The following is a 53,269-nucleotide window of genomic DNA, read 5'->3' as shown; positions in this document are numbered from 1 at the left end:
ACGGCCATTCGCTCGGCCGTCTTTGCAGTTCGCTTGCTTGCCGCATTTTGGACAATCCATCACGCCCTCCCAAGGCATCTGAATGTTGCAAAACTTATACATTGTCTATATTTATTTAGCAATGCCTCCTTGTCAATAATGTTTTTGTCACAAGTGCGCCTCTAAAAATTATCCGCTCATACTTCGACAAGCTCAGCACGAACGGATAAGTCGCTAATTTTATGAACCATCGTTCGCACTGAGCCTTTCAGCTTCGGTCAGGAGAGCCTTGTCGAAGTGCAATTTTCAGAGGTTCCCATCATTGATCAGCATAGACCAGCGGGGCTATTGCACAGAAAATATTCGGGTAACATTTAAATTCTCTTATAGGACGCTGTTTATCGAGGCTAGCTCGGAAGTTTTTTGGACACAAAAATTTTTCAAAATAGTTGCGTCGCTGTCGGAGGATAGGATGACAATGGTTGGCTTATAGTCCTGAAAGACCCATAAATAAATTCTAATCAGGCGCACTTAATGAGCTTTTGATTGATTAATATGGGCTGCCTTTAATTACTGAGAGATGATTATGAAAAAAGAGTGCGATCTTTGCCATCAACCCTTAACCGACTATCAAGTGCTGTTTGACCGGCGTATTGAACGCATGGAATACCTGCCCATGGGCGATGACTTTCAGGCCGTGGCGATGGTTTTATCGTGTGATGGCATCGCCTGCTATTGCAGCACGGACTGTTCAGCGGTCGGCGTTCAAAAAGGCTTGCAGGAACGCGGCATCAGCAAGACCGGCGGCAGCATCGGCCCCCTGACGAGTTGCGCCAAATGCGGCGGTCTTGTCGATATGACCCGGCCTCATGCGCATTATCTAGAGATGGAAGTCATTGTCCATAAAACCCCTACACAGACCAGTCTGACCGTGCTTTACGACGAAGGGCTGGCGGATGTCTGTATAAACTGCGAGCCGGACGGCGCCTTTCTGGCTGTAACGCAGCAAGCGGCCGCTCTTGCCTAGAGAGTTTTCTGACCTATACTGATTAAGGTAAGCAGGGGGTAAAACGCAACTTCACCTCTGTATAACCGCTGATGAACCGCACCGAACGCTTTTACCGGATTGATCAATTATTGACTGCCCGCAAGCTGCTGACGCGCCAAACTTTACAGGAGGAGCTAGGCGTTTCCTGGGCGACTTTAAAGCGCGATCTGGCCTATTTGAAGGAACGCTTTAATGCGCCTATCATCTTTGATTATCAGGTCGGCGGCTACCGCTTTAATACGCCTAATGTCGGCCCTGCTTATGAGCTGCCCGGGCTGTGGTTCAATGCCGATGAAGCTTATGCGCTGCTGACGCTGTACGGTTTGTTATCACATCTGGAACCCGGTTTATTAGCGCCGCATGTTGAGCCCTTGCTGTCGCGTTTGAATAGCATTCTGAAACAGAATTCACCCGGACATTTTCCCATCAGTGACCGCATTCAGCTCGCCGGCATTGGCAAGCGCCGTAAAAATCCCGCCCATTTTAGCCGGGTAGCGCGGGCCACGCTGGCCCGCCAACAAATCAAGGTGAGTCATTATTCCCGGGAAAAGGATCAGCTCATGGAACGCACCCTCTCGCCGCAGCGGCTCATGTTTTACCGCAATAACTGGTATCTGGAAGCCTGGTGCCATGCTCAACAGGCATTACGCCGTTTTTCAGTGGATGCGCTGACTTCGGTTGAGCTGCAATCTGAACCTGCCCGGGAGATAACTGCTGCTGAATTGGACGCCGCCTTTGCCGACAGTTTCGGCGTTTATGGGGGAACCCAAACTTTTACCGCGCGCTTGCGTTTTTCACCGGCCGCTGCGCGCTGGGTCGCCGATGAAAACTGGCATCCCAGGCAGGCCGGGCATTACGATGCCGCAGGCTACTTCATTCTGGAAGTGCCTTATGCCGAACCCACAGAATTGCTGATGGATATTTTGCGGCACGGTCTGCACGTCGAAGTGCTTGCGCCTGCTGAATTGCGGCAAAGTGTCTGCGAGGTCATTCAGGGAATGACTGCGTTATACCGGGCGGAAAAATAAACATTTCAACGCGGATTATTTTTAACGGGCGCACCGGTTGCGCCTGACGGCGGCTAAACTGATTTCTACTTGGCTAGAGTAGCCGAATTAAGCCGTTAGATTAGTTTTATAAGCGATTAACCACAAGGCACGGAACCATGCAGAAGATTTATCAGGAATCATTGAACCCCGGCATTCGTCATCCTTGCCGTAACGATCAAGGTAATTGGGTGACGATTTCCCAGCCCACGCTACCATTGCCCCTATCCGCCTTCGCCGATCCGGCGCAATTGGCTCTAATGCTGCCGGGCGGTCCAGCCCCCGCCGGGTTAAACGGCATTGCCTTTCAGCCTTGGCAAACGGCGCCTAAAACACTAGCGGGGTGGTCACAGACGGAAGGTCAGGCAAGTCTCGATGAGCCACCGTTGAAACCTAAAAACGGCAAGAAAGCGGCCGCCGGAGTGGTCATTACGGAAGCCGATGGCCGCATCTGGCTGGTGGCGCCGACCAATGGGTTTGGCGGCTACCAAGCCACCTTTCCCAAAGGCCGCTTAGAACCCGGACTGAGCCTGCAGGCCACCGCCATTAAAGAAGCCTTTGAAGAGTCCGGCTTGCAAGTCGAAATCACCGGACTGATCGGCGACTTTGAACGCTCGCTCACTCTCACTCACTATTACACGACGCGTCGGGTGGGCGGCTTGCCGACCGAGATGGGCTGGGATCGCAAGCCGTGCTGCTGGCGCCGAAGTCCCGGCTTTTAAAAATACTCAACCATGCCAATGACCACGCGGTCATCCAGGCATTAGCGGCGCTGAACAATGAAGCTCAAACGATATGACTGGGCGATAGATGACTGTTCAATACTGACTGCGCCCCTGAAACTTCATTCATTAAGAGCATTACTATGGATACGTTAGAGCGTTTTCGCGGCTGCCTGCTGGGTTTGGCGATAGGCGATGCCGTGGGCACCACGCTGGAATTTAAAGCCAAAGGCAGTTTTACCCCGATTACTGATATGGTCGGCGGCGGCCCTTTCCGCCTTAAACCCGGGCAATGGACCGATGACACGGCGATGGCCTTGTGTCTGGCTACCAGCTTGCTGGAATGCCAGGGCTTTGATGCCGATGATCAAATGCAACGCTACTGCCGCTGGCATGAGGAAGGCTATTTGAGCAGCAACGGCCGGTGTTTTGATATCGGCAACACCGTCAGTCAGGCGCTGCGTGGTTATCAGGCGCACGGCAATCCCTATGCCGGTTCCACGGATTCCTGGTCAGCCGGCAACGGCAGCTTGATGCGTCTGGCGCCGATACCGTTGTTTTATTATGCGCACCTTGAATCCGCCGTAGCCTTTGCCGCCGACAGTTCACGCACCACGCATGGCGCGCAAGAATGCATCGAGGCCTGCCGCCTGTATAGCCGACTGCTGCTGCGCGCCTTGGCCGGCGAAGACAAGGAGCAGATCGTATTCAGCGATGGCGTAGGGGTTAGCGAAAGCTCCAAGATCGCAGCCATTGCCAACGGCGATTACCGGGATAAACACGAATCCGCCATTCGCGGCACCGGTTATGTCGTGGATTGCCTGGAAGCGGCGCTGTGGTGTTTCTGGAGCACCGATTCATTTAGCGCGGCCATCCTCAAGGCGGCCAATCTGGGCGATGATGCCGACACCACCGCGGCCGTCTGCGGGCAATTGGCCGGGGCCTACTATGGCAGCTCAGGCCTGCCTGCGGCCTGGATGCAGCGGCTGGCCAAGCGTGACCTGATTCAGGATCTGGCCGACCGGCTTTATCAGCATTCCCAAGCGTGCTCCACTTGAACACTGAGGCAATGGCATGAACCTTGTTCTAGCGGCCGTGGTCGCCGCTCATTGCTACAACCTGCCGCTTGATCAAGGCGCTTACTGCCGGGCCATTGCGCACCAGGAGGTAGCGCACTGCTACAGTATTCAGGACAGCGCATTGCGCACCGAATGCCGGGCTATGATTCACCAAGAACCCAGCATATGCGATGGGATAACAGACTCGGCCGAGCGCCGCCTGTGCCGCGCCCGGGTAGAGAATAACGCGCATTAACCGATGTGGCCGGCTGTTAATGCTCAATCAAAAAAATTTATTTAAAGGAAATTGCTATGAAAGTATTTTATACGCCAAAGATGGTGGCAGACTCTGCATCGTTCTCACCCAGCGCCGCTAAACCCAAGTTAGTTGTTGAATCATGGCTCTCTCATGGCTTTGCTATCGATGTGATTGAACCCCGCCCGGTGACGCCTGAGCAGCTGTATCGCGCCCATAATGGGAATTACGTGGACGGCGTCTTATCCTGCCGTCTTGCTAATGGCTTCGGCAATCGCTCCCAAGCCGTTGCTGATTCGCTCATTTACACCAGCGGCGCGATGCTGGAGGCTGCCAAGGCAGCAATGTTGACAGGCGGCCTTGCCTGTGCGCCGGTATCCGGCTTTCATCATGCCTGCTGGAGCAAGGGCGGCGGCTTTTGCACCTTTAACGGCCTGATGGTAACAGCGCTTGATCTGCTGGAGTCGGGCGCTGCCAAAACGATTGGAATTCTGGATTGCGATCAGCACTACGGCAACGGCACGGACGACATTATCAACCACCTCGGTGAAGAAAGCCGGATAGTCCATTTCACCACCGGAAAGAGCCATTTTGAGCCGGTAGCTTTCTTGAAAACATTCGCCGAACGGTTCAGGAACCTGTACGCGGCGTGTGATGTCCTGCTCTATCAGGCGGGCGCCGATCCGCATATCAACGATCCTTTGGGCGGCTGGATGACCACGGCGCAACTGCACGAACGGGACAGAATTGTATTTGAGACAGCTCGCGCTATGAAACTGCCGATGGCCTGGAATTTAGCCGGCGGCTACCAGCGCGATGCAAACGGTCATATTGGCGCGGTCCTGGAGATTCATGACAACACCATGAGAGCCGGCCTTCAGCAGACTAATAGAACTATTGCAGCAATTGAACAGCCTTATTGAGTAGGTGGTTGCCTGGCACTGGCAGTCTTGAGTTGTCCGCATTTCAAGGCTGACCAGTCCTTCCCTGGAAATTGGCAATAGGCTCTTCAGGGCCCGGCCTGAGACGATCATTGTCCGGTTCAATCGAAACACATATTTTGAAGCCCTCAGATCAAATTCAGGGTTTTACAACTAATTAAAGCACTTACAATTTAGGTTTTGATGCTCAAGTTCCAAAAACCTGACAACCCTTCCGCTACAAATATTAATTCTAAACCGGTTTTTTCTTTATAAGTGCGGCGGATTAGCCGAGGCCAGTTCGTCCAGAATCTGGCGGAAATGCTCGTAGCTTTGAATTTTTAGCACCTCCACTTCATCCAAAACCGCTTCATAATAGGATGCGGATCTTCCCCCGACAATCAAGGCGACCTTATTGCCTATCAATTTTCTAAGCCGCCTTAACTCCTTCGGAACAATATGATCGTCATTACTGAAACTGATGCTTATCGTTACGGCACGGGCATTGGTATATTTAACTGCCACAGCGATTTCTTCGGCCGGCAGATTGGCGCCCAGATAGGTCACCTGCCAGCCTTTGAGCTCTGCAATAATGGCGGCAAGCAAGGCGCCCAGTTCATGTAACTGACCAATCGGCGTGCTGACAATCATGCGCGGCGCATAATCGGAGCAAGGGTTATTGTTGCGCAAAATATAGCACAAAGAACGGATAATGGCCGATGCCATATGTTCATGGACTGGCCTGAGATCCCCCGATTTCCGGTGTTGATCAATCTTGTTCAATAACGGCGTCAGCAAGTTTTCAATAAAGAATTGGGAGCCCAGTTCTACAATAGCATTTTCAAAATGAGACTCCAGTGTTTTTGCATCAAAAGCCAGTACCGCGGCATAGCATTTTTCCACATAGTCTTCCGCCAGAAACTTTCTGTCGCCCGTTAAGGCTACGGGATTATGGGGATCAGAGAACGTTATGGAGGTATCATGCTGGAGAAGTTTTTTCAGTTGATCCAATGAAAATCGCGCGATCTGACTGATACTGTGGCCATGACTGGTCGCCTGATTAAGTAATTTCAAACGGGCTATATCCTGGTCAGTATAAATGCGGTGACCGCCTGCCGTCCGTATTGGCGTAACGGCTTGATAGCGGCGTTCCCATGCCCTGACCAGATCAGATTTTACACCGGATCGCCTGGAAACCGTGCCGATAAGATATTGCGATGAATCATCCTTAAAACTCGTCATAGCTACCTGTGGGGGCAAAACCATTAAAATTGTATGGTATCACAAGCTTTACAAAACCTTGACAAAAATTGTCTAGTCATTTTTAACTTAGCTTGTATATAAGCAGAACAAGGATAAATTTTATTATACCCCGGTTTATATTTAATAAAGGTAAGAACGGAGTTGATAAAATAGGTTTGATTGAAAAGCTAGTTAAAATGCTAAATTATGAGCTTAACACTGGACGCGGACAAAAATAATAGCGGGGAATGATAAGATGATCAGGTTAACTTATGCCAGCACAGCAATTAATGAGTGGAGTCCGGAGGAACTGCTGTCGCTGTTAAAAACATGCCGGACTAATAATGGCGCTAAAAACATAACCGGCATACTCCTGTATTCGAAGGGGACTTTTTTTCAGGTGCTTGAAGGAGATGAGGCGGCTATTAATAATTTATACAGCGTGATAGAAAAAGATAAGCGCCACACAGATGTTACCGTGATTGAAAAGCAGCATATAACCGAACGGGCCTTCCCTTACTGGAGCATGGGCTTTGAGAAAATAGACAGCAAAGCTCTAAGTAAAATGGAAGGTCTCAATGATTTCTTTGAAAAGGATTTTACGCCTGCCGGTTTTGCTTCTCATAAACAGATTATCGGTCCTTTATTGACGCACCTGCGCAGCCGGCTGATAAAACAAGTGACAATTGATAGTCATGAAGAACTGCCGATGGAGCATGAAGATCCTTATATACGGTTATTGCACCGCACTATACGCATAGGCGTTAAGTTTCTTGCCTTGTTAATGGTTATTGTCATTATTTTGGGTATTGTTGATGTTGTTTATGTGATATATCAAAAAATCGTTCAGCCTCCGTTTTTGCTGATGACCATCAATGACATGCTGGAGGCATTTGGGGGTTTTCTGGCTGTGTTAATTGCCATTGAAATTTTCCTCAATATCACTTTATACATCAGGAGTGACGTCATTCCCGTCAAGCTGGTTGTCGCTACCGCTTTAATGGCTATTTCACGGAAAGTTATTGTTTTTGATTACAAGCATTTGCCTCCTGAATATGTAAGCGCTTCTGCATTAGTACTGCTGGCTCTGGGTGTTACCTATTGGCTAATTCAGAAAAAAGACTAGCGGAAGGGAAGGGTGAGAGGGCGGAATAGAGCCCTAAGCTGCAAGGTATTGCTCAATTACCCGTTTTATTGATTAATTCTGAATAACCCTCTTTATAGCCCGGGTATTTAAATTGATAGCCCAATGCCTTTAACCTTGTATTAATGCAGCGCTTATTCATACCCCCCTTACTGCCGGCGGACTGAATGACAGGAGGCGGACAATTCATACGTTCAGCCAGCCAGGATATGACGTTCCACAGCGGGGCAGGATCATCATCACTGGCTAAATAGCATTGCTCCAACGCTAGGCCAATTAACCGTTTTTCAAACAAAAACGACAATACGTTAACACAATCATCTTGATGAATGCGGTTAGTAAAATACGGCGGGTCTTGCTGGATCAATGGCGCTTGCCTGGCCATTCTTAAAAGATATTCACGGCCCGGTCCATAAATCCCTGCAAAGCGCACGATGATATTGTTGGGGTTTGCATCCATCAGTTTTTGTTCGGCCTGCCTGATCAGTTTACTGGTGATATTATCAGGTTGCGCCAGTGAATTTTCATCCACCCACTCACCTTGAGATTGCCCGTAAACACTGGTTGAGGATACAAATATCCAGTCCGGATTACAAGCCGATTGCGAAAATCTGTTGAGCAGATTATCCAGGCCGATTTCATAAATGTCGCGATAACTTTTTTCATTGCGCCCGTCAGTCGACGCAATAAAAAACACGTGTTTAAAATCAGCATCCAAATCCTCAAGATTTGCACGTAAACTTATATCGGCAGTGAAATAATTGATTTTACTAGGTTGTAAGACAGGCGGATGTCGTTTAAGCCCGGTTATCTGATGACCGTTAGCGGATAAAACCTCGGCAAGCTGCAGGCCGATAGCGCCGCAACCGATAATTAATATTTTCGCCATTGGTTATAGCTGATTAATAAATTGCAGTTCCGGGGGGTAAGGCGACATATAGTAAGATTGTTCTATGTAAGGATCGGGAGCTTTACGGAAATGGTGTTTGAGTAAAGTCAACGGCACAATCAGGGGAACCTCGCCGCTGCGGTACCGCTCAATTATTTCGCAAAGTTCAGCTTTATCGTCAGGGCTTAACTCTTTTTTTAAATAGCCTTGAATATGCTGCAAAACATTGACATGGCTTTTACGGCTTGCCGTTTTTTTAAGGGTGTGCATTAACTGTAAAATATAATGCCCGGCAGTCTCCATAACAGTGGTTTTATTCAGGCCGGCCAAGAGTTGACCCAGATCGCGGTAATCGGCGTGACTCATGATTATTAACTTATGACGGGCATGAAAATCCGTTAAGCTTTTTGCTGTGAGGCCTTCTGCAATCATCTGTTTCCAGCGGTAAAGCACGTACACACGCTGGATAAAGTTTTCCCGCAGCTTTGCATCGCCCAACCGGCCTTCCTCTTCTACAGGCAATAAAGGATTATTACGCATCATTTCCTGGGCATAAATGCCAATGCCGTTGCGCTGCGGCTGATTATCAGCGTAAATCCTGACCCGATCCATGCCGCAACTGGGTGAATCCTTTTTCAAAATATAACCGCATAACTCAGCGTGTCGATGTAGGTGCTGCTGCGCGTAATTTCTTAACCGGTCTGTTACATCCATGTGCGGATCTTGAATGCCGATACAGCGCACTGAGTTATCAATTTTTACCAGATGAATGGGCGCGCGAGGTGTGCCAAGGTCAATTTCCACCTCCGGGCAAAATGGATGAAAATCAAAATATTCAGCCAGGGTGCCGGTAATATATGAATCGTGTTTATGGCCGCCGTCGAAACGTACAGGGTGGCCTAACAAGCAGCTGCTGATGCCGACTGGAATTTTTTTCATTAGTTAATGAGAGGCAAGATGTTAATTCGCTGCTTTGAGTATAATCGGCTGCTCATCATTACAATAATGTTATTTATTAAATAGGCTTAGGATTATTATATGTTGAGGCAGCAGGTTGAGTATATACGAACCGAATAGTGCAAAAGTGTTGGATTAATCAAAGTGCTTAATTAAACCCTTGAAAGATGAATAATTAGTTTTTGTTTTCCCGCTTCATACTGTTGCCTGCTAATTTTATACCAACTTTGTGAATGGAATTGTATGTCATATGTTCACCGGTAAGACGCTTTAATGAATAACAGATTTTCCATTTCCGGCATAGCAAAATATCTTCTATTAATTCTCCTCATTGCCGGAACTTACTTTGTTTTCGGCTTATTAGGCCAAATCATCAGGATTCCTCCGAGCAATGCCGGAGGAATCTGGCCGCCGGCAGGAATATCATTAGCTGTGATGCTGTTGCTGGGAAAACGAACCTGGCCGGGCATCTTTATCGGCAATGTGTGTATCAGTGCCTGGGTTTTTGGTTCTAGTGAAAGCTTTATTTTTTTTTATATAGCCACCGCTGGAGGCGCCACTGTAGGCGCTATTGCCGGAGCATTTTTAATAAAGCGTTTTGTCGGTTTCCCAAATCCTTTAATTGAGGATAAAAGCATTCTGCTTTTTATGCTGCTGGGCGGTCCTTTAAGCTGTTTGATACCGCCGACTATCGGTAATATCGCCATGAAGCTCGCGGGCATTATTTCTTTATCTGAAATTCCTGTCAATTGGTTCATCTGGTGGGTAGGGGATACCATTGGCGTGTTAGTTTTTACGCCCATTATGCTGACAGGCTTTGCCCAACCTCAACAAATCTGGCATCAACGCCGAAGTACAGTAGGGTTGCCCCTTATTCTGACATTCACATTAGTTTTTATATTGTTCTTTTATGTGCGGGCCATTGATCATAGACAGCATACGCAACAGTTCAAGAATCAGTCAACAGCGTTATTTTATGCTTTAAAAAATCGGATTCAGAGCGTTTTTTATGCCAGTGATTCTGTACGAAATTTTTTTATGGGCTCAAAAACGGTAGAAAGCAATGAATTCTCGTTATTTGCCAGGCAATCGCTGTCTTCCTTCAAAGAAATAGAAACCATAAGCTGGATAGGCCATAGGCGGGATGGCAAGGCCAAAAATCAATTCACTTCCATAATCAACAAACGATCGGATAGACGTTCCGACCCGCCTCCAGCTCTTCCTTCACTTTTAAGCACTCTAGTAAAAACCGATCTTCATTCAGCTGAGCCTGCCTATATATTGGTAGAGGAAGATAAAATTAATCTTATCAATCCTGTTTTTAACGCCGCGCCAAAAAATAAAAATTTGACAGGCGTTATTTATACCTCGATTTCCATCCCAGAGCTGATTCGACAAGCGTTTAGCGAACTGAACACCCGTGGCAGTTTTTTGACTATCTCGGGCTCTGATAGTACTGAAGCCTATAAAAAAATTATATTTTCCAATGCTGATAATCTACGTATCGCTTCTGCCAGACAGTATCTTTTAACAGTAGCCAACCAGCAGTGGCTGGTGAGTTTTTATCAGGATGCAGTTCTGGAGAACTGGCTTATCCACTGGTCACTATGGTGGGTCTTGATTAGCGGACTATTATTTACCAGCTTGCTCGGCGTATGTTTGTTAATGTTAACCGGTCGTTACTTTCGAACTGAATTCATTATTGAAGAACGGACTGCGGCATTACAGCAGGCAAAAAGCGTAGCCGAAATCGCCAACAAATCCAAAAGCCAGTTTCTGGCCAATATCAGCCATGAATTGAGAACTCCTCTGAATGGCATAATAGGCTTTACCCATTTATTACAAAAAAAATCCTCACTGGCTGATGAGGATAAAAAGCAACTCGCTATTATCGGGCAATGCAGTGATAATCTTTTAACGTTAATTAACGATATTCTGGATATTTCCTCCATTGAATCCCGGCAAATAAAAACCGACAACAGCGATTTTGATTTTGATGCTCTGTTAACCACTATTATTGCAATTTTCAAGCTTCAGGCGGATGAAAAACACCTTGACCTGATCGTACGCAACACCGTGGTCTCATATTACCTGCGGGGTGACGAGAAGCGCATCCGCCAAATTATTGTAAATTTACTCAATAATGCCATTAAGTATACAGACCATGGCAGCGTAACTATTAAGTGCCGCTACCAGAATGGAGAATTAAAAATCTATGTTAAAGATACCGGTTGCGGGATTGCAAAAAAAGACCTGAAACAGATTTTTTCGCCTTTTGTACAAATTAACGCGATCCAATATTCCAAAGAAGGCGTGGGCCTGGGCTTGGCAATTACTCAGGAACTGGTTAATTTTATGGGCGGCGAGTTAAGCGTAACCAGTCAACCCGGAATTGGCAGTATTTTTTCAGTTTCACTGCCTCTGCCTGCCCGCGAAAAAAGCCACAGTTATGTAGCCTGTCAAAAACAAGCCGTCATTGAAAAACCTGCGGGTCCCCGTGTATTAATTGCCGATGATAACGAAATCAACCTCTTATTGTTGACCAATATGCTGGAACTGCAAGGCTGTAAGGTTGATTCAGCCGTTGACGGCAAGGAAGCTTTGCAGTTAATTAATCAGCAGCATTATCAAATGGCGCTTATCGATATCAATATGCCGGTAATGAGCGGTCTTGAGCTTGTGAAAACACTCAGAAGCCAGCGTAATCCAATCATAATGACCGCCATCAGCGCTTATGCCGATAACACCAAAATAACTGAAGCTCTTTCAGCAGGTTTTGATTATTATCTGACCAAACCCATTGATGAAGACCAATTGGCAAAACTTCTGCAATCGCTAGTAAACACCGCATAATTTCAGGTTATATTAGCCGCACTTAGCCTTTAAAATAAACATCATATCTAAGCAGCTTGCCCTGAAAACTTTCATTGGGCTGGCCGCCTATGGGGAGAGCGTAGTCCGGGCTTTTAACCACCACCCGTTTACGGGTTGCCGCTAAAGCTGCTGCAAAAAGCTGTTCCTTATCCTGATCATCGCCCAGTAAATCGCGCAGTATCATCATTGATTTTTTTGCCAGCGCAGATTTTTTCCGTTTCAAAGGAAACATCGGGTCAAGATAAATACAGTCCGGCCTGGTTTCCAGGTTGTCTAACAGATCAATGGCATTTCCTATAAGCAATGGAGGCGATTGAAGGTGCAGTTGCTGCATCCAGTACTGCTGATTTAGTCTGGAAAAACCGTCCAGAAGCAATTCCGCCATAACCGGCGAGCGTTCAATGCATAAAATTTCATAGCCCATGCGAAATATATGCATACTGTCCTGACCCCAACCGGCGGTAGCATCGATAACCGTTCTGGTTTTTCGACCCAGGGCCTGAGCTAAAGCCCCTTGTTTGGGCGCAGGCCAGGAACGCTGTTCGCCGTTGCGCGGCTCTATATCTACTGTTAACCCGCCCTTTTTCCTGTTAAGGAGTTCCCTGTCAAATAATTTCAGGCAGCCAGCGCGCCAGCTTAAAAACAGGTTTTCGGGAATGTCGGCATCAAGGGATTGATACAAGGGAACGAGCAGGCTGTCGGCAAGTTTCTGGAAAGCCAGAATATCGCCCTGGCCTTCATAAAGCACGGCCAGTTTTCCGGCGTATTTTTGCTCTGAAGTTTTCGTGAACATGGTTTATTAACCGCGATGGGAGAAGCTGCAAATAAAGCTTCGTGCTCTCCGAGTTCTTCGTGGTTAACAGTTATTCGGTAGAAACAGGTTTTTGTTCGTTTTTCAAGGCTGCATCCAGCGTATGCCAGGCTAAGGTCGCGCATTTGACCCGTGCCGGATATTCACGCACCCCGGCCAATACCGCCAGCTTGCCGACTGCTTCCAGATTAATTTCTTCATCTTTGCCGGTAGTCATTTCGTGGAATTTTTTAAATAACTCTTCGGCTTCCTGCTCTGTCTTACCTTTGACAATCTCGGTCATTAACGAGACGGAAGCCGTGGATATGGCACAACCTGATCCCTGAAAACTGGCATCGGTAATGACATTGCCATTCATTTTCAAAAATAATGTCAATTTGTCGCCGCATAAAGGATTGAAACCTTCCACTTGTCTGTCAGCATTTTCGATGACGCGGAAATTACGTGGATTTCTGTTGTGGTCGAAAATGACCTCTTGGTAGAGGTCGCGTAAGTCATTAAACATTAGCCAAATACCTCTATCAGGGACGCTATGCCCGTCATTAACACATTGATTTCTGATTTGGTGTTGTACATTGCAAATGATGCTCTTGCCGTTGCCGGCACTTCAAAAAAATCCATGACCGGCATGGCGCAATGGTGTCCGGCCCTGACGGCAATGCCCAGGCTGTCGAGCATGGTGCCGATATCATGCGGGTGAATTCTATCCACTACAAAGCCTAAAATGGCGCCTTTCTGACTGGCTTCGCCGATAATTCGCAGGCCCTTGATGTGTCGGGCCTTTTCGGTAGCGTAAGCCAGCAATTCGCCCTCATAGGCGGCAATGTTAGCCATGCCGATATCATTTAGGTAATCCAGGGCTGCGCCCAGGCCCACTACCCCGGCGATATCAGGCGTGCCGGCTTCAAACTTGTAGGGCAGTACATTATATTCTGTTTCTTGAAAGGTAACCTTGCGGATCATGTCGCCGCCGCCCTGATAGGGCGGCATGGCTTCCAGCAATGCCTGTTTGCCATAAAGCACGCCGACCCCTGTAGGGGCGTAAAGTTTATGCCCAGAGAAGGCATAAAAATCGCACTCCAGATCCTGCACATCAATCGGCATATGCGGAATTGCCTGGGCGCCGTCCAGCAATACCGGCACGCCTTGCGCATGAGCCGCGGCAATAATTTTTTTAACCGGATTAATCGTACCCAACGCATTGGACATATGCACAACTGAAACCAGCCGGGTTTTATCGCTGATCAGTTTTTCAAACTCATCAAAGATTAATTCACCTTGCAGATTAATAGGCGCAACTTTTAATATTGCGCCGGTTTGCTCGCAGAGTATTTGCCAAGGCACAATATTGGAATGATGCTCCATGGCGGTAATTAAAATTTCATCCCCGGCTTTAATATTGGCTTTGCCATAGGTCTGAGCGACCAGGTTGATGGCTTCGGTAGCGCCTTTTACAAAAATAATTTCTTTTTCGTTGGCGGCATTAATGAAGTTTTTAACCTTGGTGCGGGCGCCTTCAAACTTATCGGTGGAACGCACGCTTAAAGTATGTACGCCGCGATGCACATTGGCGTAATCATGGCTGTATAGCTGTACGATGCTGTCAATAACGGCTTGCGGCTTCTGGCAGGTGGCGGCATTATCCAGATAGATCAAGGGTTTATTGCGGATAAGTTCTGCCAGGATGGGAAAATCAGCGCGTATTTTTTCTACGGGAAAATTTGTCATGGTTTTGTCTGTTCTGATTTCGATGTGTTGCTTATTCATTAGCGGCATATTATATTTACCGATGATTCCAATTGAGTTTGATTGCACTTATGGCTACTGTTAATCCTGTGAAACACCTGACCCACCTCGATGAATGGCGCAGATTGGGCGAAGCCAATATTTTTCCGCCTGAAAGCCGTCTTGAACTTATTAACGGAGAAATTCTGGAAATGGCGCCTATAGGCTTTAATCACGCGGGTCACTTAAAACGTATCAATAAACTATTCACAAGATTAGTCCCTGATAACGTAATTACTAGCGTTCAAGACCCACTCCAACTCGGCGATCTTTCCGAGCCTGAACCGGATTTCATGCTGTTAAAGCCCAATGCTGATTTTTATTCATCCCGTCACCCCAATGCAAGCGATGTATTGCTGCTGATTGAAGTTGCCGATAGCTCGTTAGCGTTTGACCAGAACCAGAAGCTGCGTTTGTATGCGCTGCACGGCATCCCTGAATACTGGCTGCTTAATCTCAATGATTCGTGTTTGGAAGTATATCGCGAACCCAACGGCGAGGTGTATGCCGAAAAAACCACCTTACGCGCAGGCGATACCATTACCTTGTCTCAATTGGACCAGATAGCCATCAACATTGCTGATATTTTATAACCAGCTCTTTTCAATGCCCTCCTGCGGAAAGCGCAGTAACACCTGTTCTAAAACCTTATCGTGCAAACTTTTAATCCTGATCTTGTCGACCATTTCATTGGCGAACGCAAACGTCAGCATGTTACGGGCTGTTTCTTCATCAATACAGCGGGATTGCAGGTAAAAAACAGAACTTTCATCCAGCTGCCCCACAGTCACGCCATGTCCGCATTTGACGTCATCGGCATAAATTTCCAGCTGCGGCTTGGTATCGGCTTCGGCATTATCGGATAGCAGCAGATTGCGGTTGTTCATTTGGGAGTCGGTTTTCTGGGCATCTTCAGCCACGATAACGCGGCCCTGAAAAACGCCTCGGGCCCTGTCATCAAGAACGCCCTTGTAGATTTCCCGGCTGATAGCGTGCGGCTTTAAGTGATTGATGCGGGTATGACTATCAATATGCTGGCGCTTGACGCCCAAATATAAACCGTTCAGCTCACATTCCGAAGCCTGATCCATATCCGTAAGAATATCGCTGCGCGCCAGCAACCCGCCCAGAGCGAAGTTATGATGCGTAAACCGCGCGTCTTTTCCCTGCTTAACATAAGTGCCGCCAAAATGGTAGGCTTTTTCAGACTCGCTTTGCATTTTATAGAGCGTAAGATCGGCGTTCTGATCGATAAAAACTTCTGTGACTGCCGCCGTCAGATAGCTGTTATCGACGCCTGCGAAAGTCTCTATTACTTTAGCTTCGGCCATTTCGCCTACAATAATAATAGTGCGGGTCGTAGCCATTGTTTCGGCTTGAGTCACTACATGCAGCAGCTGTACCGGTTTTGCCAGAACCTGGCCGGCAGGCACATGCAGGAGTAGGCCGTCAGTAAACCAGGCGGTATTGAAGGCGATAAAACCGTGTTCGGAATAATTGACGGCTTGTCCTAAATATTTTTCCACTAGGGGCGCAATAGCTGGCGACGCTGTCAAAGCATCAGCCATACTCATCAATGAAACCGCTTCAGGCAAACCATCCAGTACCGAAAGTTCGGCTGAAAAGCGGCCATTAACCAAAACCACCGACCAGGCATCTTCGAGTTGACAGCCTTTCAGCCAAACCTTATCCACAGGAGGTGTGGTTAATGAAAGCGATGGCGAAAACAGTTTTTTTTCTATAGCCGATACATTGGTGTAACGCCATTCTTCTTCACGCGGCGATGGAAAGCCGTGCGCTGAAAATTTTTCCAACGCCCTGCATCTTAACTGCTTTAACCACGGCAATGTCTGACCGGGCAAGGTCGGTGCCAGGGTTTGATATTCAGCCGTATAACGGCTTGCCGTTGCCGTATTCATTATGCCGCCGCCTGTTCTTCAAGCCAGCCGTAGCCTTTTTCTTCGAGCTCCAGGGCAAGATCGGCGCCGCCGGATTTGACAATTTGACCATTTGCCAGAACATGGACGAAATCCGGTTTAATATAATCCAGCAGTCGCTGATAATGGGTCACCATGATAAATGAGCGTTCCGGCGAACGCAGAGAATTAACGCCTTGCGCCACGACTTTCAAGGCATCGATGTCCAGACCCGAGTCGGTTTCATCCATAATGCACAATTTAGGTTCCAGGATGGCCATTTGCAAAATCTCATTGCGCTTTTTCTCCCCGCCTGAAAATCCCTCGTTAACCGCACGATAAAGAAACTTCTCATCCATATCCAGCAAGCGCACTTTTTCTTTAACCAGGGTTAGAAAATCCATCGCATCCACTTCAGGCTGTCCCTGATATTTGCGTATGGAATTCAAGGCAGCTTTTAGTAGATAAATATTGCTGACGCCCGGAATCTCGACAGGATATTGAAAGGCCAAAAATACCCCTTCACGCGCTCTGATTTCCGCTTCCATTGCCAGCAGATTTTTAGTGTTATAAGTTACCGAACCTTCGGTTACGGTATAACCGCTTTTACCTGACAAGACATGGGCCAAGGTGCTTTTACCGGAACCGTTCGGGCCCATAATCGCATGAATTTCACCGGCATTAATCTGTAGATTAATGCCTTTAAGGATGGGCTTGTCAGCTATGCTGACGTGAAGATTTTTTATGCTGAGCATATTGTTTTTACCTGATTGCGTTTTAATTCCATTGACTTGATTCTAATGAATTTAGCCTACCGAACCTTCCAGACTCAATCCCAACAGCGCCTGCGCTTCTACAGCAAACTCCATAGGCAGTTCCTTGAACACTGCTTTACAGAAGCCATTGACGATCATCGAGACGGCGTCTTCTGCTGACAGTCCGCGCTGCCGGCAAAAGAACAATTGGTCTTCGCTGATTTTTGAGGTCGTGGCTTCGTGTTCAACCTGTGCCGAAGGCTGTTTGACTTCCACATAGGGGAAGGTATGGGCGCCGCATCTGTCGCCGATTAACAGGGAATCGCACTGGGTGTAATTACGGGCGTAAGCCGCGCTTTTCAACACCTTGACCAGACCGCGGTAGGTATTCTGCGCCCGGCCTGCCGAAATACCTTTGGAAATAATCGTGCTGCGGGTGTTTTTGCCGATATGAATCATCTTGGTGCCGGTGTCGGCCTGCTGATAGTTATTGGTCAGCGCTACGGAATAGAATTCACCGGTCGAATTGTCGCCGGTCAGAATGCAGCTCGGGTATTTCCAGGTAATGGCCGAACCGGTTTCAACCTGCGTCCAGGACACTTTGGAATTCTCCCCCCGGCAATCGGCGCGTTTGGTGACAAAGTTATAAATACCGCCTTTGCCCTCCTTATCGCCCGGATACCAGTTTTGTACGGTAGAGTATTTAATCGTTGCGTCTTTCAGTGCGATTAGCTCTACCACCGCCGCATGCAACTGGTTTTCATCGCGCATCGGCGCTGTGCAGCCTTCAAGGTAACTGACATGACTGCCTTCATCGGCAATAATCAATGTTCTTTCAAATTGTCCGGTTTTGGCGGCGTTGATTCTGAAATAGGTGGATAACTCCATCGGGCAGCGCACGCCTTTGGGAATATAGACAAATGACCCGTCAGTGAAAACAGCGGAATTTAACGCCGCAAAGTAATTATCGGCAGGCGGCACCACTGAGCCCAGATACTGCTTGACCAATTCGGGATGATCGCGCAGGGCCTCTGAGATCGGGCAAAAAATAACCCCCGCCTCTTTCAGTTTGCCTTTAAAGGTCGTGGCTACCGATACACTGTCAAACACCGCATCGACTGCAACGCCGGCCAGACGTTCCTGTTCATCCAGAGGAATACCCAGCTTTTTATAGGCGTCCAGTACTTGCGGATCGATTTCATCCAGGCTTTTGGGGCCGTCTTCCTTGCGTTTGGGCGCAGAATAATAGCTGATAGCCTGATAATCGATGGGGTCAAACTTGACAAACGCCCATTCCGGGGATTTCATGGTTTGCCAGTGACGGAATGCTTTCAACCGGTATTCCAGCATGAATTCAGGCTCATTCTTTATCGTTGACAGTTTATGAATCACGGCTTCATCGAGCCCTGGCGGAAAAGTGTTTGCTTCCAATTCAGTCACAAAACCCTGCTTGTATTCCTGACTGATCCGATTCTTGATTTGTTGCGCACTTGCTGACATAAAAACTCTCTATCTAATGATATAAACTGGCGACCGGAATCATGATTTCTTCCGGCACAATTAAAGGTTTAATCATATCTGCCAATGTCACCGACTCCAGGGCGTTATGAATGGTCTGATTAATTAATCCCCAGTGACCGCGAATCCCGCAGCCGGGAGCTTGCCCGCAGCCCTGCTGGGAAATGCTGCATTCGGTCAAGGCAATAGGCCCTTCCAGCGCGCTGATAACAGCCGCCACGGTAATTTTTTCCGGCATTCTGGCTAAGGCATAACCGCCTTTTGCTCCGCGTGCAGATATCAGCACCTTGGCATTAACCAGCAATTTCAGGATTTTACTGACCGTAGGCAAGGCAATTCCTGTTGCCGCCGCTATTTCCATGGCGGCATGCACATGCGTGTTATCTCTGGCGATAAAACTCAAGATAACCGTTGCATAATCAGTTAATTTACTCAACCGTAACATACTTGCTCCTTAATAATTGAGGACTATAATAGTACTATTTAATACCATAGTAAAGGCCTCGGTTATAATTTTGAATAACGAACGCTTTGCCGTAGTTAAACTGTGCCAGAATGAGCCACCCACAACGCCAGGATTTTTCCCTGTTAAAAACTCGGTATCTTTAAAGCAGCTATAATTTCCAGAACCCTTATAATTCATTAAAACTCATTGGCTGAGAGCCATTTTTTGTATAATCCAGAACTTTTACGATTTTAATACAGCAATGCAGACTCCTTTTAGTACGATTGGCATAATAGGCAAACCCAGTGATCCTACTATTGCCGAGACATTATCCGTACTGTATGATTATTTAAAGCAAAATCTATATAAAGTAATTGTTGCGCAGGACAGCGCCCAGTTTATCCAGGATAAGACGCCTGAGTCCTGCCCTATCCATAATATTGGGCAGCACTGCGATCTGGTAATTGCGGTGGGCGGCGACGGCACCTTTCTGTCTGCAGCCCGCGCCATAGCCAAACACAATATACCTCTAATTGGCATAAACCTCGGCAGACTGGGTTTTCTGGTAGACATATCGCCTGCCGAACTGCCCGGTAAATTGCACGGCATCCTTGGGGGCCATTACACGGAAGAAGCACGCTATTTATTGCGTACCAAAATCATTCGCGATAAGCAGGTTATCCACGAGGAAACGGCTGTCAATGAAGTTGCCATTCATCGCTGGGTAACTTCCAGCATGATTGAAATTATTACTAAAATTGATACTGTTTTTTTAAATTCCCAACGTTCTGATGGCTTGATAATCTCCACGCCAACCGGTTCAACCGCCTATTCATTATCGGCCGGCGGCCCGATTTTACACCCCTCGCTCAATGCTCTGGTGCTGGTTCCGCTTAATCCTCATACCTTATCAAATCGTCCCATAGTCATCGATGATTGTGCCGAGATTGAAATCAGCTTTTGCCAGACCAAACAAATCAATGCTCTGGTTACCTGTGATCAGATTGAAATTCCTGATGTATTGATCAGCGACAAGATTTTGATTAAAAAAGACCCCAAACCGATTAGAATCCTGCATCCTGAAGGTCATGATTACTTCCAGATACTCAGGAATAAATTAAACTGGAGCAGCAGTTATTCCACCCAGTGCCATGCTAGTAAATCTTAATATTAGTGAACTTGCTGTAGTCAAATCCCTGGATCTTGATCTGGACAAGGGCATGTCGGTACTTACCGGCGAAACCGGCGCCGGTAAATCGATTTTATTAACCGCTTTAGGGCTTGCCTTAGGGGATAGAGCGGATTCCGGCTATGTTCGTCCTGATGGCAAACGCGCCGAAATTAACCTGGAATTTGATTTATCCGACGCCCCTCAAGCGCAGCAGTGGCTGGAAGAAAATGAACTGGATGAAGAACGGCAGTGTTTAATCAGACGCATTGTGAATCAGGACGGCCGTTCCAAGGCCTATATTAATAACCATCCGGTCACTTTACAGTCGCTACAGGCGCTCAGTGAAAAACTGGTCGAAATTCACGGCCAGCATGCCCATCTGACCTTGCTAAATACTGACGAACAGCGCCGTTTGGTGGATTCATTTGCGAACAATCAAACTCTGCTGGATCAAGTAAACACATGCTATCGGCAATGGCATAACGCCAATAAGGAACTGCAAAACCTGATTAAAGCCAGCACCGATCAAAGCCAGCGTGAAGAACTGCTGCGCTATCAGATTGATGAATTGCAGCAACTAGACCTTAGCCATAACAGTTATGCAGACCTTTCCGAAGAACACGGCAAACTGGCAAATCTGGAGCAGATTTTAACCATTGGCCAAAGCCAGATAGATATTTTGTATGAAAACGATCAGTTATCGGTGAATCAAATGCTCAGCCACAGCATCAGCGGATTAACACAGATTGCCCGGTTTGCCCCCGAATTAAATGAAATCTGCACACTGTTATCCGAAGCCCAAATTCAGACAGAAGAAGCCGCGCAGCAATTACGCCGTTTTCTGGAAGCGCAGGAAGCAGATCCCCTGCGCATGGAAGCCCTGGAAAGCCAGATTGGCATTATCCAGAGCCTTAGCCGCAAACACCATGTGGCTCCTGATGAACTGCCTGAACAGCTTGTCAAACTTGAACGCGAACTTGATGGGCTCACCCACGGCAGTGAACGCATCGAGGCATTAAAAGTCAGCACTGAAGAATTGCTTGGCCAATATTATCAGCTAGCCGGACAACTTTCCGAGCAGCGCCGCCGCAGCGGCGAAAAACTGCAAAAACAGATTTCCGCCATGATCAGGGAACTGGGTATGCCGCAAGGGGATTTTCTGGTCAATATATCCGCCCTTGATACGGATGTACCCAGGCTTAACGGTAAAGACAGTGTCAGTTTTCTGGTTAGCGCCAATCCCGGTCTGCCGGCCAAACCATTGGCCAAGGTTGCTTCAGGAGGGGAGTTATCCCGCATCAGCCTGGCTATTCAGGTTGTTACATCCAACGACAAGACCACGCCGACAATGATTTTTGACGAAGTCGATTCAGGCATCGGCGGCAGCATTGCCGAGATTGTCGGACAAAAACTGCGCAGCCTGAGCCATAACCGGCAAGTCATGTGCGTCACCCATTTGCCGCAGGTCGCCTCGCAAGCGCACCATCATTTGTATGTTGAAAAAAATAGCCAGGCCGACACCACATCTTCTACGGTCCGGCTTCTGGATAATGAAGCTCGCGTTGAGGAGATTGCCCGGATGCTGGGCGGCGTAAATATTACTGCCAAGACCCGGGCCCATGCCAAAGAGATGTTATTTCAATCTGTTCCGAGCGAGTAAGCCGGACTATATAGCCACAGGATATTAAATCCATGACCCGATTTCCAGCCGAATGGGAAAAGCAATCCGCCGTATTAATCGCCTGGCCGCATAAAACCGGCGATTTCAGCAATCGACTTGAATCTGTAGAACAATCCTGCAGCGTTATTGCCGACACCATTACCCGCTATCAGAAACTCATTATCGTCTGCCGGGATGACAGCCATCAGCAACATATTCAAAGCTTGATAAGCAACAGCGACGACGTCGACTTCATCCACGCCATCGTAAATGACATCTGGGTTAGAGATACCGTTTTCCTTAGTGTTGAAGACCAGGGAGAAATTACTCGTCTCAACTTTCTTTTCAACGGCTGGGGCGAAAAATACCAGCATCAAAATGACAATGCGCTTAATCACAAGCTGTTGAATGCCAAATTTTTTAAAGGTGAAGCCTACAAGGACATTGATTTGATACTCGAAGGCGGCAGTGTTGAAAGTGACGGCATTGACACCCTGCTGACAACCAAACAGTGTCTGCTGAATCCGAATAGAAACAATGGCTTGACACAGCAGGACATAGAACGCCAGCTGTTTCAGCATCTGGGGGCAAAACGGATATTCTGGCTGGATCAGGAAAATCTGTCCGGCGATGACACGGACGCCCATATTGATACCTTGGCCCGCTTTTGTTCAGTCAACACCATTGCCTATACCGCTTGCGATGATGCTGAAGACCTGCACTACAAAAGTTTAAAATATATGGAAAGACAGCTGCAGGCATTCAGAACCCGCTCGGGTGAAGCCTATCATTTAGTCCCCTTACCCTTGCCCAAACCGATTTATGATGAGGAAGGACAGCAATTACCGGCCAATTATGCCAATTTTTTGATCATCAATCATGCCGTCTTGGTTCCGGCTTATGGCGATCCTATGGATAAAACCGCTTTGCAGCGATTGACTGACTGTTTTCCCCGGCATGAAATCATCCCGATACCTTGTCGGCCGCTGGTTCATCAATACGGCAGTTTGCATTGCATGACCATGCAACTTCCGGAAAAAGTGTTTAATCCCCTGATCTGATAGCCGGCTATTTTTTAAATTGTATGGGTGTAAATGCCTGCTATAAACCGTCGGCTTTAGCAGCAGCCTGAAAATTTACTATGCCGCGGGCGCGGCGCTTACTATGCGATTGAAAGAGGCAGGTATGTCCAAAATAAGAATGAATGTCTCTAGAAAATCCGGTTTACCGCCCGGTTCACTTATACATGTGGGTGAAGTGCATGACCATGAACACCGAATCTCGGTGGTTAATTACAATAGTTCAGCAGTAGAAAGGTACATCGTCAATTCCATTAAAGAAATTCCGCCGTTAAAAAGTGCCGATACGGTAACTTGGGTTATTATTGACGGATTAAAAAATGTCTCGATTATTGATGAGATAGGCCAGCATTATAATATTCATGCATTAGTGCTTGAAGATATTCTTAATACTCATCAGCGGCCGAAATACGAGGAATTTGATGATTATTTATATATTGTCATAAAAGCGCTTTCGTTAAAAAACCATGACTTTCAGGTTCAATATGAACAAATCAGTCTGTTAGTATTGGATAAAATCGTTTTTACTTTCAAAGAGAAGCCCAGCGAAATATTCGATCCGGTTTTAAAACGGCTCGACAACGGTAAAAGCCACATGCGGGGCCTGGGTACGGATTATCTGGCTTATGTCATTATGGATACGGTTGTAGACGAGTATTTTGGTTTGCAGGATACGCTGGATGAGCTGATTGAATCGGTAGAAGATGAGTTAATGTCCTATCCCTCAATACAAACGTTGAGCTCCATTCAGAGAATCAAGCGGGAGCTGATCTTCATTCGCAGAACGGTATCTCCTCTGCGCGAGTTGCTGGCTTCGATTCAGCGCAGCGAGTCGGCTTTACTCGATGAGCATAATAAACGCTATTTCGGCGATATTTATGATCACGCAATACGCGTAACTGAAGCAATGGAGTCTTATCGGGATCTGATAGCCGACATGATGGATATTTATTTATCAAGTATCAGCAATAAAATGAGTGAAACCATGAAAGTGCTCACCGTATTTTCATCCATCTTTATCCCGCTGACATTTATTGCCGGCGTTTACGGCATGAATTTTGACTATATGCCGGAACTGAAATGGAAATGGGGTTACCCGGCATTATGGGGAGTATTTATTGCCATAGCCTTATTTCTGCTGGGTTATTTCAAGAAAAAGAAATGGCTTTAGCACAAAGTATTACAGCTTTATCGGCCATTCGGCCAATGCCGATAAATCTCTTTTCAGTAACTCGCTATCACCAAGGTTAAGCTCAAGCAGGCGCCGTAACCTGGTAATACTATCCATATCGATGTGTTCGCATTTAAAGCCGGCAGTGCTGCCTACGACTTCGGCGACGGTAAGCGCCATTGTTATTTGAACAGGCTCCGATAAATCCAGCGTAAGGCTATAAATTTTCTCCGCCTCTTCATCCCCAAGAGGAGGCACAGCAAAGCACGCAGCCTTTTAATAACCGGTCAAAAATTTTACAGGGCCAGATTTTTTCCTTGCTGCCTAATGCGGCTTCTGCCTGGTATAAAATACGGTGATAAGTGCGGTAATCAGGAATTTCTTCCGATTTTTTAAACCGGTTCATTCGGCATCGGGAAAAATTTTTTTCCTGGGTAAAAATTTGACCAGTTTGACTGCGTTTTCATCGCGTTTTAATATTTCCAGCGGATAACCATGCAGCTTGATACCCGTCCCTGCCGCAGGAATTGTCTCCATAAATTCAATAATTAATCCATTCAGCGTCTTGGGCCCCTCCGTTGGCAAAGCCCATTGGGTGACGCGGTTTAATTCCCGAATAGTAATATTGGCATCAACCAGATAGCTGCCGTCGCTTTGCTCTCTCACCGCTTCATCCTCGTTAACCAATTCCCCCACTATTTCCTGAAGTAAGTCGTCAAAGGTAACCAGACCTTGTACATCACCGTATTCATCGACAACTAAACCTATGCGTATTTTCTCACTTTTAAACCTGAGCATTTGGGTATGCACCGGAGTGCTTTCAGGAATAAACGCCGGTTCAGACAGAAGATTTATAATTGTCTGCTTGTTAAAATCCTTATGATTGACCTCGACCAGTACCTTTCTTAAATGTAGAAAACCCATAACCCTGTCGATACTTTTTTTATAAACGGGTAAGCGGGTATGCGGACTGGTTTTTATTTGAGTAATAATTTCTTCAATGGATAACTCCAGGTCAATACCCATGATTTCATTGCGGGGAGTCATAACATCTTCAACGGTCGCTGACTCAAGATCGAGTATGCCCAGCAGCATTTTTTGATAGCGCCTGGGCATTATGCTTTCTGCTTCAGCAATAATGCTTTTCAATTCTTCTTTATTCAGTTGGTCGTGGTTATTGTTGATGTCAAGGCGGAATATCCGCAATAAGCCGTTAACAAACAAGTTAATGATCCAAACTATCGGATAAAAGATTTTTAACAGCGGCGTGTAGATCCAGGCAGCCGGGAAAGCGAGCAGATCCGGCTTGACGGCGGCAATAGTCTTCGGAGTGACCTCTGAAAAAATAAGCATGATGACAGTTAAAATAGCGGTGGCGCTGGCGATGACCGTTTCTTCATCAGCATACAGCTTGATGGCTATGACCGTGGTTATTGATGCGGCAAAATTATTAGCAAAATTGTTACCTAATAAAATCAGTCCGAGCACGCGGTCGGGTCTTTGCAGTAATGCGTAGGCCTTTATCGCGCCGGAGTGTTTTAGCTTAACGAGGTGTCTTAAACGATACCGGTTCAGCTTCATCAAGGACGTTTCGGAGCCTGAAAAAAAAGCGGAAAGAATAAGCATAACAACAAGTAAGCCAAACAGCATACCCAGTGACATTTCGTTCAAATAATTTACTCATGACTAGTAATAATGCTTCTAGTGTCTACGTTGACAAATTTTTGTCAAGCCCGAATCTAAACAGGCACCGCCTTTCTTCCTTAAAAACGGGAACTTAAAAAGATGAACAAATGCTTCACCATTCGGATACCGGGGTACGGGCCGGCAGGTAGCAAAATAACCATTTTGGATTATAGTTAAGGGAAAACCGGTATTGAGCTGTGCTTTGAATCACTACGCGGATTCTTTATGTCTAATTTATGGAATGAGTATAAAAAATATGGCATTGCCACGTATTTTATTAATTGATGACAATGAAACAAGGCGCCAGCAGGTTAAGACAGTGCTTCAATTTATGGAATATGAAGTAGAAACAGCTAAAGTCTCAAACTATGCCTCATCTATTAATGAAGGCGGCCAGATATGGGGTATTTTTGTTGGAGACGGCCTTGATAAACAAGCAGCGGTAATCCGGGATATTGTCGAGGGGGCCAATAATATTCCGCTTATTCTCCTGGTTGAAAAAGGCAGCGGGCTTCAGGTTTCGACCGCGGTCAGTAACTCAGTGCTGCAGGTGCTGGAATGGCCTTTTACCTATCCCAGCCTGAAACTGATAAGCGATAAACTATCTGTTTTTAATCTGCAGTCACAGGTGATTGTCGATAGAAGAGGGCATGAGCGCCGGTCATCTTCAATTGACCGCCTGAAAGGTAATAGTCCGGCGATTGTCACTATTCGTAAATTAATCGGGCAGGTTGCAGAATCAGATGCGACTGTCCTGATTCTTGGCGAATCAGGAACAGGCAAGGAAGTTATAGCCAGAGCCTTGCATGAAGCTTCATGCCGGGGATCCCGTTTGTTCGTACCAATTAACTGCGGCGCAATTCCGGGAGAATTACTGGAAAGCGAATTATTCGGGCATGAAAAAGGCGCCTTTACCGGGGCTTTAAGTTCACGACAAGGGCGCTTTGAGCTGGCCGAGGGCGGCACCCTTTTTCTTGATGAAATCGGCGATATGCCTATGTCCATGCAGGTTAAGTTATTACGGGTACTGCAGGAACGTACTTTTGAACGCGTAGGCAGTAATAAAACCCTGCATTGTGATGTCAGGATTATTGCCGCAACGCACCGGCATCTTGAAAGGGAGATTAAAGAAAACCGCTTTCGGGAAGATCTGTTTTACCGACTGAACGTCTTTCCTATTGAAGTGCCGCCGCTACGCGATAGAGCCGAGGATATTCCGGTTCTGGTAAAGGATATTATTACCCGCCTGGAAGCGTCCAGCCATGCTTCAGTAAGGCTGAGCAATCCCTCGCTGGCTGCCTTGATGCAGCATAGGTGGCCGGGTAATGTCCGGGAATTGGCCAATCTTATTGAAAGGCTGGCTATTATTTATCCGAAAGGACTGGTGGATGTGGCCGATTTGCCTGAAAAATTCCAGCATTATGAAATACCGGCAGAAATAATAATCGATAAGGATGAAACCGGTAGCGATCAGACTGATCAGTCCGGGCAAATGGAAAAAATCGGCAGCAATCCGGATAACTTTCCGGCAGCTTTAACGCAATTGCCGGAGCAGGGTATGGATTTAAAGGAATATCTGAACGTGATGGAAGGCGATTTAATTCGTCAGGCATTAAATGAATGCAATGGCGTAGTGGCTCATGCCGCCAGGCTTCTGAATATGAGGCGTACGACACTGGTGGAAAAATTGCGCAAGTACGATTTACAACGCTGACGGCCGCGAGTCAATTTCTTGTCATTCTATGTCAAGTGATTGAAAATCAAATAAATAATTGTTTGGTCTGCTTTTTGCTTTGTTTATGGTATGAAAAATAAACCGACTCTCATGAATACCTCTCCTGTTAATAAAACTCAAAAAACTGAACAACTCACCGATGCTTTCCGCATTTTTAACGAACTGTCGCAGCACCTGTCCGTTTCCTATCAAGGCCTGGAAGAGCAGGTTGCAAAACTGAATAAGGAACTGGCTTTTGCCCATAGTGAACGACTTAAAACGCTAGAGGAAAAAGAAAGGCTGGCAAGCCGTTTGGAAAAGATACTGGCCGCGCTTCCTGCCGCGGTCATAGTGCTCGATATAAGGGGAAAAATTCTGGACTGCAACGCGGTCGCGATTGATTTTTTAGAGCAGCCGCTGCTGGGACAGATCTGGCCCGACGTTATTGCGCGCAGTCTGCTTGCCGTTGTTGACAATCCCCATGAATATCGTTTGCCAAATGGCAAGCGGGTGAATATGACTTGCCGTCATCTGGAAAATAATTCAGGACAAATTGTTTTGCTGTCGGATGTCAGTGAAATGCGCAGCTTGCAGGACATGCTGAATCAGCAAAAGCAGTTATCAGCAATGGGGGAAATGGTGGCGAGCATGGCCCATCAGGTCAGAACGCCGCTGGCAACGGCGATATTGTATGCCTCGCAAATGAATAACTCGGTGCTGGATAATGAAAAACGCAGCCGTTTTTCAGAAAAAATTCTTGAACGTTTACAGTTTCTGGAAAAGCAGGTTAACGATATGCTGATTTTTGCCAGGGACGGCCGGTTGGCTATGGAGACTTTTTCACTGGCGCAGCTGCTTGATTATCTAAGCGAAGCATTTAAAGATTATGCAGGCCGCAAGAAAATTGATTTGAAGATTATTAATCACGCCTTTGACGATGAAATGCTGGGCAATCAAAACGCATTGCGCGGCGCATTGATGAATATATTGAATAATGCCGTTGATGCGGTGGGTCAGGCCGGAATTATACAACTCTCGGTGGATCAGCTGAATGATCATCTGCGCATTGTCATTAAGGATAATGGGCCGGGCATTGCCAATGCGGCATGTCAACGGGTTTTTGAGCCTTTTTTTACGACTAAAACAAACGGTACAGGCTTAGGGCTGGCAGTCGTCAATAGTGTAATCAAGGCCCATGGCGGTCATGTGCAGGCCGAGTCCAGACCGGGCGAAGGGGCGATTTTTGCTTTAGATATTCCTTGTATAAACCGGGAGCGATTTTCGTTGCCGGGAGGGTTCTCGGGTAGAAATCATAATAAAAACCGCAATCAGAAGGCGATGTTATGAAACAGTATGATGTGTTGATTGTTGAGGATGATCCGGCCTTATGCGAGGCGCTTTGCGAGACGCTGGAGCTGGAGGGGTATCGAGTCATGTCTGCGGGCACTGGCGCTGAAGCGTTAACCCGACTGGCGCTCAGCCAATTTAAACTGGTCGTCAGCGATGTGCAGATGCCGGTAATGGATGGCTTTCAGTTATTGAAAACCATGCACGCCAGCTATTCTGAAACACCCGTAGTGCTGATGACGGCTTACGGCACGATTCCGAAGGCAGTAGAAGCCATGCAGGCAGGGGCTTGCGATTATCTTATCAAGCCCTTTGAAGCGAAGGATCTGGTCAGGAAAGTCGCTGCTTATGTTATGGCTGGCCCGAAACAGGCCAATTCCGCTGCCAATAAAAGAATCGTTCACGACGACAGCATGAAAAAATTGTATGCGCTCATATCAAAAGTGGCAAAGACCGATGCCAGTGTTTTATTGCAGGGCGAAAGCGGTACCGGTAAAGAAGTAATAGCCCGGTATATCCATCAGAATTCAACTTATTTTCGCGGGCCTTTTATTGCCGTGAACTGCGCGGCAATTCCTGAAAACATGCTCGAAGCAATGCTGTTCGGTTATGAAAAAGGCGCTTTTACCGGCTCTGTTCAGGCTATGCCGGGTAAATTTGAACAGGCCCAGGAAGGTACGCTGTTGCTGGATGAAATAGCCGAAATGGATTTGGCCTTGCAAGCGAAATTATTGCGGGTATTGCAGGAGAAAGAAGTGGAGCGCCTCGGCAGTCATAAGAAAATCAGGCTGACTGTCAGAATTTTGGCGGCCACCAATCAGAATTTAAAAGATCAGCTGGAGCTGGGGCGATTCAGAGAAGATTTGTATTATCGGCTCAGTGTTTTTCCCATTCATATTCCGCCCTTGCGCAGCCGGCCCGGCGATATTTTGCCGCTGGCAAGCGGATTCATTCAGCGCCATAGCGGGCCAGGCAAAACATTGCCGGCATTTGATAAGGAAGCGGTTAAAAAAATGCTGGCTTATTACTGGCCTGGAAATGTCAGGGAATTGGATAATGTGATCCAGCGGGCCCTGATTTTACGGACAGGAGACAGCATTACCGCTGAAGACCTGGTGTTTGAAGAAGGCGGTTCAATGGGTGCGGTGATTAGCAGCCAGTCTTCTGATGCTGGAACAAACTGCCAGGGAGCAGCGAGCAGCAATGAGGAAACTCAGGCAGCAGGTCTGGGCGAGAGTGTCCGTTGCGCTGAAGAAAACATGATTTTACAGACCTTGCAGATGGAAAACGGCAATCGTAAAACCACCGCCGAAAAACTGGGGATTAGCCCCCGAACGCTCAGATACAAAATGGCAAGGATAAAAGAGGCCGGCATTACTCTTCCGTGCTGAGCTGTGGCATCAATAATGCCTGAATTTTAGAAAATGTCTGAACCAGGATCGCAAGAGGAAGCCAATGAGTGATATGAATGTAAACCGGATTTTAGCCCAAATGCGGGCTATGTCACTGGAAGCGGGCAGTCCAGTGCAGGAGGAGGGCCCTGCTGATTTCTCGGCCTTGTTAAAACAGTCTATTGATTCCGTTAATGATACTCAGCAGGCTGCCGGAAAAATGGCGGCAGCTTTTGAGACCGGCGAGGCAAATGTCAGTTTGGCCGAAGTGATGGTGGCCACCCAGAAAGCAAGCGTTTCGTTTCAGGCTATGCTGCAAGTCAGAAATAAACTGGTGGAAGCCTATCAGGATGTCATGAATATGCCCATGTAGCGCGGCTAATGGCATCTGTAAATACATTTCTGCATAAAATCAAAAATGAGTGAACAAGTTCGTAATAATATGGTTGGCGCTTCGATTCAGCAGGCCTTAACGGCAACAGCCGAGGCTCATCCAGCCATCAAAGGTCTGGCGGGTCTGACTATTGCCCGCCAGCTGGGATTAATGCTCGGCCTGGCCTTTAGCGTCGCTATCGGCGTTGCCCTGGTGCTATGGTCCCAGTCGCCCTCTTACGGGCGCTTGTTTGCCGAAATCGGCGAGAAAGATATGGCTGAAATTCTTGAAGTGCTGGACCAGCAGGGCATTAAGTATAAAGTCGAAGCCGGTTCCGGAGCGATTATGGTGCCGATTGATGAGGTGAATGAGGTCAGGCTTAAGCTAGCGGCGTCAGGCTTGCCCCGTAGCAACAGCCTGGGTTATGAACTACTGGACAAGGATCAGGGCTTCGGTTCTAGCAAAAGCGTCGAAATGCTGCGCTTTCAGCGGGCTCTGGAAGGTGAAATCGCGCGCACGATTATGGCTATTCAGAGTGTAAAAACGGCCAGAGTGCTGTTGGCTCTGCCTGTACAGTCGGTGTTTGTGCGGGAGCGCAAGAAGCCCAGTGCTTCAGTCATGGTCAATTTATACCAGGGACGCACGCTGGATAAAGGCCAGATTGAATCGATTATTCACCTGGTGGCTGCCAGTGTGCCGCAGCTCGAATCAGGACAAGTGACCGTAGTAGACCAAAAAGGCCAGTTGCTAAATAGCCATGATTCCTCAGCAGAAGTTAATTTGACCTCCAAACAATTTGACTACAAGAAAGCTATTGAAGAACATCTGATGGACAGGATTGAAAATATTTTGTCGCCCCTGGTGGGCAGCGCTGGAATGCGTGCGCAAATTTCAGCCGATTTGGATTTTACCGAGACTGACCGGACCCAGGAAATATTCAATCCTGATTTGCCGGCCTTAAGAAGTGAACAAACTTCCGAAGAGCAAAGCACGCTGCCTGCTGTTCAGGGCATTCCGGGGGCCTTATCCAACCAGCCTGCTCCTGCCGGTGTTGCTCCGGAAACGACAGCTCCGCAAAATTCAGCTGCAAGCCCGGATTCAGCAGCGGCCGCTCCTGCAAAGGCTCCCGGTTCAGCCACTAAAAATTCAACCCGCAATTTCGAGCTGGATAAAACGATTACCCATACGCGTCTGGCTAGCGGCGTTTTGCGCCGGTTATCCGTTGCCGTAGTCGTTGACGATCGCCATATGGCTCAGGCAGATGGAGCGATAAAAACCCAGACATATGTCCAGGAAGACCTGAACCGCTTGAGTGATCTCGTGAAACAGGCGGTCGGTTTTGACAGCAGCCGGGGCGATCAGGTGACTGTCACTAATGTGGCCTTCAAAACGCCCGAAGAACTCGAGGCGTTGCCGGAAATTCCGGTTTGGGAACAAGGCTGGTTTCTTGATTTAATGAAACAGGCCGCTGCGGTATCAGCTGTATTATTTCTGCTTTTCGGCGTGCTGCGGCCGACGATGCGCGGACTGGCCGGCCTTAATGCAGAAGACAGAAAAGCCGCTGCCTTGGCAGAGGCACAGGCGCAGGCAGCTGCAATGGGCGGGACGGTCAGTTATGACAAGGACGGTATTCCTGTTGCCGTTCCGGCCCCTCAACAAAAGGCCAATGCTGCATTGGCCAATGAGCAGGAAGATATGTTGCTTCTTGAAGCGCCGCAAAGCTACGAACATCGGCTGCAATATGTCAAGAAACTGGTTGAGGATGATCCGAAAATAGTAGCGCAAGTCATTAAATCATGGATCAGAAAAGATGGTTAAAGAGTTAAATCAATCTGAACGCGCGGCAGTATTGTTGCTGGGATTGGGACAGGAAAGAGCCGCGGCGGTTTTAATGCACATGAATCCGCGCGAAGTGCAGATACTGGGCACCACGATGGCCAGCGTCGGCGATATTTCCCCCGATATGGTTGATCTTGTACTGGAGGAATTTATCCTTGCGGTAAGAAATCAGACTTCATTGGGAATGGATACCGATTCTTATATCCGCAATGTATTGATCAGCGCACTGGGCGCAGATAAGGCCAACAGCATCCTTGACCGGATCTTGCAGGGCGGCAGCACCAAAGGCATTGAGCAGTTGAAGTGGCTGGATACCCGGTCAATCGCCGATATGATTCGTCTCGAGCATCCGCAAATTATCGCGACCATCCTGTCTTTGCTGGACAGTGACCAGGCGGCTGAAGTCATGATGTTTTTACCTGAAAATATGCGTACCGATCTGCTGATGAGAATCGCAACGATGAAAGGGGTGCAGCCGCATGCCTTGCGTGAGCTGGATCAAATTATGGAAAAACAGCTGACTGGCAGTGACAATGTCAAATCTACCACGATCGGCGGTATCGATGCGGCTGCCAATATTCTGAATTTCATGGAAGGTTCTGCCAGCGATCTCGTGATAGCCGAGATTTCCGAGCACAGGGCGGAATTGGCTCAGGAGATCCAGGAAAAGATGTTTGTATTTGAAGATCTGGCGCTAATGGATGAAAGAGGCATGCAGACATTGCTGCGCGAAATACCGACAAGCCAGTTGTTGCTGGCCTTGCGCGGGGTCGGGGAACCTCTTAAGGAAAAAATATTCAGCAATATGTCCAAACGGGCGGCGGAAATGCTGCGGGATGATCTGGCAGCTTCGCCGCCGGCCAAATTGAGCGAAGTGGAACTGGCTCAGAAGGATATATTGAGCATCGTCAAAAAATTGGCCGATGCCGGGGAAATCATGCTGGGCGGTGGCGATGAATTCATCTAAAGCGGCAGGCTTCTCTGCCTCTGAACTGTCAGCGTTAAGCTTATGGGATATGCCTGATGTCTCCGGGGCGAATGTAAACGGAAAATCTGAGCCGGTAAGTTTTGAAGCAGAGCAGGCGCCGGTCTTGACCGCCGGCGATATTGAAGCGATGCAAAAGCAGGCCTATGGCGAAGCTTTTGCCCAGGGCAAAAATGAAGGCTTTGAGCAGGGTTTTGCCGAAGGTTCAAAAAGAGGCTATGAGGAAAATTTGCATTTAATGCAGAAACAGGCAGCCGAATTTGTCATGCTTGTTGACTCCTTGAACCAGCCGCTTAAAACGCTGGATGAAGAAGTAGAAAAAGAGCTGGTCAAACTGGCCATAGGTATTGCCACGCAACTAATACGCCGGGAAATTAAACTCGATCCGGGGCAGGTGGTTGCCGCGGTCAGGGCCGGCATAAATGTGCTGCCGTTATCGTCACAACAGATTAGCTTGCATTTGCATCCTGAAGATGCTGAATTGGTGCGGGCTGCCTTGTCGCTGGATGAGATGTCCCCGCCGTGGGGAGTAATCGAGGATCCTTTGATTACGCGCGGCGGCTGCAAAGTCAATACCGAAGTTTCGCATGTTGATGCAACGATAGAAAATCGCCTGACCGCCGTTATAGCGACGATATTGGGAGGTGAGCGGGAACAGGACAGAAGTCCATGACGCCCGCTATAGATCGGTCACAGCGTTGGCTGAAACAATTAAAGCCTTACTATGAAAGACTCGCAGAAACACCGGAACTTATTGTTGAAGGCAAGCTTTCCCGTATGGTCGGATTGACGCTGGAGGCGGTAGGATGCAGAGCCGCCATTGGCTCGCGCTGCCGCATTGAAACTAAAAGCGGCCGGAAGATTGAAGCGGAAGTGGTGGGTTTTTCCGGAGAGCGGGTCTTTTTAATGCCGACAGGAGAACTGCATGGGCTCGAACCCGATTGCCGCGTTATACCTTTGGGTAAAAACAGTCTGGCGCGAGTGGGCTACGGTTTGCTGGGCCGGGTTCTGGATGGCGCCGGCAACCCGCTTGATGATAAAGGGCCGTTTAAAACCGACAGGCTGATGTCGCTCAATGGCAGTCCTATAAATCCTTTATCGAGAAAACAGATATGTGAAGCGCTCGATGTCGGGGTAAGGGCGATAAACTCAATACTTTGCGTTGGCCGGGGCCAGCGTATGGGCCTGTTTGCCGGCACCGGCGTGGGCAAGAGCGTGCTGTTGGGTATGATGACAAAATTTACTACCGCCGATATTGTGGTTGTCAGCTTGATTGGCGAGCGGGGGCGCGAAGTCAATGAATTTGTCCAGAAAATTTTAGGCGAAGAAGGCCTGAAAAGGGCCGTGGTGGTTGCTACGCCTGCCGATTGTCCGCCGTTGATGCGCGTACAGGGAGCGCTGCTGGCAACCAGTATCGCCGAATATTTTCGTGATCAGGGGCTTGATGTGCTGCTGCTGATGGACTCACTGACGCGCTATGCCCAGGCGCACCGCGAAATTGCCCTGGCCATAGATGAACCGCCTGCGACGCGGGGCTATCCGCCTTCGGTTTTTGCAAGGTTGCCGCATCTCGTGGAACGGGCCGGTAACGGCAATAAAAACGGGGGATCAATAACCGCTTTTTATACCGTCCTGACAGAGGGTGATGATAATAATGATCCTGTTGCCGATGCGGCCAGAGGGGTGCTGGATGGTCATATCGTCTTGTCCAGAAGCCTGGCGGAAGCAGGTCATTTTCCGGCCATAGACATAGAAGCGTCAGTCAGCCGGGTGATGCCGGATATTGTTACTCCCCGGCATCTGCAAATGGCGCGTGATGTCAGACGGTTGTATTCACTTTATCAGCAAAACCGCGATTTAATCAGTGTCGGCGCTTACCAGGCCGGGGCTGATCCGCGCATTGACAAGGCGATTGAAAAAAATGCAGCAATTCTGGAGTTTTTGCAGCAGGACATGAATGAGCCGGTTGATATAAGCCGCAGTCTAAGTGAATTGGAAATTTTGCTAGATCTAAACAGAACGGCAGCCAGTCAATGAAAAAATCCCGGCGTATTAAAACCATTGTCGAGCTTAAAGCGGCTCAGGAAAAAAATGCGCTGGAAGCATGGGGAGCAGCTCAGAAAAAACTGCTGGCAATGCAGATCCAGGTGCAAGGTTTAAGAAAATACCGGCAGGACTATCAGGATAAATTTGATCAGCGCGCAGCCCGGGGCGTCAACGTTGAACAGTTGCTGGAATTCAGATCATTTATTGACAAGCTCAATAAGGCCATATCAGGACAGGAACAGGCCTTGCGCCTGGGTGAAACGGAGGTACTGGCAAAAAGAAAACTATGGGAAGCGCTGCGCCAACATACCCGGAGTTTGCAGAAAGTGTGCGATTCCGCTTTGGCCGTAGAGGCCAGGGAGGAAGCCAGAAGCGAACAGCGGGAGCTGGATGAACGGGCTGCCAGAACCGGGCGGAATAGTTCCGGCGGCATGGGAAATGCTTAAAACCTTATACGATAATTTAGATTTAGGAAGAATTAATCATGGCTATTGCAGGTGTAAACTCATTATCTTCGTTATCGGGCGCCCCTTCATCTGAGCGCGTATCGGCGCTTCTCTCAGGCAATAATGCTGCTCCCGAAAGTTTTACCGGCACATTGACGGAACAGGCAGCCCTGTTGAGCGCTGCAATCAACCGGGGTGAATTGCCTAAGCAGTTGCAAGATTTTGCCCAGTCCAAAATTACTAGCGTCATAAACGGTAACGGCGTATTTCAGAGCAGAGATGATCTGCAAGAACTTGCCGCTTTGCTGGGCAAGGAGTTGCCGGTGTCCTGTAAAATAAATGAACAGGCAGACCCTGAAGCAAATTCGGCTGCGTTGGTTGATATGATAAAATCCATAGCGGCGGCCGAAAAAGCGGCCGCAAGTCAAAATATGGATAAGGCGGCGGTGATAAATGTTCCGCCTCAGCCGGATCCTCGCCAATTGGCCAGCAGCTTGAGTACCGAAAAAATAGAAGACGCCACAGAAGATCAAAGCGGTGATTCCCAAACGGATGTTGAAAATTCCGCAGCGCTTTTACAGTTATTGACGGCATGGCTTCTTCCTGAAGCCAAACCTGCTGAAAAAAAAATGGATGATAGTTCGGCAAAGGACGCTGTCATTAAAGAAAATGCGGCCTCGTCTTTTTTAAAACCGCTGGCGGCGGATAATAAATTGAATTTGCCTGAAGAGGAGATGGCTTCAGATAGCTTCCTGACAGCCGACTTCAATGCATCGGCTCAGGATAAACAGCAAGGGATTGACTTGAACGCCTTCGAAAAAGCGCTAGTAAATGAGCGCCAGCCTGCCTCCTTAGGCATGGATAAATCAGTCATCGATAAAGCAGCGCCTCAGCAGATTCATGATATGGCTCAGCTTGACAAGCCGCTTGCTGCCAGAGCCGATGTGCCGGCAATCATAAAACCTTTAGCCCATCCGGACTGGAGCAAGGACTTGGGCGACAGGATCATATGGATGAATAACAAGGCCGTATCGGCGGCGGAAATCAGGCTTAATCCACAGCATCTTGGGCCACTCTCGGTTCGTATCGATATTAATCAGGATCAGGCGACCGTTACCTTTTCCGCCCAGCATGGCGCAGTAAGAGAAGCCCTTGAAGCTTCTGTGCCAAGATTGCGGGAAATGATGAGCTCCCAGCAACTTAATCTGGTGGATGTAAATATTTTTCAACAGGCCGCTTCAGATCAAGGGCGGTCATCCTCACAAGGTTTTTCTCAAACAGCCGGGGATGGCGGCCCTTCCGGGGGGAATACAAGTGGTGCTGCGGAAGGAGTGAGTGAGCTTGTTGAAGACATTGAAAATGGACAGGCTGTGATCAGTCAAGGCTTGCTGAGCCTATACGCCTAGCTGGCGAATACTGTAAAAGTTTAGACTGTGCTTTTATTGTAAGGAGTTAAATCATCCCGGCTTTAGCCGGGATGATTTAACTCCTTACAAACCGGGCTTCCTGAGCGCCAGCAGAGCAAACAAAGCCTCTGGGTCCACGGGTTTGAGCAGGTGATGGTCAAACCCGGCGGCTTTTGAAAGCTCACGGTCTTCCGGCTGTCCGTAGCCGGTTAAGGCAATCAGGAGCGCATCCCGCGTTTCCGGTAACTGGCGCAGCTGTCTTGCAACTTCATAACCATCCATATCGGGAAGACCAATGTCTAACAGCACAACCTGCGGCCGGAAACTCACTGCTTGCTCGATTCCCTTCAACCCGCACCCCGCGGTAATGACTTCATACCCTTTTAGTTGCAGCATTAGCGCAAGACTTTCTGCGGCATCGGCGTAATCGTCCACTACCAGAATACGGAGCTGCGAGGGCGATGAAGGGGATTTTGGCTGCGCAAATGATTTGCTAAGAGGACAAATATTCAATAGCGGCAAGCGTACAGTGAATACGCTGCCCTGACCAATGCCGGCGCTCGCTGCCGTGATTGTCCCTTGATGCATTTCCACCAATCTGCGCACCAGCGTAAGCCCTACTCCCATGCCCCCCTGCGAGCGATTGAGCGATCTTTTCGCCTGGGTGAACAGATCGAAGATCCGGGGAAGGATCTTGGCGGGTATGCCCATGCCGGTATCCTCCACTTTGGTGACTATCCAGGAGTCTTCCTGCGTTATGTTCAGCATGATCTTGCCGCCTTTCGGCGTGTATTTGGCGGCATTATTAAGCAGATTAGAAAATACTTGAGTTAACCGGACGCGATCGCCTTCGATCCATTGCGGCGTCTCGGGGGGCGAAATGATCAATTGTTGTCTGCGTGTTTCGATAAGCGGGCGACTTTCTTCTACGGCGCTATCCACAACATCGGCAAAATCAAGGCACTGCCTCTTCAGCGTAATTTTGTCCTGCATGATACGGGCAACATCAAGCAAATCATCGATCAATCGAGTCAAATGGCTCACTTGCCGTTCGATAATAGTAAGGCCCCCTTCCAGTACAGGGTCGGTGAAATTATACGCTTTCATTGTCTGCACGACATTACGGATAGGCGCAAGGGGATTCCTGAGTTCATGGCCCAACATGGCCAGAAATTCATTTTTCCGGACATCCATTTCCTTAAGCGCATCCTCCGCCCGCTTGCGTTCCGTGATGTCATGGATAAAACCATACCATAAGGTACAGCCATCCGGCTCGCGTTCCGGAACAGAACGCCCCTCTAACCAGATATCACCTTTTTCAGGGTGTCTTATTCGCCATTCATCATACCAGGGGCAGAGGGTTCGGGAGGATTCCGCACGGGTTTTGTCCAGGTGTTGTCTGTCATCAGGATGGGTCATCGCAAAAGCCGGCGTTGCATCTTTTGCCAAATTCTCGGCGCAAAGACCGTAAAGATCGCGGATAGCAGGACTGGCGTAAGGAAGGCAAATGCTTCCATCCGGCCGCTCCCTAAGGGCGTAAATAACGCCTGGCGCAAAAGCGGCAATCGTAGTAAGTTTTTTCTCGGCCTGGGCCAGTTTTTTCTCCAATTCAAGGCGTTTCTGTTCGGCTTGATCACGCTCCCTGATATCTTCCTGAAGCCGGACGTTGGCGGCGTTCAGTTCGCGCGTCTTTTCCTCTACCAGCTTTTCGAGATGGTTACGGTGTTTTTCGAGTTCAGCTTCGGCTTGCCTGAGTTTGATCTCGTTAAGCTTGCGCTCGGTGATGTCCTGTGAAGTCCCTATGCTGCCAATCAGGTGGCCATCGGCGTCTCTTATCAATTTCGCCTGCTCCCTGACCCATTTTATTTGGCCATCCACGATAATGCGATGTTCAATATCATAGGGCTCTCCGCGCAAGGCGGCAGCCCATTGACGATCCACATAGTCACCATCATCCGGATGCACATGGGAACGATAGGTTTCATAGGTTAGCGGCGTTCCTGCCGGAACGCCGAAGATGTGGTGAATTTCCTTGCTCCAGGTCAATATGTTGTGTCTGGTATCCAGCGCCCAACTACCGATATGAGCCACTTCCTGGGCAGTGTTGAGATTGGCTTCGCTAGCGCGCAGGGCTTCCTCGGCGTCTTGAGCCCGCCCAAGCTCCGCAATGAAACTGCGTTGAGCGCGGCGCATCAGTTCAATGACGAAACATATGATTAGCACGCTGATAAAAAACACGCTATTAGCTGTTATGACCTCGGTTTGAAACGCGAATGAAAATGAATGGTAAGGGGGGAAAAACAAATACGTAGCCGCCATCATGCTCCCAAGCGCGGCAAATATTCCGGGCCCCATGCCTCCAAAAACCGCGGCAAGGGCAACCGCCGGAACGAAAGCCAAAAAGGGAATGCTCTTATTCAACGGCGCGAGCGCCATACTCATCGCGACGGCGAGCCCCACCAGGATGCTTGCAGCCAGATAATGAAAGCTCCGGCCCCGCTGCGCAGGCTGGCGCAAAATAGTCAGTATTTCGGCTATAGGTTGTCCAAATTTTTTGCTCAGTAATTGATACTTTTGCATGATCTCAAAGGTCTTGTGCTATGAAAAATGTTAATTTAATCTGAAGTTTTAAATTAACATTTAAAATTAGCTATAAGGGCCGCTCTTTAATTGGACACGGCAATAAAGAAAAGTTCTGGCTCCGTTAATTATTGAGGACAAAGGGATAATAACAGTTTTTGCATTTAAGGAATAGGAATGCTGTTCGACTAGATGCTGCATGTACATTTTGCGTTCCGCGCCAATCTATTGAATTTGCAACTATTTCAAGTCGGGCAGCGATAACTGAAAGCAGCAGGGGAAGTATTTTCATCAGAGCGGAAAATTCTCCACCAGGCCAATTTCTAATAACAAGGTAAGCGCCCATGAAAGATACGAAAAAGATACGAATTATACTTCAATAGCGCTGACGGATTAATATTGCGGTTATAAAGGATTGCGTTATTCGAAAGTGTATAAGGCCATTTTCGCCAACTGGGACCGGATGCGGCTTAAGCTAAAATTACTCTTCTTCATCACGCCTTTTGATAAAATAAAAAATTCCTTGTCATAATTCTGACTTAATCTTTCATTGCCTCTGCAAGCGCTTTGTCAATCCAGTTCATCCAGCAGACCCCTTTAAAATGCCGCCGCCAAAACAACTTACTTGTCCTTTGCCTTATTTTAAAAATAGCGCCGCACTTTTTTCCCCAATCGCAGGCACACCCTGGTCAGTTTTTCTGGACAGCGGCTACCCTTACCATAATCATGGAAAATACGATATTATCGCGGCTGATCCAGTGTGCACCCTGGTAACTCATGGAGATATTACCGAGATTATTCGTGGCGGTGTTTCAATTAAATCCAAAGCAGACCCGTTTGATCTGGTCAAGCAGCAATTATTGCCGGCGTATGAGGGTTTCGCCGATCTGCCTTTCAATGGCGGAGCCATAGGTTATTTTGGCTATGATTTGGCGCGCCGGCTGGAGACTCTTCCTGTCCTTGCCAAGGATGAAGAACATATTGCTGAAATGGCCATAGGCATCTATGAATGGGCGGTCATTGTCGATCATCAAGAGCAAAAAACTCATCTGGTCGGGCAATGCGAGGAACAAAAATGGCAAGCTTTAATAGCACAATTCAGCAGCTTGCCCGCGCAGCATTATCACGATGGCTTTCAAGTCCTTAGCGCTATCAAGCCCAATATGGACAAGAACTTCTATGCCCATGCCTTCAACAAGATTAAACATTATCTGAAGGAAGGCGATTGTTATCAGGTCAATCTGGCTCAGCGGTTTGCGGCCTCATGCACCGGCAATCCTTGGGCGGCCTATCTTGGCCTGCGAAAATTAAATGCCGCACCTTACAGCTGCTACCTGAATTTACCCGAGGTTCAGATTTTAAGCTCCTCCCCGGAACGGTTTTTAAAGCTTGCGAATGGCATTGTTGAGACCAAACCTATCAAGGGAACGCGTCCCCGGAAAAAAGATTATGCTGAAGATCAGCAGCAAAAAAAAATACTGGAAAACAGCGAAAAGGACAGGGCGGAAAATCTTATGATTGTTGATTTGCTGCGCAATGATATCAGTAAAATCTGCAAAAAGGATTCGGTAAAAGCGCCTGTTCTATTTGCAGTAGAAAGCTATGCGACTGTGCACCATTTAGTAAGCACTGTAAGCGGCGTACTGGCAGAAAATCAGCACGCCCTGGATTTATTAAAAAGCTGTTTTCCCGGCGGCTCCGTTACCGGCGCGCCCAAGATTCGCGCGATGGAAATCATTGAAGAACTGGAGCCGAACCGACGCGGCGTTTACTGCGGCGCCATAGGCTACATTGGTTTTGACGGCAATATGGACAGCAATATCGCTATCAGAACCCTGGTGCATTCAGCCGGTACGATTCGCTTCTGGGCGGGCGGCGCTATCGTCAATGATTCGGTGGTTGAAGAAGAATATCAGGAATGCCTTGACAAGGCGGAGGCGTTGTTTAATTTACTGCATCAACTGACAGTAAAATGATTATTATCAAGCTGGGCGGGAGCCTGGCCGAAACAGATGCGCTCTACGATTGTCTTGATAGTGTTGAGCAAAAATATCAGGGCAGGGCGGTCGTCATCGTGCCGGGCGGCGGAGCTTTTGCAGAACAGGTCAGAGCGGCGCAAAAACACTGGCGATTTGATGACAGGACCGCTCACCATATGGCGATTCTGGCGATGCATCAAATGGCTTTGCTGTTTAAAGGGCTAAAGCCTGATTTTTCCATTGCCGGTTCATTGCTTGATATTCGGGAGCAGTTAAGCCGTCAACGCGTAGTCATCTGGTCGCCGGCTATTGTTCAGCTGGACAATGCCGGCATTCAGGCGAACTGGGATATCACCTCGGACAGCCTGTCTGCATGGCTGGCCGGGGCGCTTTCGGCAAGCGAACTTATCCTGGTAAAATCGGCTGCAATTGATGCTAAACTTAGCCTTGCCCAGCTCGCCGGACAAGACATTATTGATTCGGCTTTTTGCGATTTTACCGCGCAAGCGGCTTTTAAAATAACCGTTATTAATGCCCGAAACTTCTAATTAACTTGGCCAAGGAGGGCAGAGTTTGCACAAAGGGAGGAAATTGTACTTCGCCCTTTTGAATATTTTAAACGCCGATTTTCAGGGTCTTTGCATTACAGAAACGTTCCGCGAACGGCTATGCAAAATCCGACCCTAGCCAGTATCGGTAAATCGAACTAAATGGTTTATAATTTATAAAGAGTGCCGGTGTAGCTCAGTCGGTAGAGCAACACATTCGTAATGTGTGGGTCGGCGGTTCGATTCCGCCCACCGGCTCCAGTTAAATCAAGGCTTGCAGCAATTGTTACAAGCCTTTTTATTGCCTGGTCACTTTTGTGGTCACTCTGGCAAAATTACGCCCCCGTGTCAAATTGTGACCTTTTCCACCTCGGCGGGTGCAGAATCGTCGGTCCTGAAATTTTCCCCTGCTTTCTGAGCCGCCAAAAAATGTTGTCGGCTTTATACTTAGCAAGTTACACACAGCTTAGATGTTTAATAATTTTTTGGCTTGTTGCTTCGTTAGTATTCATCTTTCGTCAGATTCTTCTTGCATTGGAAGAGGCTAAGAATGGTTAAAGAAAGTCAAATGCTGTAAATTGCACTACACGAAGCGATAGCACTTAATTTTAGGTGTTAGCCTATGGCGACCACAAAAACTAAGACATTAATCTTACACATCGATCCGGTAAACAAGGAAGGTTTACGTCTACTGGCGGAAAAAGAACCCCGTAGTCTCACCCCCATGGTGGAAGTAATCATTCGCGATTATTGCAAGTTGCAAAACATTACACTTCCCTAGCAGCAGATTTTTTTTTGATAGACAAAACCAGCAGCGATAAATACAAAGGAATTAGCCCTTAATGGATACTAAAGAAATCCTCAGCCGTATTTTTAAAGATCCGGCGACTCAATACGAACTTACTGAATTCGAAAATCTCGGCAAACCGATTCACGACATTCTCAACATTTATTCAAAAACAGCGGCTACCGGTCGGGAGGCAGGCAAAACCAGGTATTACTTGAAAAGCTTCATCCCGTTTTCCACGGGCAACGAAGAAGTCCAGGTTTTTGTCGAAGACGGCAAGTGCAGCCCTGAAGAAATCGTGCGTCAGCTTTGGGTATATAAGCTGATTAGTCAATACAGTTATAAAGCCGATGAAATAGACCTGGAAAAAGCTGTGCAATTCGGCACTGAAATCGGCGCCAAGGCGGCGGACATCATTGTTTACAGTGATTCCAGCAAGAGCACTCCGAAAATCATCATCGAATGCAAAAAGCCCAAACGTAAAGACGGTATTGAGCAGCTTAAAAGTTATATGAACGCCAAAGGCGCGCCGGTTGCGGTGTGGTCCAACGGTAGCGACAGCATTATTCTTTACCGGCCTTAGCCGGCGCAATTTGACGATACCCTGTTCGATATACCCAAACGCGGACAGGAACCAAAAGACGTTCTGGAAACCAAGAAAACCCTGTTAGGTTCTGTTGACGTTTCATCTCAGCCATAAAAGTACCGAGGAAAATGACAGCATCCCCAGGTAATTAACTGCCTTTTTTCTCATATCGAGTGGCAATTCTGCGGTAATGTTTAAGCTTGCCGAACAGTCATTCGACGGCATGCCGTTCCTTATAATGGCTATAATCGCACTCTATTTTTTCTTTCCGATTCGATTTGGGCGGAATGACTGCTTTTATTCCTCGACCTGTTAACCAAGTTCTCAACTCGTCGGTATCGTAAGCCTTGTCCGCTAAAACGGCTGAGGCTTTAACATTTTCAAGCAAGGGTACCGCTTGCTGGCATTCGGCCTTCTGGCCGCCAGTCAAGATGAACTTAATCGGCATGCCCAACGCATCGCAGAGCGCGTGGATCTTACCGCTAAACCCGCCTTTGGAACGTCCCAGCGCCCCATTATCGGCGGAACTGTTTGCCGCACCAGCGTGAAAAACGCTTGAAGATGCTATTCCACTTGCCCTGCGTAGGCGGCAAAACCCGCCACTGCGATCCCGAACGTAATATCCACAAGCAGGCGCTAATAAATTGCCGGCAAGTGTTTGCCGCCCGATATGAAGGCCTGTCAATTTCTTTAACTTTGCCAATATTCGCACCCATTCTTCATCGCTTAAATGTATCCGGTTCATTACACTCAAAATGATCAATTCTACTCGATTGGTAAAACGTCAACAGAACCTAGGACTGCAAACGATTTACAGACCGAGATTGCACGGTTAGAACCCTTTCAGGTTATGAGTCGTTCGCAGGTGAAAACGGAAGAATTTGTTAAGTTTGAAGCTGAGGCTTTCTATAAGAACTATTAGGCCGTTTAGGATTTGTTCCACGTTCCACAAAAGCACTTCTTCCGAGAATGGGTTAAAGAAGAAAACGGCAGGTTATACAGGTAACCGGCGCTTGTTCTAAAGCGCCTTTTCGGCAGACTTTTAATTAAAAGCGTAGCCGAACAAGCCGCGGTTAAGAAGAAGGATATTTACCGGATTTTCAGGTAACTTTAGCCGTTGACTAAGACTTGGGAAGCCAGGTCCTGTGGGCGTGGAACACTAAGGCTGTGCCTATGGATGCATCAAATGTTACAACCTTATCTTGAGTTGAGCCACCCATCCAACAATAAGGATCAACAAATGAAAGGATCAACAAATGAGTCGATTTCAAAAGCTATCCCATGTAATTTGGCATTGCCAGTATCATATAGTTTGGGTTCCGAAATACCGGGATAAAGTATTGAAGGGGATAGGCTGCGAGGTATGGAAATCGATTGCCATCCTATCCGAACGCTGGGGCCGGGAAATTGCAGTACTGAGCATTCAAGTAGATCATGTCCGTTTGCTGCTAAAAGTTCATCCAAAGATATCCATTCCTTGTTAACGGGCGTCTGAAGGGTATGGTGTGGATACCGTAGGTTTAGATTTAGAAAGTATATGAAAGTACGTAAAGTACCGGAAGACAAATTTTTTTTAAATTAACAGACGTATTGGTGCTCAGCTCTCAAGCTTGCCTTCTATGAAGAACAGCTTGACCCATGCGGCGGCTAATGCAATTTCATGACCTTTGGGCATGGATATTGACTATGTCTTGTTTATGGCTTCTTTTGAGACACTGAATTATGCAGGAAAGTTATTCAATTAAGATTTTTGTAAAAGAAATCCAGACTTTATTAATATTCTATTGTTCTGTATGGTTCAATACAGGCACGATAAAAATCATTAATGAAAAATTTGGCGAAATAAATGATAATAATCTTAAAAACAAGGTCATACGCTCATTCAGTTTTTCAATCGGGTTTTTAAAATTTATTATTACTGTATCAGGGTTTAAATGGCTGTGTATAGAAAATCAACTTTATTATCTTATTATCTGGTGAATTTAATCAGCAGTTTCTTTTCAAGAAAAGTCAGGCGAATTTATTATAGCGCCAGGGAATCCATAGGCGATCACAAAAGATCTATTGTTGTCTATCAGGTTGGGCAGGCTTGCGAGATATTAAAGGAAACCCGCGATGAATTCCAGGATGCTTTGGATCGTTTTAAAACACTGGTCACAGTAACTGAAACTTCACTGGACCATAAATATAATCTTTTAAACAGGCGATATCAGTTTTGCCGCTCAAAATCCGAGGCGGTAAGAGATAGAATAAAAGCCATAGAAACAGTCAGCGATGCGCTTTTTGCCGAATGGGAAAATGAACTGAACGAATATACTAACCGCAGTCTGCGGCAACGTAGCAAACAGCAGCTAAGATCAGCCAAGCAGAATTATTCGCGTCTTATTATGGCCATGTACAGAGCCGAGGCGAAAATCAAGCCGGTGCTGTCAGCCTTTAAAGACCAGGTGTTATATCTTAAACATAACCTGAATGCCCAGGCTATTGCTGCCTTGCAGCCTGAATTTATTGAAATCGGTATTGATATTTCTCAGCTGATTTATGTAATGGAACAAACAATTGCTGAGGCTAATCAGTTTGTTTCCGCATTAGTTGAGCAAAAAGCCTTACCCAATCGTAGTTAATAAATTAACTTCAGCATAAATCCGGATTGCCATTATTTGCAAGTGCTACAGTCTGCGCTTTGACTGACCTGGCAGTGTGCCTGCGCCCTCGAATAACGGCTTTTTCTGAGTTGCTCTAATAGCCAGCGTCTAAAGGTAATAGCCAGCGTCTAAAGGCGGTAACGGTATAAGCTTTTTATAGCTTATATAAAACGTTATTGGCTTTATCTTTGGCATCCTTGCTGGCATTCTTGCCTTTCCGAATGTCCGGATCTGTTCTTTCCTGGCCAAATTTGGCAATCATGTCTTCCCAGCTTGAATACTGAGAATAGGCTTCAAACCCTTCATTTTTACGCTGCTGGTAAATTTCCTTGCCTAAGGCAATGATTTCCGTAGGAGTTTTGCCGTCAACAGTATCCAGAAATTCGTCGTCATTTTTTTTAGCATCACGAATTGTCCAGAAAGCCACTTCAAATTCGATGCGATTTTCAGGGGATAGGCGCTCCTTTAATCCTTTTACAGAGCGGTAAGCTGTTCGGGTGCTATGACCGTTTATTTCTTGTCCTGTACCGCAGGCGATTAGAAACGAACAGCACAAAATGAGCAGAAGAGGTGATAGTTTTTTCATTAAGATATCCTCGAAATGATGTACCCGTCCATGTTATGGTAATTATAGTTATTGTCATTGGTATTATATAACGCCATATTCTCAAACGAAGTAAAATGGCCAATCAATTATAAACCCAAGCTAATTTTTTATGCTGGAATTTATCCAATTATTAAAGCAGCGTTATCAGTCAATTTTAAGTCAATTAGGAAATGATTCGATCAAGACTGTCTATCAACAGCGGATAGACCAGCTGATTTTGGCTGAGGCATTTATTCGCAAAGGTCAACTCCTTGCTTGTTCGCCAGAACTGCCCTTACAGCTCACCGTGGTCGGTCCGACTCAGGCAGGCAAGAGTTCGCTGGTAAACGCGTTGTTAAATAGTAGCGCCGCCGCGGTCAGTCCCCTGGCAGGCTACACTATTCATCCGCAGGGTTTTTGTAATGGCGTCAAGCTTTCGCAGTGTAGCGGCTTGCAGCGTTATTTCGGACGTTTCCAGCAATTGCCGCAAGCCCAGCTAAGCAAAGACCGCCATGATTGCTATTCATTAACTGAAAATATTGCTGATTCAGCGTACCTGCCGCCTTGCGTACTATGGGACACGCCTGATTTTGATTCGATAGACTCGGCAAATTACCGGGAAGGCGTTATCAGGGCTATTGCTCTGGCTGACATCATTATTCTCATGATTAGCAAGGAAAAATATGCGGATCAATCGGTCTGGGACATCATGTCTATTGTGGAAGCATTACGTCAGCCGACCATAATTTGCCTGAACAAGCTTGGGGAAGGATCGGAAGCATTGATTATTAATTCCTTAAAAGAGAAGTGGCGGCAGGCTCGAAATGACCCTTTTCCTGAAGTGGTGCCGCTGTATTATCAAAAACAGGCAGGCTTGCCGGCCTGGCCTGAATCCAGGCAGCAGATGCTTGTTCAACTGGCGCATAAAGTCAACCCTGAAAAACACCCGCGCACTCAACAGGATTTACTGCAAAAGTACTGGCAGAGTTGGCTGGAACCGGTTATTGCAGAACATGAGGCACTGAATAACTGGCATGCATTAATTGATCAAACGGGCAAACAGGCGCTGGAAGATTATCAGCGCGATTACCTGAATCATCCTCATCATTATGAAACCTTTAAATGCGCGTTGGCGGAATTGCTGCTGTTGCTGGAAATACCCGGCTTGGCCAATATTCTGGCCAATACCCGTAAAATTCTGACCTGGCCGGTCAGACAGTTAATGAAACTGGGGCGTAAAAGCCTTTACAGCGCCGACAGTAGCCATGAAACAGCTTTATTAAACCAGATAGCCGAGCATATGTTGATCCAGCTGGCCGACAAGCTTATGGATAAGGCGGAACAGGGGAAACAAGGTCAATGGTGGAAAGAATTCAGCAGCTTGCTGCGCAGTCAACGGCAGGATATTTTGCAGGAATTCAGCCATGCGGCAAAAAATTATCATGTCTCGTTTGAACAGGAAGTGGAACATACGGCCTATCGTTTATATCACAAATTGCAGGAACAGCCGGTAGTTTTGAATAGTCTGCGCGCCACCCGGGTAACCGCCGACGCCGCCGCCATTGCCCTGACCTTGCATACCGGCGGCATCGGCGTGCATGATTTGATTATTGCGCCTGCGTTGCTAACGGTAACTTCCTTGCTGGCTGAAAGTGCTATGGGCGGCTATATGAACAAAGTAGAAGCTGAATTAAAGCAACAGCAACTGGGCACGGTGAAACAGACGCTCTTTAACGATGTCCTGCGAAAAAAGCTCTTGAAATTGCCCGAACAATTATCGCATACAACCTATTTTAATATCTCTCCCGAGCAGTTACAGGCGGCAGAATCACAACTTGTAGAAAAGCGCCATGGCTTACGATTACTCTGATTTAGTAGAAAAAACCAAACGCTGGGCTGCACAGGCATGTAACTCAGGCTGGCTTAATAAGGAATCCGGGCAACTGGAAAATCTGGATGCCAGAACGCCGAATGATTTGTTTAATCATAGTGACGCCAGGCCGCTTATTGTTGCTTTTATGGGCGGCACCGGCGTCGGCAAGAGCTCTTTGCTAAACCGTTTGGCCGGAAAAGCTATTGCCAGAACAGGCATAGAGCGGCCAACCTCGCGCGAAGTCACCTTATTTCATCACCGCAGTGTGGCGATACAACACTTGCCGGCAAATTTACCTCTGGCCAGCATTACCATAGCGCAGCATGATGACGAGGCGAAAAAAAATATTATCTGGATTGATATGCCGGATTTTGACAGTATCGAGCAAAGCAACAAGCAGCTGGTTTTGCAATGGCTGCCGCATATAGATGTACTGATTTATGTAGTGAGTCCCGAACGCTATAAAGATGAAAAGGCGTGGCGCCTATTGCTGGCGGAGGGAGCGCGGCATGCCTGGCTGTTTGTGTTAAATCAATGGGATTTGGGACAAGCGGAACAATATGAAGACTTTAAACTGCAACTGCACAAAGCCGGCTTTGTAGAGCCGATAATCTTCAGGACAGCCTGCATTGAAGGCGGACAAGCCGATGAATTTGCAGCTTTACAAGCCACTATTTTATCTCTGGCGACAAAAAACACTATTATGGAACTGGAGCAAAGGAGCTTGGAAATACGCAAGAATGAATTAAAGCAAAAACTGCAAAGTTACCGCCGCTTACTGGGTTCTGAACCGGCGCTTCAACAAATGCCGGGGCTTTGGCATGAGCAATGGCAGCATGCCGCTAACCAGTTGCAGCAGGGTTTCGCCTGGCCGATTCAGCAATTGGCGAGCTATTATGCGGAACATGCCGCGGACTTGGTAACCATTCCCTCTACTTCCAGATATTCATCGGCTAAAACAGAGGCGGGATTGTGGGATGAGTGGGCTCAAGCCCGTTTTGACGATGCCCTGGATGAATTTATTATCAGTGCCGGCCAGCTCGATATCCCGGTCGCACCGCTTAAAAATCAGTTAGCCCCGCTACGCAGGAAAGCCGCCAAAATTATTCAGACACAAAGTGAACTGGCTGCCAGGCAAGCCCTGGTGAACCCCGGCAATGTCTTGCATCGCGGCTTTTTAAAATTTGTTCGCTTATGTGAAATCGTTCTGCCTTTCGCGGCAATTTGCTGGGTTGGCTATCAGGTTTTTATAGGGTATTACAGAAGCAATATGTCGAATGTGAATTATTTAGGCGCAGATTTTGCGATCCACAGCACATTATTAATTGCAATCACCTGGCTTACACCTTATTTTATTCTGAAGAAGTTAAAGCCATCGCTGGAAAAAAGCGCCTTGCGCGGACTTCATAAAGGGCTAACCAATGCAATGAGCCTGATCGACAGTGAAGTAACACAGGTGCTGGAAAATACCAGGCATGAACACGCCGAACAGGTAAAGCAGATTTCCGCCATTATGAAACACTGTGAAGTTACGGATTCCACCCGGCAACTGCCTACTGGCAGCAATACTCCCTTAACGCGAATGCTGACCAGTTGATTGTAGTTGCTTTATCTTGAAGCCCCGTATCTTGTCTTGATAATCCCGTCTTAAAGCATCCGCAATCTGGTATCATAAAGGATTGAATGAAGGCAGTTCGCCGGCATTCGCTTTGTATTACGAGTCTTTTGTGAACACTACTGAATTTTCATCTTTACCGTTAAAACCCGCGCTGCTGGAAAATATAGAATCCTTGGGTTATACCCGCCTAACCCCCATCCAGGCCGAAAGTTTGCCGCCTATCCTTGAGGGCAGGGATGTTATTGCGCAGGCCAAAACCGGCAGCGGTAAAACCGCAGCTTTTGCAATAGGTTTGTTATCCCGCCTGGATTTAAGCAGTTTCAGAGTTCAGGCGATGGTGATTTGTCCAACCCGCGAACTTGCCGACCAGGTCTGCAAGGAAATCCGCCGGCTGGCGCGTTTTACACCGAATATCAAGGTCCTGGCTTTATGCGGCGGCGTGCCTTTCGGCCCGCAAGCCGGTTCTCTGGAGCATGGCGTTCATATTGTGGTCGGCACGCCGGGACGATTACAGGAGCATCTGCGCAAGCGCAGTTTACGCTTGAGTCATTTAAAAACACTGGTGCTGGATGAGGCAGACCGCATGCTGGACATGGGCTTTGAGGAGGCCGTTTCCGAAGTCATATCCTATGCGCCGACGCACCGGCAAACCCTGCTGTTTTCAGCGACTTATGCCGATCCGATTCGGGAAATGAGCGAAAAATTCCAGTATAAGCCGGTTACCGTCAGCAGTGAGACATGCCATCACAATGACGTTATCGAGCAGCATTTTTATCAGATAGAAAAAGGCCAGAGAATAAACGCGTTGGGCTACCTGTTGGCTTATTATCAGCCCGAATCGACAGTAGTATTCTGCAATACCAAACGGGATTGCAGCGAAATAGCGAATGCGCTTGAGAACTATGGTTTTTCAGTTCAGTCCTTGCACGGCGATCTGGAACAAAAAGAGCGTGATCAGGTGCTGGTGCGTTTTGCCAACAAAAGCTGTTCCATGCTGGTCGCAACCGATGTCGCGGCGCGCGGCCTGGATATCAAGGACTTGCAGGCGGTGATTAATTACCAATTGCCCTGGGATCCGGAAGGGTATGTGCACAGAATCGGACGCACAGGTCGCGCCGGGAAAAAAGGACTGGCGCTCAGTTTGTGCACTCAACAGGAACTGACCAGGGTTAAAGCCATTGAAGAGTATCAAAATAACCCGGTTAAGTGGGACGAAACAGCGCCTTTTCAAATGCGCCAGGAGCACCGGTTCGAGCCGCCGATGGTAACGTTATGGATTGCCGACGGGCGCAAGGATAAAGTGCGCCCCGGCGATATATTGGGCGCTCTAACAGGCGATGCCGGTATTGACGGCAATGAAGTGGGCAAAATTGATATCTTCGATAATCATGCTTATGTGGCGATCAAACGTAACCATGTTGATAGGGCGCTAACCTGCTTGAGAACCGGTAAAATAAAGGGACGCAGTTTTAATATCCGCAAACCGTGGGGATAGCTTAGATTTAATTTACTATGCGGCGTATGATTTCGGACAAGAGCAGGACCATAAAGTCGACACTATTATTTTTATTAAACATAAAATAAACGACTGGGAGAATTAAACCATGAAAGCGACCAATGAATACAGAGAAAAGCTGATGGCTGAACTTGTTGAACAGAGTGCCCGGATAGATTTATTGATAGCGAAATCCCGGCAAGCAGCGGATATGAAGCTGAATATCGATCACGAACTCGAAGAGTGGCGCGCCAAACAGCGAGATACCACAAAAAAGCTAAAAGAGCTGGAAGAGCCCAGCGGAAGTGCTTGGGAGAACATCGGAGACGGCGGCTGATTCAGGTCATCAATATAAGGTTAGAACCACAGGATGGGGTGTCGCTATTTTAGCGAAAGCTTTTATGGGCGCCCCAGTCTGCAAATTCGCTGGCAATTGCACGCAGCCGTTCAAGGCCTGGGGCACCCCCGCCGTTTCTTATGGCTACGCTCAGAACCGTCTCTGAGTCTCTTGTTTGCCATTCTCAGATATGGCTCACTTCATTCCAATAACTCAACGCGATGAAAGGACAGCCTGCTGCATAATCGCTTTGGAAGACTACTTAAGGCTTGTCTTGCAATGCCTGTGTAGGCTGCGCTATTTAATAAGAAAATCCCGCATCATTCCCAAATCCTCATGCTCGAGATTATGGCAGTGATACATGAACAGGCCTTTAAAATCGTTAAACGGTTTTAATATCGTGACTTTCTCACCCGGCATCACCAGAACCGTATCTTTCCAGCCGCTTTGTATAAAGCCTGAGGCGACGCTGGCGCGGCTATCGTTGAAACGCAAGTTAACTTCCCGCTTGACGATCTGAAACTGTTCGCCATGTACATGCATCGGGTGCGGCATG

49 protein-coding genes and 1 tRNA gene (1 of these 50 running past the window's edge) are annotated in these 53,269 nt (G+C 47.6%); 33 read left to right on the top strand and 17 right to left on the bottom strand.

The window, feature by feature from the left end:
* Positions 1 to 565: 565 nt before the first annotated feature.
* The 6 genes from HUX64_RS13055 to HUX64_RS13030 all read left to right on the top strand — a co-directional run bounded on the left by HUX64_RS13055 (position 566) and on the right by HUX64_RS13030 (position 5,032).
* Positions 566 to 1,006, top strand: a complete 441-nt coding sequence (locus HUX64_RS13055) for a hypothetical protein (protein ID WP_174626659.1) — start codon at positions 566 to 568, stop codon at positions 1,004 to 1,006.
* 71 nt (positions 1,007 to 1,077) lie between these two features.
* Positions 1,078 to 2,055 carry a helix-turn-helix transcriptional regulator gene (locus tag HUX64_RS13050; protein ID WP_174626658.1) on the top strand — a complete coding sequence of 326 codons (978 nt, stop codon included), beginning with the start codon at positions 1,078 to 1,080 and terminating at the stop codon, positions 2,053 to 2,055.
* A gap of 236 nt (positions 2,056 to 2,291) precedes the next feature.
* Complete coding sequence (locus HUX64_RS13045) at positions 2,292 to 2,795, top strand: NUDIX hydrolase (RefSeq protein ID WP_246247015.1); 504 nt, start codon at positions 2,292 to 2,294, stop codon at positions 2,793 to 2,795.
* Positions 2,796 to 2,938: 143 nt separating this feature from the next.
* Complete coding sequence (locus tag HUX64_RS13040; protein ID WP_174626657.1) at positions 2,939 to 3,853, top strand: ADP-ribosylglycohydrolase family protein; 915 nt, start codon at positions 2,939 to 2,941, stop codon at positions 3,851 to 3,853.
* 16 nt (positions 3,854 to 3,869) lie between these two features.
* Positions 3,870 to 4,109 (top strand): hypothetical protein, encoded by a 240-nt coding sequence (locus HUX64_RS13035; protein ID WP_174626656.1) that lies wholly within the window; start codon positions 3,870 to 3,872, stop codon positions 4,107 to 4,109.
* A 56-nt stretch (positions 4,110 to 4,165) separates the two neighbouring features.
* Positions 4,166 to 5,032, top strand: a complete 867-nt coding sequence (locus HUX64_RS13030) for an arginase family protein (protein WP_174626655.1) — start codon at positions 4,166 to 4,168, stop codon at positions 5,030 to 5,032.
* A 267-nt stretch (positions 5,033 to 5,299) separates the two neighbouring features.
* Here the strand turns inward: HUX64_RS13030 and HUX64_RS13025 are convergent, their stop codons facing one another.
* Positions 5,300 to 6,271, bottom strand: a complete 972-nt coding sequence (locus HUX64_RS13025; protein ID WP_174626654.1) for a MerR family transcriptional regulator — start codon at positions 6,269 to 6,271, stop codon at positions 5,300 to 5,302.
* Positions 6,272 to 6,527: 256 nt separating this feature from the next.
* Here HUX64_RS13025 and HUX64_RS13020 point away from each other — a divergent pair, with 256 nt between their 5' ends.
* Entirely contained in the window at positions 6,528 to 7,397 is an 870-nt protein-coding gene (locus HUX64_RS13020; protein ID WP_174626653.1) for a phosphate-starvation-inducible PsiE family protein, read from the top strand.
* Positions 7,398 to 7,449: 52 nt separating this feature from the next.
* On the opposite strand, the gene HUX64_RS13015 is transcribed toward HUX64_RS13020, so the two are convergent.
* Complete coding sequence (locus HUX64_RS13015; RefSeq protein ID WP_174626652.1) at positions 7,450 to 8,304, bottom strand: SDR family oxidoreductase; 855 nt, start codon at positions 8,302 to 8,304, stop codon at positions 7,450 to 7,452.
* 3 nt (positions 8,305 to 8,307) lie between these two features.
* Positions 8,308 to 9,243 carry a YbgA family protein gene (locus HUX64_RS13010; RefSeq protein WP_174626651.1) on the bottom strand — a complete coding sequence of 312 codons (936 nt, stop codon included), beginning with the start codon at positions 9,241 to 9,243 and terminating at the stop codon, positions 8,308 to 8,310.
* 291 nt (positions 9,244 to 9,534) lie between these two features.
* Between HUX64_RS13010 and HUX64_RS13005 the strand changes: the two genes are divergently transcribed.
* Positions 9,535 to 12,114, top strand: coding sequence for an ATP-binding protein (locus tag HUX64_RS13005; RefSeq protein WP_174626650.1), 2,580 nt, complete (start codon positions 9,535 to 9,537; stop codon positions 12,112 to 12,114).
* Positions 12,115 to 12,136: 22 nt separating this feature from the next.
* Here the strand turns inward: HUX64_RS13005 and HUX64_RS13000 are convergent, their stop codons facing one another.
* The 3 genes from HUX64_RS13000 to HUX64_RS12990 all read right to left on the bottom strand — a co-directional run bounded on the left by HUX64_RS13000 (position 12,137) and on the right by HUX64_RS12990 (position 14,674).
* Positions 12,137 to 12,928, bottom strand: coding sequence for a class I SAM-dependent methyltransferase (locus HUX64_RS13000; RefSeq protein ID WP_174626649.1), 792 nt, complete (start codon positions 12,926 to 12,928; stop codon positions 12,137 to 12,139).
* Between the two features lie 70 nt (positions 12,929 to 12,998).
* The gene (gene sufU / locus HUX64_RS12995; RefSeq protein WP_174626648.1) at positions 12,999 to 13,451 is read right to left on the bottom strand and encodes a Fe-S cluster assembly sulfur transfer protein SufU; all 453 of its coding nucleotides are present in this window, start codon (positions 13,449 to 13,451) and stop codon (positions 12,999 to 13,001) included.
* Positions 13,451 to 14,674, bottom strand: a complete 1,224-nt coding sequence (locus HUX64_RS12990; protein ID WP_174626647.1) for a cysteine desulfurase — start codon at positions 14,672 to 14,674, stop codon at positions 13,451 to 13,453. Before HUX64_RS12990 ends, sufU begins: the two co-directional genes overlap by 1 nt.
* An 89-nt stretch (positions 14,675 to 14,763) precedes the next feature.
* Between HUX64_RS12990 and HUX64_RS12985 the strand changes: the two genes are divergently transcribed.
* On the top strand, positions 14,764 to 15,324 hold the full coding sequence (locus HUX64_RS12985) for a Uma2 family endonuclease (protein ID WP_174626646.1): 561 nt from the start codon (positions 14,764 to 14,766) through the stop codon (positions 15,322 to 15,324).
* Here the strand turns inward: HUX64_RS12985 and sufD are convergent.
* The 4 genes from sufD to HUX64_RS12965 are packed head-to-tail and all read right to left on the bottom strand — an operon-like array spanning position 15,319 to position 19,365.
* Positions 15,319 to 16,650, bottom strand: a complete 1,332-nt coding sequence (gene sufD / locus HUX64_RS12980; protein ID WP_174626645.1) for a Fe-S cluster assembly protein SufD — start codon at positions 16,648 to 16,650, stop codon at positions 15,319 to 15,321. The two genes, HUX64_RS12985 and sufD, sit on opposite strands and share 6 nt — an antisense overlap.
* A complete protein-coding gene (gene sufC / locus HUX64_RS12975; RefSeq protein WP_174626644.1) occupies positions 16,650 to 17,402 on the bottom strand; it encodes a Fe-S cluster assembly ATPase SufC in 753 nt (250 codons plus the stop codon). Before sufC ends, sufD begins: the two co-directional genes overlap by 1 nt.
* 51 nt (positions 17,403 to 17,453) lie before the next feature.
* A complete protein-coding gene (gene sufB, locus HUX64_RS12970; RefSeq protein WP_174626643.1) occupies positions 17,454 to 18,902 on the bottom strand; it encodes a Fe-S cluster assembly protein SufB in 1,449 nt (482 codons plus the stop codon).
* Positions 18,903 to 18,915: 13 nt separating this feature from the next.
* Positions 18,916 to 19,365, bottom strand: coding sequence for an SUF system Fe-S cluster assembly regulator (locus HUX64_RS12965; RefSeq protein ID WP_174626642.1), 450 nt, complete (start codon positions 19,363 to 19,365; stop codon positions 18,916 to 18,918).
* Between the two features lie 262 nt (positions 19,366 to 19,627).
* On the opposite strand from HUX64_RS12965, the gene HUX64_RS12960 reads away from it, so the two are divergent.
* From HUX64_RS12960 to corA, 4 genes are all read left to right on the top strand, one after another.
* Complete coding sequence (locus HUX64_RS12960) at positions 19,628 to 20,533, top strand: NAD(+) kinase (protein ID WP_174626641.1); 906 nt, start codon at positions 19,628 to 19,630, stop codon at positions 20,531 to 20,533.
* Entirely contained in the window at positions 20,517 to 22,196 is a 1,680-nt protein-coding gene (recN, locus tag HUX64_RS12955) for a DNA repair protein RecN (RefSeq protein ID WP_174626640.1), read from the top strand. Before HUX64_RS12960 ends, recN begins: the two co-directional genes overlap by 17 nt.
* Before the next feature lie 32 nt (positions 22,197 to 22,228).
* Complete coding sequence (locus tag HUX64_RS12950) at positions 22,229 to 23,257, top strand: agmatine deiminase family protein (RefSeq protein ID WP_174626639.1); 1,029 nt, start codon at positions 22,229 to 22,231, stop codon at positions 23,255 to 23,257.
* A 124-nt stretch (positions 23,258 to 23,381) separates the two neighbouring features.
* Positions 23,382 to 24,446 carry a magnesium/cobalt transporter CorA gene (corA, locus tag HUX64_RS12945; protein ID WP_174626638.1) on the top strand — a complete coding sequence of 355 codons (1,065 nt, stop codon included), beginning with the start codon at positions 23,382 to 23,384 and terminating at the stop codon, positions 24,444 to 24,446.
* 9 nt (positions 24,447 to 24,455) lie between these two features.
* Here the strand turns inward: corA and HUX64_RS12940 are convergent, their stop codons facing one another.
* From HUX64_RS12940 to HUX64_RS12930, 3 genes are read right to left on the bottom strand one after another with little or no spacing between them, the layout of a single operon-like run.
* Entirely contained in the window at positions 24,456 to 24,704 is a 249-nt protein-coding gene (locus tag HUX64_RS12940) for a hypothetical protein (RefSeq protein WP_174626637.1), read from the bottom strand.
* A complete protein-coding gene (locus HUX64_RS12935; RefSeq protein WP_174626636.1) occupies positions 24,685 to 24,852 on the bottom strand; it encodes a hypothetical protein in 168 nt (55 codons plus the stop codon). Before HUX64_RS12935 ends, HUX64_RS12940 begins: the two co-directional genes overlap by 20 nt.
* Positions 24,849 to 26,117, bottom strand: coding sequence for an HlyC/CorC family transporter (locus HUX64_RS12930; protein WP_174626635.1), 1,269 nt, complete (start codon positions 26,115 to 26,117; stop codon positions 24,849 to 24,851). The genes HUX64_RS12935 and HUX64_RS12930 overlap by 4 nt, the downstream gene beginning before the upstream one ends.
* Before the next feature lie 271 nt (positions 26,118 to 26,388).
* Here HUX64_RS12930 and HUX64_RS12925 point away from each other — a divergent pair, with 271 nt between their 5' ends.
* From HUX64_RS12925 to HUX64_RS12880, 10 genes are all read left to right on the top strand, one after another.
* On the top strand, positions 26,389 to 27,846 hold the full coding sequence (locus tag HUX64_RS12925) for a sigma-54 dependent transcriptional regulator (RefSeq protein WP_174626663.1): 1,458 nt from the start codon (positions 26,389 to 26,391) through the stop codon (positions 27,844 to 27,846).
* A 111-nt stretch (positions 27,847 to 27,957) separates the two neighbouring features.
* Complete coding sequence (locus HUX64_RS12920) at positions 27,958 to 29,193, top strand: sensor histidine kinase (RefSeq protein WP_174626634.1); 1,236 nt, start codon at positions 27,958 to 27,960, stop codon at positions 29,191 to 29,193.
* Entirely contained in the window at positions 29,190 to 30,584 is a 1,395-nt protein-coding gene (locus tag HUX64_RS12915; protein ID WP_174626633.1) for a sigma-54-dependent transcriptional regulator, read from the top strand. The genes HUX64_RS12920 and HUX64_RS12915 overlap by 4 nt, the downstream gene beginning before the upstream one ends.
* Before the next feature lie 64 nt (positions 30,585 to 30,648).
* A complete protein-coding gene (fliE, locus tag HUX64_RS12910) occupies positions 30,649 to 30,957 on the top strand; it encodes a flagellar hook-basal body complex protein FliE (RefSeq protein WP_174626632.1) in 309 nt (102 codons plus the stop codon).
* 45 nt (positions 30,958 to 31,002) lie between these two features.
* Positions 31,003 to 32,775 (top strand): flagellar basal-body MS-ring/collar protein FliF, encoded by a 1,773-nt coding sequence (fliF, locus tag HUX64_RS12905; RefSeq protein ID WP_174626631.1) that lies wholly within the window; start codon positions 31,003 to 31,005, stop codon positions 32,773 to 32,775.
* Positions 32,768 to 33,763: a flagellar motor switch protein FliG gene (fliG, locus tag HUX64_RS12900; protein WP_174626630.1), complete on the top strand. Its 996-nt coding sequence runs from the start codon at positions 32,768 to 32,770 to the stop codon at positions 33,761 to 33,763. The genes fliF and fliG overlap by 8 nt, the downstream gene beginning before the upstream one ends.
* Complete coding sequence (locus HUX64_RS12895; RefSeq protein WP_174626629.1) at positions 33,750 to 34,454, top strand: flagellar assembly protein FliH; 705 nt, start codon at positions 33,750 to 33,752, stop codon at positions 34,452 to 34,454. Before fliG ends, HUX64_RS12895 begins: the two co-directional genes overlap by 14 nt.
* A complete protein-coding gene (fliI, locus tag HUX64_RS12890; protein ID WP_174626628.1) occupies positions 34,451 to 35,818 on the top strand; it encodes a flagellar protein export ATPase FliI in 1,368 nt (455 codons plus the stop codon). Before HUX64_RS12895 ends, fliI begins: the two co-directional genes overlap by 4 nt.
* Positions 35,815 to 36,273 (top strand): flagellar export protein FliJ, encoded by a 459-nt coding sequence (gene fliJ, locus HUX64_RS12885; protein WP_174626627.1) that lies wholly within the window; start codon positions 35,815 to 35,817, stop codon positions 36,271 to 36,273. The genes fliI and fliJ overlap by 4 nt, the downstream gene beginning before the upstream one ends.
* A gap of 38 nt (positions 36,274 to 36,311) precedes the next feature.
* Positions 36,312 to 37,679, top strand: a complete 1,368-nt coding sequence (locus HUX64_RS12880) for a flagellar hook-length control protein FliK (RefSeq protein ID WP_174626626.1) — start codon at positions 36,312 to 36,314, stop codon at positions 37,677 to 37,679.
* An 84-nt stretch (positions 37,680 to 37,763) separates the two neighbouring features.
* Here HUX64_RS12880 and HUX64_RS12875 read toward each other — a convergent pair whose 3' ends face one another.
* Complete coding sequence (locus HUX64_RS12875; protein ID WP_174626625.1) at positions 37,764 to 40,259, bottom strand: ATP-binding protein; 2,496 nt, start codon at positions 40,257 to 40,259, stop codon at positions 37,764 to 37,766.
* Between the two features lie 602 nt (positions 40,260 to 40,861).
* On the opposite strand from HUX64_RS12875, the gene pabB reads away from it, so the two are divergent.
* The 4 genes from pabB to HUX64_RS12855 all read left to right on the top strand — a co-directional run bounded on the left by pabB (position 40,862) and on the right by HUX64_RS12855 (position 44,156).
* A complete protein-coding gene (gene pabB / locus HUX64_RS12870) occupies positions 40,862 to 42,235 on the top strand; it encodes an aminodeoxychorismate synthase component I (RefSeq protein WP_174626624.1) in 1,374 nt (457 codons plus the stop codon).
* Complete coding sequence (locus tag HUX64_RS12865; protein WP_174626623.1) at positions 42,232 to 42,786, top strand: amino acid kinase family protein; 555 nt, start codon at positions 42,232 to 42,234, stop codon at positions 42,784 to 42,786. Before pabB ends, HUX64_RS12865 begins: the two co-directional genes overlap by 4 nt.
* Before the next feature lie 185 nt (positions 42,787 to 42,971).
* Positions 42,972 to 43,047, top strand: a tRNA-Thr gene (locus HUX64_RS12860).
* A gap of 581 nt (positions 43,048 to 43,628) precedes the next feature.
* On the top strand, positions 43,629 to 44,156 hold the full coding sequence (locus HUX64_RS12855) for a type I restriction enzyme HsdR N-terminal domain-containing protein (protein WP_217426531.1): 528 nt from the start codon (positions 43,629 to 43,631) through the stop codon (positions 44,154 to 44,156).
* Between the two features lie 214 nt (positions 44,157 to 44,370).
* Here the strand turns inward: HUX64_RS12855 and HUX64_RS20470 are convergent, their stop codons facing one another.
* Positions 44,371 to 44,904, bottom strand: coding sequence for a transposase (locus HUX64_RS20470; RefSeq protein WP_425484265.1), 534 nt, complete (start codon positions 44,902 to 44,904; stop codon positions 44,371 to 44,373).
* 511 nt (positions 44,905 to 45,415) lie between these two features.
* Here HUX64_RS20470 and tnpA point away from each other — a divergent pair.
* Entirely contained in the window at positions 45,416 to 45,643 is a 228-nt protein-coding gene (tnpA, locus tag HUX64_RS12845; protein ID WP_217426530.1) for an IS200/IS605 family transposase, read from the top strand.
* A 450-nt stretch (positions 45,644 to 46,093) separates the two neighbouring features.
* A complete protein-coding gene (locus tag HUX64_RS12840; protein ID WP_174626622.1) occupies positions 46,094 to 46,783 on the top strand; it encodes a DUF2959 domain-containing protein in 690 nt (229 codons plus the stop codon).
* Positions 46,784 to 46,958: 175 nt separating this feature from the next.
* Here the strand turns inward: HUX64_RS12840 and HUX64_RS12835 are convergent, their stop codons facing one another.
* Positions 46,959 to 47,390 (bottom strand): hypothetical protein, encoded by a 432-nt coding sequence (locus tag HUX64_RS12835; RefSeq protein WP_174626621.1) that lies wholly within the window; start codon positions 47,388 to 47,390, stop codon positions 46,959 to 46,961.
* A gap of 130 nt (positions 47,391 to 47,520) precedes the next feature.
* Here HUX64_RS12835 and HUX64_RS12830 point away from each other — a divergent pair, with 130 nt between their 5' ends.
* The 4 genes from HUX64_RS12830 (at position 47,521) to HUX64_RS12815 (ending at position 52,713) form a co-directional block, all read left to right on the top strand.
* Positions 47,521 to 49,260, top strand: a complete 1,740-nt coding sequence (locus HUX64_RS12830; protein WP_174626620.1) for a GTPase domain-containing protein — start codon at positions 47,521 to 47,523, stop codon at positions 49,258 to 49,260.
* Positions 49,241 to 50,860, top strand: a complete 1,620-nt coding sequence (locus HUX64_RS12825) for a GTPase (RefSeq protein WP_174626619.1) — start codon at positions 49,241 to 49,243, stop codon at positions 50,858 to 50,860. The genes HUX64_RS12830 and HUX64_RS12825 overlap by 20 nt, the downstream gene beginning before the upstream one ends.
* A gap of 130 nt (positions 50,861 to 50,990) precedes the next feature.
* A complete protein-coding gene (gene dbpA / locus HUX64_RS12820) occupies positions 50,991 to 52,376 on the top strand; it encodes an ATP-dependent RNA helicase DbpA (RefSeq protein ID WP_174626618.1) in 1,386 nt (461 codons plus the stop codon).
* 109 nt (positions 52,377 to 52,485) lie between these two features.
* Positions 52,486 to 52,713 carry a sll1863 family stress response protein gene (locus HUX64_RS12815; protein ID WP_174626617.1) on the top strand — a complete coding sequence of 76 codons (228 nt, stop codon included), beginning with the start codon at positions 52,486 to 52,488 and terminating at the stop codon, positions 52,711 to 52,713.
* Between the two features lie 297 nt (positions 52,714 to 53,010).
* Here HUX64_RS12815 and HUX64_RS12810 read toward each other — a convergent pair whose 3' ends face one another.
* Positions 53,011 to 53,269, bottom strand: partial view of a multicopper oxidase family protein gene (locus HUX64_RS12810; protein ID WP_174626616.1) — the final stretch only. The gene runs 1,331 nt beyond the window's last position; 259 of the gene's 1,590 nt are visible here — the last part of the coding sequence; the start codon falls outside the window, past its right edge; the stop codon is at positions 53,011 to 53,013.

Source organism: Candidatus Methylobacter favarea, from assembly GCF_902806695.1.
Taxonomy (GTDB): Bacteria; Pseudomonadota; Gammaproteobacteria; order Methylococcales; family Methylomonadaceae; genus Methylobacter_B; species Methylobacter_B favarea.
Note: the sequence above shows the minus strand (reverse complement) of the source record. Positions and strands in the feature narration are given on the sequence as shown.

Bases quoted from the DNA above. Each gene is read 5' to 3' on its own strand.
- fliG (WP_174626630.1), top strand. From the start codon at position 32,768: ATGGTTAAAGAGTTAAATCAATCTGAACGCGCGGCAGTATTGTTGCTG.
- HUX64_RS12840 (WP_174626622.1), top strand. From the start codon at position 46,094: ATGGCTGTGTATAGAAAATCAACTTTATTATCTTATTATCTGGTGAAT.
- HUX64_RS13015 (WP_174626652.1), bottom strand. From the start codon at position 8,304: ATGGCGAAAATATTAATTATCGGTTGCGGCGCTATCGGCCTGCAGCTT.
- HUX64_RS12990 (WP_174626647.1), bottom strand. From the start codon at position 14,674: ATGACAAATTTTCCCGTAGAAAAAATACGCGCTGATTTTCCCATCCTG.
- HUX64_RS12920 (WP_174626634.1), top strand. From the start codon at position 27,958: ATGAATACCTCTCCTGTTAATAAAACTCAAAAAACTGAACAACTCACC.
- HUX64_RS12960 (WP_174626641.1), top strand. From the start codon at position 19,628: ATGCAGACTCCTTTTAGTACGATTGGCATAATAGGCAAACCCAGTGAT.
- HUX64_RS12865 (WP_174626623.1), top strand. From the start codon at position 42,232: ATGATTATTATCAAGCTGGGCGGGAGCCTGGCCGAAACAGATGCGCTC.
- recN (WP_174626640.1), top strand. From the start codon at position 20,517: ATGCTAGTAAATCTTAATATTAGTGAACTTGCTGTAGTCAAATCCCTG.
- tnpA (WP_217426530.1), top strand. From the start codon at position 45,416: ATGAGTCGATTTCAAAAGCTATCCCATGTAATTTGGCATTGCCAGTAT.
- HUX64_RS12950 (WP_174626639.1), top strand. From the start codon at position 22,229: ATGACCCGATTTCCAGCCGAATGGGAAAAGCAATCCGCCGTATTAATC.
- sufB (WP_174626643.1), bottom strand. From the start codon at position 18,902: ATGTCAGCAAGTGCGCAACAAATCAAGAATCGGATCAGTCAGGAATAC.
- HUX64_RS20470 (WP_425484265.1), bottom strand. From the start codon at position 44,904: ATGAACCGGATACATTTAAGCGATGAAGAATGGGTGCGAATATTGGCA.
- HUX64_RS13030 (WP_174626655.1), top strand. From the start codon at position 4,166: ATGAAAGTATTTTATACGCCAAAGATGGTGGCAGACTCTGCATCGTTC.
- fliJ (WP_174626627.1), top strand. From the start codon at position 35,815: ATGAAAAAATCCCGGCGTATTAAAACCATTGTCGAGCTTAAAGCGGCT.
- HUX64_RS12855 (WP_217426531.1), top strand. From the start codon at position 43,629: ATGGATACTAAAGAAATCCTCAGCCGTATTTTTAAAGATCCGGCGACT.
- HUX64_RS12875 (WP_174626625.1), bottom strand. From the start codon at position 40,259: ATGCAAAAGTATCAATTACTGAGCAAAAAATTTGGACAACCTATAGCC.
- HUX64_RS12915 (WP_174626633.1), top strand. From the start codon at position 29,190: ATGAAACAGTATGATGTGTTGATTGTTGAGGATGATCCGGCCTTATGC.
- HUX64_RS12815 (WP_174626617.1), top strand. From the start codon at position 52,486: ATGAAAGCGACCAATGAATACAGAGAAAAGCTGATGGCTGAACTTGTT.
- sufD (WP_174626645.1), bottom strand. From the start codon at position 16,650: ATGAATACGGCAACGGCAAGCCGTTATACGGCTGAATATCAAACCCTG.
- pabB (WP_174626624.1), top strand. From the start codon at position 40,862: ATGCCGCCGCCAAAACAACTTACTTGTCCTTTGCCTTATTTTAAAAAT.
- HUX64_RS13005 (WP_174626650.1), top strand. From the start codon at position 9,535: ATGAATAACAGATTTTCCATTTCCGGCATAGCAAAATATCTTCTATTA.
- HUX64_RS13010 (WP_174626651.1), bottom strand. From the start codon at position 9,243: ATGAAAAAAATTCCAGTCGGCATCAGCAGCTGCTTGTTAGGCCACCCT.
- fliI (WP_174626628.1), top strand. From the start codon at position 34,451: ATGACGCCCGCTATAGATCGGTCACAGCGTTGGCTGAAACAATTAAAG.
- HUX64_RS12825 (WP_174626619.1), top strand. From the start codon at position 49,241: ATGGCTTACGATTACTCTGATTTAGTAGAAAAAACCAAACGCTGGGCT.
- HUX64_RS12830 (WP_174626620.1), top strand. From the start codon at position 47,521: ATGCTGGAATTTATCCAATTATTAAAGCAGCGTTATCAGTCAATTTTA.
- HUX64_RS13050 (WP_174626658.1), top strand. From the start codon at position 1,078: ATGAACCGCACCGAACGCTTTTACCGGATTGATCAATTATTGACTGCC.
- sufC (WP_174626644.1), bottom strand. From the start codon at position 17,402: ATGCTCAGCATAAAAAATCTTCACGTCAGCATAGCTGACAAGCCCATC.
- HUX64_RS13025 (WP_174626654.1), bottom strand. From the start codon at position 6,271: ATGACGAGTTTTAAGGATGATTCATCGCAATATCTTATCGGCACGGTT.
- HUX64_RS13055 (WP_174626659.1), top strand. From the start codon at position 566: ATGAAAAAAGAGTGCGATCTTTGCCATCAACCCTTAACCGACTATCAA.
- HUX64_RS13020 (WP_174626653.1), top strand. From the start codon at position 6,528: ATGATCAGGTTAACTTATGCCAGCACAGCAATTAATGAGTGGAGTCCG.
- HUX64_RS12835 (WP_174626621.1), bottom strand. From the start codon at position 47,390: ATGAAAAAACTATCACCTCTTCTGCTCATTTTGTGCTGTTCGTTTCTA.
- HUX64_RS12895 (WP_174626629.1), top strand. From the start codon at position 33,750: ATGAATTCATCTAAAGCGGCAGGCTTCTCTGCCTCTGAACTGTCAGCG.
- HUX64_RS12985 (WP_174626646.1), top strand. From the start codon at position 14,764: ATGGCTACTGTTAATCCTGTGAAACACCTGACCCACCTCGATGAATGG.
- HUX64_RS13035 (WP_174626656.1), top strand. From the start codon at position 3,870: ATGAACCTTGTTCTAGCGGCCGTGGTCGCCGCTCATTGCTACAACCTG.
- HUX64_RS12880 (WP_174626626.1), top strand. From the start codon at position 36,312: ATGGCTATTGCAGGTGTAAACTCATTATCTTCGTTATCGGGCGCCCCT.
- HUX64_RS12925 (WP_174626663.1), top strand. From the start codon at position 26,389: ATGGCATTGCCACGTATTTTATTAATTGATGACAATGAAACAAGGCGC.
- HUX64_RS13040 (WP_174626657.1), top strand. From the start codon at position 2,939: ATGGATACGTTAGAGCGTTTTCGCGGCTGCCTGCTGGGTTTGGCGATA.
- HUX64_RS12965 (WP_174626642.1), bottom strand. From the start codon at position 19,365: ATGTTACGGTTGAGTAAATTAACTGATTATGCAACGGTTATCTTGAGT.
- fliE (WP_174626632.1), top strand. From the start codon at position 30,649: ATGAGTGATATGAATGTAAACCGGATTTTAGCCCAAATGCGGGCTATG.
- sufU (WP_174626648.1), bottom strand. From the start codon at position 13,451: ATGTTTAATGACTTACGCGACCTCTACCAAGAGGTCATTTTCGACCAC.
- HUX64_RS12935 (WP_174626636.1), bottom strand. From the start codon at position 24,852: ATGAACCGGTTTAAAAAATCGGAAGAAATTCCTGATTACCGCACTTAT.
- corA (WP_174626638.1), top strand. From the start codon at position 23,382: ATGTCCAAAATAAGAATGAATGTCTCTAGAAAATCCGGTTTACCGCCC.
- HUX64_RS13000 (WP_174626649.1), bottom strand. From the start codon at position 12,928: ATGTTCACGAAAACTTCAGAGCAAAAATACGCCGGAAAACTGGCCGTG.
- fliF (WP_174626631.1), top strand. From the start codon at position 31,003: ATGAGTGAACAAGTTCGTAATAATATGGTTGGCGCTTCGATTCAGCAG.